At 56.1% G+C, this 57,671-nt stretch carries 45 protein-coding genes (1 of these 45 cut by a window edge); 11 read left to right on the top strand and 34 right to left on the bottom strand.

Annotation, left to right across the window (positions count from 1 at the left end):
* Positions 1-59: 59 nt before the first annotated feature.
* The 3 genes from KI367_RS10625 to KI367_RS10615 form a co-directional block, all read right to left on the bottom strand.
* Positions 60-284 (bottom strand): hypothetical protein, encoded by a 225-nt coding sequence (locus KI367_RS10625; RefSeq protein WP_036709509.1) that lies wholly within the window; start codon positions 282-284, stop codon positions 60-62.
* 188 nt (positions 285-472) lie between these two features.
* Positions 473-1,321 (bottom strand): glycosyltransferase family 2 protein, encoded by an 849-nt coding sequence (locus KI367_RS10620; RefSeq protein WP_036709508.1) that lies wholly within the window; start codon positions 1,319-1,321, stop codon positions 473-475.
* A gap of 36 nt (positions 1,322-1,357) precedes the next feature.
* A complete protein-coding gene (locus KI367_RS10615; protein ID WP_036709638.1) occupies positions 1,358-2,056 on the bottom strand; it encodes a class I SAM-dependent methyltransferase in 699 nt (232 codons plus the stop codon).
* A gap of 283 nt (positions 2,057-2,339) precedes the next feature.
* Between KI367_RS10615 and KI367_RS10610 the strand changes: the two genes are divergently transcribed.
* On the top strand, positions 2,340-3,449 hold the full coding sequence (locus KI367_RS10610; protein WP_212949512.1) for a tetratricopeptide repeat-containing glycosyltransferase family 2 protein: 1,110 nt from the start codon (positions 2,340-2,342) through the stop codon (positions 3,447-3,449).
* Between the two features lie 173 nt (positions 3,450-3,622).
* Here KI367_RS10610 and KI367_RS10605 read toward each other — a convergent pair whose 3' ends face one another.
* Positions 3,623-5,077 carry a catalase gene (locus tag KI367_RS10605; protein ID WP_212949510.1) on the bottom strand — a complete coding sequence of 485 codons (1,455 nt, stop codon included), beginning with the start codon at positions 5,075-5,077 and terminating at the stop codon, positions 3,623-3,625.
* 285 nt (positions 5,078-5,362) lie between these two features.
* Between KI367_RS10605 and KI367_RS10600 the strand changes: the two genes are divergently transcribed.
* From KI367_RS10600 to KI367_RS10585, 4 genes are all read left to right on the top strand, one after another.
* Positions 5,363-6,061 (top strand): response regulator transcription factor, encoded by a 699-nt coding sequence (locus KI367_RS10600; protein ID WP_212949508.1) that lies wholly within the window; start codon positions 5,363-5,365, stop codon positions 6,059-6,061.
* The gene (locus KI367_RS10595; protein ID WP_036709505.1) at positions 6,062-7,033 is read left to right on the top strand and encodes a sensor histidine kinase; all 972 of its coding nucleotides are present in this window, start codon (positions 6,062-6,064) and stop codon (positions 7,031-7,033) included. It begins immediately after the preceding gene.
* 178 nt (positions 7,034-7,211) lie between these two features.
* The gene (locus tag KI367_RS10590) at positions 7,212-7,982 is read left to right on the top strand and encodes an ABC transporter ATP-binding protein (protein WP_036709500.1); all 771 of its coding nucleotides are present in this window, start codon (positions 7,212-7,214) and stop codon (positions 7,980-7,982) included.
* Positions 7,957-9,891: an FtsX-like permease family protein gene (locus KI367_RS10585; RefSeq protein WP_212949506.1), complete on the top strand. Its 1,935-nt coding sequence runs from the start codon at positions 7,957-7,959 to the stop codon at positions 9,889-9,891. The genes KI367_RS10590 and KI367_RS10585 overlap by 26 nt, the downstream gene beginning before the upstream one ends.
* A gap of 87 nt (positions 9,892-9,978) precedes the next feature.
* Here KI367_RS10585 and KI367_RS10580 read toward each other — a convergent pair whose 3' ends face one another.
* A complete protein-coding gene (locus KI367_RS10580) occupies positions 9,979-11,037 on the bottom strand; it encodes a CotH kinase family protein (protein ID WP_212949504.1) in 1,059 nt (352 codons plus the stop codon).
* 298 nt (positions 11,038-11,335) lie between these two features.
* Here KI367_RS10580 and KI367_RS10575 point away from each other — a divergent pair, with 298 nt between their 5' ends.
* Positions 11,336-12,043 carry a YwrJ family protein gene (locus KI367_RS10575; protein ID WP_212949502.1) on the top strand — a complete coding sequence of 236 codons (708 nt, stop codon included), beginning with the start codon at positions 11,336-11,338 and terminating at the stop codon, positions 12,041-12,043.
* Positions 12,044-12,317: 274 nt separating this feature from the next.
* Positions 12,318-12,980, top strand: a complete 663-nt coding sequence (locus tag KI367_RS10570) for a YwrJ family protein (protein WP_212949501.1) — start codon at positions 12,318-12,320, stop codon at positions 12,978-12,980.
* Positions 12,981-13,037: 57 nt separating this feature from the next.
* Here the strand turns inward: KI367_RS10570 and KI367_RS10565 are convergent, their stop codons facing one another.
* On the bottom strand, positions 13,038-14,321 hold the full coding sequence (locus KI367_RS10565) for a sensor histidine kinase (RefSeq protein ID WP_306433230.1): 1,284 nt from the start codon (positions 14,319-14,321) through the stop codon (positions 13,038-13,040).
* Positions 14,318-14,992, bottom strand: a complete 675-nt coding sequence (locus tag KI367_RS10560; protein WP_212949499.1) for a response regulator transcription factor — start codon at positions 14,990-14,992, stop codon at positions 14,318-14,320. Before KI367_RS10560 ends, KI367_RS10565 begins: the two co-directional genes overlap by 4 nt.
* Before the next feature lie 428 nt (positions 14,993-15,420).
* Here KI367_RS10560 and KI367_RS10555 point away from each other — a divergent pair, with 428 nt between their 5' ends.
* Complete coding sequence (locus KI367_RS10555; protein WP_212949497.1) at positions 15,421-17,163, top strand: ABC transporter ATP-binding protein; 1,743 nt, start codon at positions 15,421-15,423, stop codon at positions 17,161-17,163.
* On the top strand, positions 17,160-18,950 hold the full coding sequence (locus tag KI367_RS10550) for an ABC transporter ATP-binding protein (RefSeq protein ID WP_212949496.1): 1,791 nt from the start codon (positions 17,160-17,162) through the stop codon (positions 18,948-18,950). The genes KI367_RS10555 and KI367_RS10550 overlap by 4 nt, the downstream gene beginning before the upstream one ends.
* Before the next feature lie 100 nt (positions 18,951-19,050).
* Here KI367_RS10550 and KI367_RS10545 read toward each other — a convergent pair whose 3' ends face one another.
* The 8 genes from KI367_RS10545 to KI367_RS10510 form a co-directional block, all read right to left on the bottom strand.
* Positions 19,051-19,971 carry a hypothetical protein gene (locus KI367_RS10545; protein ID WP_212949494.1) on the bottom strand — a complete coding sequence of 307 codons (921 nt, stop codon included), beginning with the start codon at positions 19,969-19,971 and terminating at the stop codon, positions 19,051-19,053.
* Between the two features lie 314 nt (positions 19,972-20,285).
* Positions 20,286-21,317, bottom strand: coding sequence for an extracellular solute-binding protein (locus KI367_RS10540; RefSeq protein ID WP_052146953.1), 1,032 nt, complete (start codon positions 21,315-21,317; stop codon positions 20,286-20,288).
* Between the two features lie 127 nt (positions 21,318-21,444).
* Complete coding sequence (locus KI367_RS10535; protein WP_212949492.1) at positions 21,445-22,530, bottom strand: ABC transporter ATP-binding protein; 1,086 nt, start codon at positions 22,528-22,530, stop codon at positions 21,445-21,447.
* Positions 22,531-22,578: 48 nt separating this feature from the next.
* Positions 22,579-24,234 carry an ABC transporter permease gene (locus KI367_RS10530; RefSeq protein ID WP_036709476.1) on the bottom strand — a complete coding sequence of 552 codons (1,656 nt, stop codon included), beginning with the start codon at positions 24,232-24,234 and terminating at the stop codon, positions 22,579-22,581.
* Positions 24,235-24,324: 90 nt separating this feature from the next.
* On the bottom strand, positions 24,325-25,362 hold the full coding sequence (locus tag KI367_RS10525) for an ABC transporter substrate-binding protein (protein ID WP_052146951.1): 1,038 nt from the start codon (positions 25,360-25,362) through the stop codon (positions 24,325-24,327).
* A gap of 20 nt (positions 25,363-25,382) precedes the next feature.
* Complete coding sequence (locus KI367_RS10520) at positions 25,383-26,174, bottom strand: DUF3919 family protein (RefSeq protein WP_212949489.1); 792 nt, start codon at positions 26,172-26,174, stop codon at positions 25,383-25,385.
* Between the two features lie 43 nt (positions 26,175-26,217).
* Entirely contained in the window at positions 26,218-27,651 is a 1,434-nt protein-coding gene (locus tag KI367_RS10515; protein ID WP_212949488.1) for a HAMP domain-containing sensor histidine kinase, read from the bottom strand.
* Positions 27,652-27,653: 2 nt separating this feature from the next.
* Positions 27,654-28,322 carry a response regulator transcription factor gene (locus KI367_RS10510; RefSeq protein ID WP_036709467.1) on the bottom strand — a complete coding sequence of 223 codons (669 nt, stop codon included), beginning with the start codon at positions 28,320-28,322 and terminating at the stop codon, positions 27,654-27,656.
* A gap of 324 nt (positions 28,323-28,646) precedes the next feature.
* Between KI367_RS10510 and KI367_RS10505 the strand changes: the two genes are divergently transcribed.
* Entirely contained in the window at positions 28,647-29,600 is a 954-nt protein-coding gene (locus KI367_RS10505) for a phospho-N-acetylmuramoyl-pentapeptide-transferase (protein WP_036709464.1), read from the top strand.
* A gap of 106 nt (positions 29,601-29,706) precedes the next feature.
* Here the strand turns inward: KI367_RS10505 and KI367_RS10500 are convergent, their stop codons facing one another.
* From KI367_RS10500 to KI367_RS10415, 18 genes are all read right to left on the bottom strand, one after another.
* A complete protein-coding gene (locus tag KI367_RS10500) occupies positions 29,707-30,936 on the bottom strand; it encodes a family 8 glycosyl hydrolase (RefSeq protein ID WP_212949486.1) in 1,230 nt (409 codons plus the stop codon).
* A 366-nt stretch (positions 30,937-31,302) separates the two neighbouring features.
* Positions 31,303-32,100 carry an inositol monophosphatase family protein gene (locus KI367_RS10495; protein ID WP_212949484.1) on the bottom strand — a complete coding sequence of 266 codons (798 nt, stop codon included), beginning with the start codon at positions 32,098-32,100 and terminating at the stop codon, positions 31,303-31,305.
* Between the two features lie 78 nt (positions 32,101-32,178).
* Positions 32,179-32,961, bottom strand: coding sequence for a TrmB family transcriptional regulator (locus KI367_RS10490; RefSeq protein WP_036709460.1), 783 nt, complete (start codon positions 32,959-32,961; stop codon positions 32,179-32,181).
* Positions 32,962-33,081: 120 nt separating this feature from the next.
* On the bottom strand, positions 33,082-34,944 hold the full coding sequence (locus tag KI367_RS10485) for an alpha-L-fucosidase (protein ID WP_052146949.1): 1,863 nt from the start codon (positions 34,942-34,944) through the stop codon (positions 33,082-33,084).
* Positions 34,945-35,008: 64 nt separating this feature from the next.
* Positions 35,009-36,187, bottom strand: a complete 1,179-nt coding sequence (locus tag KI367_RS10480) for a glycoside hydrolase family 88 protein (protein ID WP_212949482.1) — start codon at positions 36,185-36,187, stop codon at positions 35,009-35,011.
* Positions 36,180-38,399, bottom strand: a complete 2,220-nt coding sequence (locus KI367_RS10475) for a glycoside hydrolase family 31 protein (RefSeq protein WP_212949480.1) — start codon at positions 38,397-38,399, stop codon at positions 36,180-36,182. Before KI367_RS10475 ends, KI367_RS10480 begins: the two co-directional genes overlap by 8 nt.
* 11 nt (positions 38,400-38,410) lie before the next feature.
* Entirely contained in the window at positions 38,411-39,454 is a 1,044-nt protein-coding gene (locus tag KI367_RS10470) for a glycoside hydrolase family protein (RefSeq protein ID WP_246536830.1), read from the bottom strand.
* A 2-nt stretch (positions 39,455-39,456) separates the two neighbouring features.
* Complete coding sequence (locus tag KI367_RS10465) at positions 39,457-40,647, bottom strand: glucuronate isomerase (protein WP_212949478.1); 1,191 nt, start codon at positions 40,645-40,647, stop codon at positions 39,457-39,459.
* Positions 40,648-40,794: 147 nt separating this feature from the next.
* A complete protein-coding gene (locus KI367_RS10460; protein ID WP_212949476.1) occupies positions 40,795-43,230 on the bottom strand; it encodes a glycosyl hydrolase family 95 catalytic domain-containing protein in 2,436 nt (811 codons plus the stop codon).
* Between the two features lie 33 nt (positions 43,231-43,263).
* Positions 43,264-44,826 (bottom strand): extracellular solute-binding protein, encoded by a 1,563-nt coding sequence (locus tag KI367_RS10455; RefSeq protein WP_212949474.1) that lies wholly within the window; start codon positions 44,824-44,826, stop codon positions 43,264-43,266.
* 205 nt (positions 44,827-45,031) lie between these two features.
* On the bottom strand, positions 45,032-46,918 hold the full coding sequence (locus KI367_RS10450) for a cache domain-containing sensor histidine kinase (protein ID WP_036715496.1): 1,887 nt from the start codon (positions 46,916-46,918) through the stop codon (positions 45,032-45,034).
* Positions 46,919-46,923: 5 nt separating this feature from the next.
* Positions 46,924-47,946, bottom strand: a complete 1,023-nt coding sequence (locus KI367_RS10445; protein WP_212949471.1) for a response regulator transcription factor — start codon at positions 47,944-47,946, stop codon at positions 46,924-46,926.
* A 73-nt stretch (positions 47,947-48,019) separates the two neighbouring features.
* Complete coding sequence (locus tag KI367_RS10440; protein ID WP_212949469.1) at positions 48,020-49,600, bottom strand: extracellular solute-binding protein; 1,581 nt, start codon at positions 49,598-49,600, stop codon at positions 48,020-48,022.
* Between the two features lie 136 nt (positions 49,601-49,736).
* Positions 49,737-50,600, bottom strand: coding sequence for a carbohydrate ABC transporter permease (locus tag KI367_RS10435; protein ID WP_212949467.1), 864 nt, complete (start codon positions 50,598-50,600; stop codon positions 49,737-49,739).
* Positions 50,601-50,618: 18 nt separating this feature from the next.
* Positions 50,619-51,512 carry an ABC transporter permease gene (locus tag KI367_RS10430; protein WP_052147446.1) on the bottom strand — a complete coding sequence of 298 codons (894 nt, stop codon included), beginning with the start codon at positions 51,510-51,512 and terminating at the stop codon, positions 50,619-50,621.
* A gap of 344 nt (positions 51,513-51,856) precedes the next feature.
* The gene (locus KI367_RS10425) at positions 51,857-54,376 is read right to left on the bottom strand and encodes a glycoside hydrolase family 95 protein (RefSeq protein WP_246536828.1); all 2,520 of its coding nucleotides are present in this window, start codon (positions 54,374-54,376) and stop codon (positions 51,857-51,859) included.
* Positions 54,377-54,424: 48 nt separating this feature from the next.
* Positions 54,425-55,717: a cupin domain-containing protein gene (locus KI367_RS10420; protein ID WP_212949465.1), complete on the bottom strand. Its 1,293-nt coding sequence runs from the start codon at positions 55,715-55,717 to the stop codon at positions 54,425-54,427.
* A 191-nt stretch (positions 55,718-55,908) separates the two neighbouring features.
* Positions 55,909-56,235 carry a hypothetical protein gene (locus KI367_RS10415; RefSeq protein ID WP_036715485.1) on the bottom strand — a complete coding sequence of 109 codons (327 nt, stop codon included), beginning with the start codon at positions 56,233-56,235 and terminating at the stop codon, positions 55,909-55,911.
* 133 nt (positions 56,236-56,368) lie between these two features.
* On the opposite strand from KI367_RS10415, the gene KI367_RS10410 reads away from it, so the two are divergent.
* Complete coding sequence (locus KI367_RS10410) at positions 56,369-57,469, top strand: amidase domain-containing protein (RefSeq protein ID WP_212949464.1); 1,101 nt, start codon at positions 56,369-56,371, stop codon at positions 57,467-57,469.
* Positions 57,470-57,606: 137 nt separating this feature from the next.
* Here the strand turns inward: KI367_RS10410 and KI367_RS10405 are convergent, their stop codons facing one another.
* A protein-coding gene (locus KI367_RS10405; protein WP_212949463.1) for an alpha-glucosidase/alpha-galactosidase crosses the window boundary here: on the bottom strand, positions 57,607-57,671 show its end. The gene runs 1,234 nt beyond the window's last position; only the last 65 of its 1,299 coding nucleotides appear in the window; its start codon lies off the right edge, out of view; it ends in the stop codon at positions 57,607-57,609.

The following is a 57,671-nucleotide window of genomic DNA, read 5'->3' as shown; positions in this document are numbered from 1 at the left end:
TTTCCAAAGCCGAAACGCAGCAGAAAAAAGCCCTGCCGGCCAGGCAGAGCTTGTTGTTTTCAGGATTTGTTTTTATGCAGCTTGACCAGCTCGTTAAAGGCCAGATAAATCGACCAAATTACCAGGATGAGTCCGACAAATTGCAGCAGGTAAATGAGATAGGGCTCGATTTTGGTAACGGACCCGAAAAAGGTTTTGAAAAGGGACAAAGGCTCCTCCGATGAGAGCTGCATGAGCATAAATCCGATAATAAAGCTGATCAGAACCGTGACTTTTTTCTCCAAAGAACAAGGCCTCCCGTCATGCGCACCACATAATATATATTCCAATATAACCCATATGGTATATATTGTCTATTGCATCACGAACATGAAGTTTACGCCAAAATCCGGGAAAACCGGTCTATACACGCAAAAAACCGGAACCCTCCCCCTCGCGGGAATGGCTCCGGTCTTTCGACAGGCACGGGCCCCTATTTATTCCTTGAAGCGGTATTGTCCCCAAGCGGGACGAAATGCTTTTCCGGGATGAAAAAAGGCTCGCGCGCCACGATGTCGGACGGATTATAACCCAAGCAATCCATCTCGGGCGCCGATAATCCGGTGCTCCACTTGGCCCTGAATTTTTCGGCATTCGCCAGCGACGAGCGTTTGTAGTCGAGCCGGTTCGATGCGAACGTCCCCTGCCCTTCATGGTGGATAAAAACATCCTGCGCGACCCACAGCCGTTTGCCGCCGATGCGGGCCCGGATGGAAAAGTCGTCGTCCTCGTAGTTGCCCGGAAAAAAACGCTCGTCAAAGCCGCCGATCCTCTCCAGCAAACGACGGTGGAACAGCATGCAGAAGCCGACCAGCTTATGCGCGTAAAAGCCGGAGCCTGCCTGCTCTTGCTGCCGTCTGGCTGCATAAGCGTCCAGTTGTTCAAGCGTCGGCCACTCAGCGTGGGGAACTCTCTGGATCGGAGCCACATGATTGGAAACCGGCCCGACGATGCCGATGTCAGGGTCCCGGAAAAGCGCGGCATACAAACCGGAGAGCCAACGCGGCGTTACGACGGTGTCATTGTTGAGCAGCAGGATAAAATCCCCGGAAGCCTCAAGCATGCCCTGGTTGTTGCCTGCGGCGAACCCCCGGTTTTCCGCGTTGGCGATCAGCTTGACGTCCTCCATCGAATTCCAGAATTCCAGCGTTCCATCCGTGGAGCCGTTATCCACGGCAATCCATTCAAGCGGCTCTTCCGTATGGCGCATTACGCTTTCAACGCATCTTCGCGTCAAGTCCAGGCCGTTGCGGGTGAGCATGACGATCGAGGTAAGCGGCATCGATAACGCCCCCTTTTTTAATGATAAACGGATGGCCTACAATCCCGATGTGTTTAAAATAAACGGAATCATCCGCCCGTACGGCGTATCGCCGGGCAGGATGATCCCCAGGCCGTTGTTCGAACGCAAAGCATGCCAAGACAGGTCAAACGTCGTTTCCTTCAAAAAATCCTCGACGGCCGTCAACACGCCATTGCGTTCCCCATGTTCGACTAGGGCGTTGTGGACCATATGGTTGAAGCCTCCGCCGGGTACGAGCAGCGGATTGCCGGGTTCCACCCCTTGCATGGCGCTGGGTTTGCGGTATTCCTCCGGAATGCTCTCGGGAAAATAGTACATATCCCGCCGTCCGTACGGCCAATCGATGTCATGCAGCATGACGACGGGGAAGGCTCCGGCCGAAAGGGCCATCCGCTCCACCTGCTTTAACTCATGGTATACGGTATACCAGTTATGGTCGCCGTCGATCAGGATCATGTCGTAGGGCTCTACCCCCGGGAGCGCCTGCAAACTGAAATCCTTGACCATTCGGAACGATTCCCCATAATAATCCGACAACAAATCCGCATCGAATTGCGGAGCAGGATCGATGACCGTGCATTTGCTGCCGGTATGATGGCAATAATCCAGTATCTTGAACGTGTTCAGCCCAGTCAGCGATCCGATTTCAACGATATGCGCCGGCTGCGCGGCGATCATCACCGGTTTGATGACCTTTTCCCAGAAACGGTGCATAGCCACTCTCCTGACCTGAAGATTGTCGAAAACCCCATCCCAATATATGAGCTTTTCAGCGGTTTCATGCTTGGCGTCCAAGGTAAAAAGAGCCTGCGGCGGTCTGCTTTCCGAATTTTCGTCATACATATGACTGAAGTCGCTTGATGCCTTTTCCCGCAGCCCATCAGCAGATGCATATTCGCAGCCTTTGTACCATCGGCTAAAATCTCGCCGCCCGGTTTTCGTTCCGGGATGGGAAATTCGGGTGCTTGAATCGTCCTGCATGCAAAGGAGTGAGAAGATGATTACCATCAGCTTGTGCATGATCGTCAAAAACGAGGAGAAGTCGCTGGAGCGCTGCCTTTCTTCCGTTCAAAAAGCGGTGGATCAAATGATCATTGTCGATACCGGCTCCACGGACAACACCAAGCAAATTGCACGCAAATTTACCCGATACGTTTACGACTTCGAATGGATCGACGATTTTGCCGCAGCGCGCAACTTTGCGTTCAGCCATGCGGAAATGGATTATATTTTATGGTTGGACGCGGATGATATTTTAAAGGAGGAAGATCTCGAAAAGCTGCTCGAACTGAAACAAAACCTGGACCCCGGCGTCGATTCCGTCACGATGAAATATCATCTGGCGTTCGACGAGCACGGCAACGTCATATCCAGCCTGCGGCGCAACCGTCTCGTCAAACGAAGCAACGATTTCCGCTGGATTGGGGCGGTCCATGAATATCTCGAAGTCGCCGGGCGGATTATCGACAGCGACATTGCCGTGACGCACTGCGGCGATGAGCGGGACAGCGACCGGAACCTGAACATTTATATGAAACGGCTGGCCAAGGGAGAGGTCTTCACGCCGAGGGATACTTATTATTTCGCCAATGAGCTCAAGGATCATCGCTTCTTCGAACTGGCCGCCGTCTATTACCGGAAGTTTCTGGATGAAGGAAAGGGGTGGGTCGAAGACAATATCGCGGCCTGCGGCAAGCTGGCGGATTGTTATCTCGAGCTGGGCGACAACGCCAATGCGCTGGCCTTTACGCTGAAATCGTTCGAATACGGCGCGCCCCGGCCGGAATTTTGCTGCCGCATGGGATATCATTTTCTGCAAGCCGGGGACTATGCGGCAGCCGTTTATTGGTATAGGCAAGCGCTGGAAAATCCGGCTCCGGCCAACACCTGGGGCATGCAAAATTTAAGCTGTTCCACCTGGCTCCCCCACCTCCAGCTCTGCGTCTGTTACGATCGGCTCGGCATGCACCAGATCGCCTATCATCATAATGAAGCCGCAAGGCAATATCAGCCCGATCATCCCTCCGTGCTTCAAAACAAAGCTTACTTGGAACAAAAGCTGGGCATCATCCCCGTCGAAAATTCAGAAGAAACGGCCGACTCATAACGCAACGGCGTTAACGGTCGGGCGAATGCGGACGAACCGCCTTTCCGGAGCATGGCCTCAGCCGGAGGGCGGTTTCTTTTGTTTGCGTTTGCCTCGAAAGTACATTTTACGGATCAAAAAAAGGGCTGCCCCGAAGCCCTGCGGCTTCTGGGGACAACCCTTGTTGTTGCTGCTTACGACATGCGGGATAGAAACGGCGTCAAATCGACGTTCAGCGCCGCCGCCAGACGTTTGCCCAGCTCGGCGTCCGCACGGTAGAAATTGCAGATCGCGAGCAGTTTCGTCTGTTCCGCTACAGGCTCCAGGTCAGCGGCCAAATTGCCGATCAGCTGCTCCTGGACCTCGGGGGAATATTTCCGGAACACTTGGCCGGCCTGGCCGAAATCGTTCGGCTTGTCGATTTTTTCGCGGGAAACGGTCCCCCGCACCGGCTGCGGCACGTCCTTGTAGGCCGGGTCTTCCTTCGGCGTATGCTGGTAGCGGTTCGGCTCGTAGTTGATCCGGTCGGACGGCTGTTTGAACGCCATCGCCCCGTCGCGCATATTGTTGCTTACCTTCGCGAACGGGCAGTTGATCGGAAGCTGCAAATAGTTCGGCCCGATGCGGTAGCGCTGGGTATCGGAATAGGAGAACAGCCGTCCCTGCAGCAGCTTATCCTCCGAAGGTTCGATGCCCGGCACAAGCACGCCCGGATTAAAGCCCACCTGTTCCGTTTCGGCAAATACGTTTTCCGGGTTCCGGTTGAGCGTCATCGTTCCTACCAGCTGATAAGGAATGTCCTCCTCGAACCAGTCTTTCGTGGCGTCCAAAGGATTGAAATCGAAGCTGTCCAGATCCGCCGGATCAAGCACCTGCACGTACAAATCCCATTCCGGGTAATCGCCGCGCTCGATCGCTTCATACAAATCGCGGCTGGCATGGTTGAAGTCCTTGCCCTGGATTTGCGCCGCTTCCTCCCGGCTCAAGTTTTTGATGCCCTGCTTCGGAACCCAGCGCAGCTTCACGTACACCGTGTTGCCGTATTCGTTGATCCACTTGAAGGCGTGGACGCTGGAGCCTCGCATTTGGCGGTAATTGGCCGGAATGCCCTCGTCCGTAAAGAGGTGGACCAGCATATTCGTCGATTCGGGCGACAGGGACATGAAGTCCCAATAACGGTCTTCCTCTTGAATATTCGTGCGGGGGTCTGGCTTCAGCGCGTGCACCATGTCCGGAAATTTCATCGCGTCCCGGATAAAGAAGATCGGCAGGTTGTTTCCGACGAAATCATAGTTGCCTTCCTCCGTGTAAAATTTGACCGCGAAACCGCGCGGGTCCCGGAGCGTTTCCGGGGAATGCTGACCGTGGATTACCGTGGAAAACCGGGCGAATACCGGCGTTTCCTGTCCTTCTTTTTGCAAAAATGCCGCTTTCGTGTACCGTTTCATGCTGTTGATGACCTTAAAAACGCCATGGGCTCCCGCTCCCCGGGCATGCACCACGCGTTCCGGAATGCGTTCCCGGTCGAAATGCGCCAGCTTCTCCAGCAGCTGATAATCCTCCAGCAGTGTAGGTCCGTTCTGCCCCGCCGTTCTGGAATTTTGATTATCGCCGATGGGCGCGCCTTGATTCGTCGTAAGTTTGGCCATAAGGATCGTGCCTCCTTGATTTATTTTTAAATTAGAATAATTCTAAACAAGCAACTCGACGTCATTTATTGTACCCTCATTGAAAATGAAAATCAATACTAAATTATAATTATTCTAAATTAATCGTATGCGCTCTTTTGCCGATATATGCCGGGTACGGGCAACCCAATGGATAAAAGCAACCTTCCTGCGCTTCCCCATGATCGTGAAACGGCGGACAACGTGTATAATATTCAAAAAAGCAACCTATCCATTGCGAGAGACGAATGAACGAAGGAGACCTTTATGTATAAAATGCTTATCGTCGAAGACGATCCGAAAATCGCCGACCTGCTGAAAGCCCATATTGAAAAGTACGGGGATACGGCCATTGTTATTCATGAATTCGACCGGGTTCTGGAACAATTTAAGCGGCATTCCCCCCACATCGTGCTGCTGGACATCAATCTCCCGAGCTTTGACGGATATTACTGGTGCCGCCAGATCCGGCAGGTGTCGACCTGCCCGATCATTTTCATCTCGGCCCGCGACGGCAAAATGGATCAGGTGATGGCGCTCGAAAACGGCGCGGACGACTTTATTACGAAACCCTTTTACTACGAAATCGTCATGGCCAAGATCCGCAGCCAGCTTCGCCGGGCGTACGGCGACTATGCCGTGAAAAACGACGAGCGCACGGTCGAATTGGGCGGCCTGATTTTGTACCCGGAACGCATGGAGCTTCATTTCGGCAAACGGAGCGTGCCGCTCAGCAAAAAGGAAACGATATTAATGGAAACGCTGATGGAGTACAGCCCGCGGGTCGCAAGCCGCGAGGTCATTTTGGAAAAGCTGTGGGACGACGCTTTCGTGGACGACAACACGCTCAGCGTCAACATCACGCGCGTGCGGAAACGCCTAGCCGAGCTTGGCATGGAGGAAACGCTCGAGACCGTGCGGGGGCTCGGCTACAGACTGAACTTGAACGCGGAGGAGCCGAAGTAAATGAAACTGTTCATTCGGGAGCACCTCCCCTTGATGATATTTACGTTGGCGCAGCTGCTCGCCGTCATGGCGGTGTTTTGGTTTGACGGATACGATCATCCGCTGACCGCCATGTACGCCTTGTTTTTGGGGCTGTTTATTTTCGCGGGATACCTCGGTCTGCGTTATGCCACGCATCGCGGGTTTTACGCCCGCCTGTCCCGCCCCGTCGCTTCCCTCGCCGAATCCGTGCACAAGCATGAGCCGGCGCCGCTTCCCGCTGCCCTGAGCGAGCTTTTGGAAAACCAATACAGGCAGTACCAAAACATGCTTCAGCATTGGGAACGAAAAAACGAGCAGTACATGACCTTTTTAAACCAATGGATCCACCAGATGAAAACCCCTTTGTCCGTGATCGAAATGATCACGCAGGATGGCGGGGACGAGCGGATGGGCAGCATTTCGGAGGAAACGGACCGCCTGCGGAGAGGGCTGGACATGGCGCTGTACACGGCCCGGCTGGGCACCTTCGAGCAGGATTTCAGCGTGGATGCCGTCGATCTGAGACAGCTGGCGAACGAAGCGGTCCATGAATACAAACGGTATTTCATCCGGAGCCGCGTTTATCCGGAAGTCTCGATCGAAGAAGGAATTTCGGTACGGACCGATGCCAAGTGGATGCAGTTCATCCTGGGCCAGCTGCTGAACAACGCCATTAAATATTCGGCAGGCAGCGGAAAAAAAGTGACCCTGTCGGCCGTCAAGGAAGGCCGGGACGTCGTCTTGAACATACAAGACCGCGGCGTCGGCATTCCCAAAGCGGATCTCCCCCGCGTGTTCCGTCCCTTCTACACCGGGGAAAACGGCAGGCGTTTCAAGGAATCCACGGGCATGGGGCTGTACATCGTCAAGGAAGTGATCGACAAACTGAACCACCGCATCGAGCTGGAATCGGTTGAGGGCGAAGGCACGCTTGTCCGCATCCGTTTTTGATTGATCCGGGAATCGATTCACGGGATTGTTGTAAACGGCATTTCTTACAGCGTTGTAAGATGCGTGAAAGCTGCGTCGATAGGAGGAACCCCTGTCCGGGGCGTATACTGGGGATACGAAGAGAACGAAGGGTTTTGAGGATAAAAGCCCGGAAAACGAAAGGGGAAGTCACCAAGCCATGGAAATGTTATCCGTCCGCAACCTCGGCAAAATATATAAGGGCATGGTTTCGTACGAAGCGCTCTCCAACATCGACCTGTCCATCCAGCGGGGAGAATTCGTAGGGATCATGGGCCCGTCCGGGAGCGGCAAAACGACCCTGCTCAACATGATCTCCACGATCGACAAGCCGACCACGGGCGAAATCCGCATCGACGGCAAAGACCCTTACGCGCTGTCGCAGGATCAGCTGGCCCTGTTTCGAAGACGCGAGCTCGGGTTTGTGTTCCAGTCATTTAATCTGCTCAATACGCTCACCGTCAAGGAAAACATCGTGCTGCCGCTGACGCTGGACGGAGCCGGCCTTGCGGACATGAACGAAAAGGTGGCGGTCCTGTCGGAGAAGCTCGGCATCGCCCCGATCCTGGACAAGCGGACGTATGAAATCTCCGGAGGACAGGCGCAGCGAACGGCGATCGCCCGGGCGCTGATCCATGAGCCCAAGCTGCTGCTGGCGGATGAGCCGACGGGCAACCTGGATTCCAAATCGGCGCGCGAAGTCATGGAAATTTTAGAACAGCGAAACCGCGAGGATCAGGTGACGATGCTGCTGGTCACGCATGACGCCGTGGCGGCAAGCTACTGCAGCCGCGTCATTTTTATCAAAGACGGACAGCTGTACAACGAAATCTACTGCGGCGAAAACCGGACCGCATTCTATCAAAAGATCATCAACGTCTTGTCGCTGCTGGGAGGAAACGGGCATGAATTTCCGCCAGTTCGCGTTTAACAACGTCCTCCGGAACAAACGGACCTATGTCGCCCATTTCCTGAGCAGCGCGTTTTCGGTCATGATCTTTTTTACGTACGCCATGCTGGCGTTCCATCCCGACCTCAAGGGGCAAATCATGGCCGACAGCATCACGCTCAGCATCCTCGCAACGATGGGAATGCATATTTCGCAAGTCGTCATCTTCGTGTTTTCATTCCTGTTCCTGCTTTATTCCGTCGGTTCCTTCATTAAGGTCCGCAAAAGGGAGTTCGGCATTCTGCTTTTGCTGGGCATGTCCCGCAAACAGCTTAACCGCATGCTTTTTATCGAAAACGTCTTGATCGGCGTCGCGGCGATCGTTACAGGCATTCTCGTCGGCATCGTTTTCTCCAAGCTGATCCTGCTCATCTGCGCATCCATGCTGGTGATCGAACGCGGGCTTCCGTTTTATTTGCCGGCCAAAGCGATTGGGCTGACCGCGGGCGGTTATCTGGTTCTGTTCATGGCCGTTGCGGCCTTCACGTCGCTTATGACCAAAAAAGGCACGCTGGCGGACCTCATCAAATCCGAGGATAAACCGAAACCGGAACCCAAGGCATCCGTCCCGCTTTCCATCCTGGCGGTGCTGCTGATCGGGCTGGGTTATGCCTGCGTCTTCCTGTTCGTGCTGCGCCGCATCTATTCGTTCGGCCTGCTGTTTGGCGGCGTGGTGCTGGTCATTATCGGAACCTATTTTCTTTTCACCCAGCTCAGCGTGTACGTCATCCGCGCCTTGAAAAACAGGCCCCGCTTCGTGTTCAAACGGACCAATCTGCTGACGGTATCGGAGCTCGTCTACCGGATGAAGGATAACGCGGTCATGTTTTTTATGGTCGCAGTCATTTCGGCGATCGCTTTTACCGGCATCGGAACAGCCCTTGCCATCGGCGATCCGGGACTTGCGGCGATGAAAAACCCGTACGCTTTTACGCACGTCTCCTTTCCGGAACCTGGTGATGACGTTTCATTTGAGCAGAAGCATATCCGTTTGATCGAGCAAACGCTGAAAAAAGGAGGTTTTGCCTACCGCAAGGCTTCGTTCGTTCCGGCTTACTCCGATGACGGGAAAACCTTGATCCGGCTGAGCGACTATAACGGGCTGGCCGCTGTCCTCGGTTATCCCCAGGAAACGCTGCGCAGCGGGGAAACCATGGCCTCTCCGTCGTCGGTGACGCAAAATGACAAGTTCAGGCTCGAAGGCCTTCAAACGGATGAGCTTACGATCACGAAAGACGAACATACCATGACACTGCCCATCGTCAAGGCGCTGCCCCATATCGTCATTCCGGATTACGGCAATGTTTGGATTATTACGGATTCGGATTACGAGCGGCTGGCGAAGGGCGATGAATATAAGACCCGGGTTGTCGTGTTCGTCGTCCCGGAGTGGCATCATACGCGTACGGTTGCCGAAGAAATAAGGAAAGCCCTGGATGCGGATTCAGCAAACGAGCAGCAATACGCCTATAACTTCTCTGCGCTTGTACTGGATTGGATGCATTCGAAGCAGTTAAACGGCTTGCTGCTCATCGTCAGCGGGCTGGTCGGAATCGTCTTTTTCACGTTTGCCGCCAGCTTCATCTATTTCAGGCTTTATGCCGATTTATCGAGAGACGAGGAGCAGTACCGGATGATTTCAAAAGTGGGGCTGAGCCGCAAGGAACTTGCCAAAACCGTCACCCGCCAGCTTGTCCTCATGTTTTTCCTGCCGCTTCTCGTGGCGATCGTGCACAGCAGCGTGGCGTTTACCGCGCTCCAGGGCCTGGTCGACTTTTCCGTCGTCTCCCATACGCTGGCCGTATTCGCAACGTTTCTCGGCATTCAGGTCGTCTATTTCCTGGTGACCCGCTGGCGTTATTTAAGCCATTTATACCAAAAAATCTTGTAACGCATCGATGCTCATTATATTAAACAAAAGACATCTGCCCGTTCGTTTGGCGAACGGCTCCAGATGTCTTTTTTCGGATTCCCGCCTTCACAGCGTCTGCAGTTCGCGCCGGATGTCCCGGCGGCGGTTTTCGATGTATGCGTAAATGACGTTGTGTTCGTTCAAAAACATGCCGAGAGGCCACTTGTATTTCGGATCCCGGTATACGTCGTCTTCGATTTGGCGCAGCATGTTCCGGACCACCGGCATCAATTGATGCGCGGTAAAGGAGGAGGCGAGAATTTCCTCGAGAATCTCCTTGTATCGCTGCCGATTGGCGCTGTAGGCCAGCACCTTTCCCGTCAGCTTGTTATGCCCTTTAATGCTGACCAGATTCGAAGCGACCTCCTTGCCGTAGCAGTTCCGTCCCCAGGTTCCCTCATAATCCCATGGCAGAAAACCGTATGCCTTCCGCTTCCTGTATTCGAAAATCGTATAGTTATGCCGAAATCCGTCGTAGTTGCCTGTTAGCACCGCCCCGCTCAGCCATGTCAAAAAATTGTCCATGTACAGACGCTGGTTCAAATATTTTTCCAGCGTTTTCCCCCGTTTGGCGTGGATGTTCCGAATGAAGCGCATCAGCCTCAGACGGTCTTCCCCGCGGCCTTTGATCAGCCTGTATCCGGAAAACAGCGAGGTTTTCGGGGTATTCGTGCTGACGTTGTTCAAATCGAAGGTGGCATTGTCGTTGACGGCATAAATGATGCTTCGGGCGGGAAGCTTGCGCACGCGGAAAAAGGTTTGATTCACCGCCTCGATCCGCAAATACACGCCTTGGTTCACGCCGTTTAATTGCAGGACGCAGTGCTGCGTCGAGGGACTTGGAACGCCGATCATATTAAAGAAATGAAATGAAAGCGCATTGCGGATCAAGGAAGGATCGTCATACTCGGCATTAAAGTGATACGTTGCGCGTGATGTGCGGATTTCATAGGATTTTTTCGGATATTCGCGCGTATGGCCGCCCCGGTACCGAATCCGGATGGCTTGAGGCGACCCGTTCCCGTTCGACAACGTCGCCGGAAAAAAACGGTCAGACCAAATGTGGTTCTCCATCTGTTTCAAATCCTTATCCTTGATTGCGATCCGGTATACGGGCAGACCCATGCAGCAACCGCCTTTCCAACACGAAGAATAGCCTATGATGCGGGCTTTTCACCATATTATGCCGAAGGGGCGGATGCCGTCAGGGCGGATGCCTTGGTGTTCCGGGAAAATGCCTAAACTTGTCTTGGCAACATTCTAGCAACCGGGCAGAGGGATATTCACTCAATTTTGATAATCTAGTATATTCGGCTAGTCCCTTCTAACACGAGGACACATATAAATATTGCATAGATAGACTTGAAGGACGAATCGACGCCTCTCTCGTCTACCTAATCACTCCAAGGAAGGGGAATGTGAAATGTCTTTAGCCGGTTATGATTTAATGAACCTGGTCGGCCAAAGCGTGAAGATCAACCGTGGCGGGCATGATTCGGTTGAAGGTGTTCTGCAAAGCGTACAGAACAACTACATGGCTGTTTGGACAAATGACAGCAATGTCGTGTACGTGAACACCCAACACATCAAAAGCATCTCTTCGACGGGCCAATCGGGAGATCAATCCATGACGGGAACGACCATGACGAGTCCGATTCGGGCTTACAGCTTCGGCTCGCTTCTGCAGGCGCTCCGTTACCGCTATGTGCAGGTGAACCGCGGAGGCCCTGAAAAGCTCGAGGGGATCGTCGCCGACGCCAACCAAAACTACCTCATGCTCGCCGTAAAAGGAGAGGAAGTCGTCCGCATCCCGATCTACCATATCAAATCGGTCGCGGTCGTAAGCAGCAATTCGAACAACAAAAATAACAATAACAATAATAACAACAGCAATAACAACAACCAAAATAGCAACAACAAATCCGGAGGCAGCCAATCGGGCGGTAATCGCAGCAGCGGTAACCGCAGCGGCGGCAATCGCAGCGGCGGTAGCCGTAGCGGCGGCAGTCGCAGCTACGGAGGCAGCCGGAGCGGTGGAAGCCGGAGTTACGGCAGCCGCAGCTATGGCGGACGCAGCTCCAGCAGACGCAGCCGCGGACGCAGCGGTGGACGCAGCGGCGGACGCAAATAACCGCAGCCGGTTCGCCTTGGAACCTTCTATCCTAATCTAGTCATCGGGCCGTAAAAATATAGACGCTCCCTGCGGAGTCTCATGAATCTACATTCCTCGCGCCGCAGATTCACAACTCCGCAGGAGCTGTCCTTATTTACACGGCTTACCGTTTAGCAGACCGTTAAAAGGAGTATATGCAAGCCGTATCGTTCATGATCTTCGAATCCGCTTCGACACGGCTTGTCCATAGGATGCAGCTTCCCCCTGATCGTAATGTGAAAGGAGGTAGATTATGGAGTCGATCCGTTCTCTCCTCGGCAAAAAAATCGAACTCAAACTATCCGGCTGCAAAATCCCCATCACCGGAGAGCTCATCGATCTTGGCAGCGACATTGTCGTCGTGTTCTCCGACTCCCGGTATGTGTACGCGCCGGTGCACCATTTGCAGCATTTGAAACTTGCCGATGACGGCGAGGATTTCTCGCCGGCCGACCGGGAACCGCTCGTGGACCATGTGCACATTTCCTATCGGAAAATGCTGATGAATTCCAGGGGCATTTTTACGGAAATCGGCCTGGGAGGCCCTCATCCCGTTTACGGTTATGTGACAAGCATCATGAACGATTACTTTATTTTTTATTCGCCGCTGTACCACTCGATTTATGTTTCGCTCCATCACGTCAAATATATCTGCCCGCTTCCGCCCAACATGACGCCATTCTATCTCAGCCAGCATCCTTTCCATCTGCAGCAGCCGGCCGTCCCCCTCTCCCGTACATTAGAGCAGCAATTGGAGAAATTTCAAAACGAGCTCGTCATCTTTGATTTGGGAGAATCCCCCTTAAAGGCAGGACTGCTGAAAAAGGTGGATAACCGGATCATCGAACTGATCGAGACCGGAGGAAAAACCGTTTTCCTTCACTGCGACCATATCAAATCGATTCATCTGCCATAACCGCCAACGACACGGCTGTTGTAGAATCATCTACACCGGCCGTTTTTTTAAGAATCCCTACGAAAAAGCACCCCGATCGGGGACATCCTGTGCAGGCGCTTGCTTTTGACCGGCACGGGCCGCGGCCACCGGAAGCCTCACGGTCATGCGCGTGCCTTCGCCAAGCGTACTGGCCACCGAAACGCTTCCGCCATGCATCTGCACGATTTTCTGGATAATGGACAGGCCCAGCCCGCTGCCTCCGCTGGAGCGGGTTCTTGATTTGTCCGCTTTGAAAAACCTTTCAAAAATATGCGCCTGGTCCTCGGCCGAAATGCCGATCCCCGTATCCTCGACGGATACGACGGCCTCGCGCCCGTCCGTTTCCAGCGTGACATGGATCGAACCTCCCTCGGGCGTGAATTTGATGGCGTTATGCAGCAAATTCACCCACACCTGGCTCAGCAGATCATCGTCGGCTTCGATGTTCACGGGTTTCAGATCGACCGACATCTCCAGGTTTTTGCCCTGCCACTGGGGTTCGCAGGCGAGAATGAGCGTCTGGAGCTGTTTGTCCAGCCTTAAGGGAGCCGCATGGAACGGGTGTTTCTCCGAATCGAGCGACGCAAGCTTAAGCATGTTTTCGGACAAACGCGACAATCTTACGCTTTCCTGTTCGATGATGTTCAAATAATGGTTCCGCTGATCCGGGGTTAATTGCTCTTCCCGAAGAACCCGCGCAAAGCCGGTGATCGAAGTGAGCGGGGACTGGATTTCATGGGACACGTTCGAAATGAATTCCTGGCGCATATGCTCCATTTTGTTCAGATCGGAGGCCATGTTGTTAATGCTCTGGACGACTTCCCTCCAAGGGTCGTCATCCCTGCCGTGCACAGGCAGGCTGACTTTAAAATCCCCTTTCGATATCCGCTTCAGCGCATCGATGATCATCTGCCAATACTCCCTCTGCCTCCCCTTCCCGAACCTGGAAACAAACGAAATGATTACGCCGAAAATAACAAATCCGAGCACCGAGTTCACGAGCTGCCCGACGAGCGGCCGCATGTTCCATCTTAAGGAATGGGTAATATAGTATGCTCCAATCCAGCATATGGCAAGCGAGCACAAAACGAGCAGCATAAACAATACGATTCTGACGCGCAGCCAAAAGCTGAACGCAGGGTCGTCCTTTTTACCGTCCATCCGCCACCACCGCTCCTGACGCGCTTTCCGTTTCTTTTCCGTTTTTTCGAGCCGTGCCGCCGCGATTTCCTGCCGCTTCATCCGCCGCCAAGCCTTGTTCTGCTCGCGGTCCCGCTCCAGAAGCTCGCGCCGCCGCTGCCTGCCCTCCCGGTTGCTCATGAGAGCACCTCCAGCCGATATCCGAGCCCGCGAATCGTGCGGATGCAAAATTGGTCCTGCTGATCCGCGAACCGTTCCCGCAGACGTTTGATATGCACGTCGACGGTTCGTTCGTCGCCTTCATAGTCGTATCCCCAAATCTGTTCGATGATCTGGTCGCGGGAAAACGTTTTGCCCGGATAGCTGCCCAGCAGGAACAACAGCTCGAATTCCTTCAGCGGCAGAGTCAGCGGATCGGCCCCGACATAACATTCGTACGTTTTGCGGTTCAGGCGCAAATCGCCGAACTGGATTTCCTGGGATGCCGATATCCGGTACCGCTTCAGCAGGGCTTTGACCCGGACGATGAGCTCCAGCGGATCAAACGGTTTGACCAGATAATCGTCGGTCCCAAGCTCAAATCCTTTCACTTTTTGCGATGTTTCCCCTTTGGCCGTAAGCATGAGCAGCGGAATGTCGTAATCCCTGCTCAGCTCCCGGCACAGCTCCCAGCCGTCCATGCCCGGCATCATGATGTCGAGAATGACGAGATCGGCCTTGGCCGATTCCATCGTGCTGAGCGCCTCCAGACCGTTGGAGGCCTCCGTTACCGTAAACCCTTCATTTTTCAGCAGATGACTGACCAGCTCCCGGATATGGGGGTCGTCATCGACAACTAGGATATGGGCCATTGCAGCCTCCGCTCCTTTCTACTTGAAACATGAACGTCCAAAATTTATGCGTTCACACCCATGTCTAAGTGCATTTTACCGATTTCGCTCCGATCTCGTAAACATCGGCGTTCCCGACGATCGTAACATCACGTCGTTTCCCTCTGCGCTTTCGGCATGATCATTTTGCCTGCCTTGCGAACGGTATTCAGTATAACCCCGTTTCATGAACTCAATATGAACTGGGCAAGAACCGTACATAAACCGGATGTCTCGTTTTTTCTTGGAGGGGGTGTGCCGGGAAAGATTTTATTTTAGTCAAACTTTATCTTGAATCGTTTCCAAATTATTGTATGATGGGTATTATTTGCGTCTGGGCCGTAACGTTCCAGGCGACCATCACATGCAGTGCATAACGGTTTTGTTTGGGGAATTGGGGGTTTTTAAACATGCAACCTAAACGGCAATCCATGACATGGCTGCTCCGGTACCTTCGCCCGGTTGCGGGGCGCCTTGCGATCCTGCTGCTGCTTCTGCTGGCTTCGACCGGCGTGCAGCTCGTCAATCCGCAGATCGTGCAGCGTTTTATCGATACGGCCGCCGACAACGGCATCGTGTCGAGCCTGCTTACGCTGGCCGGCATTTATCTCGTGCTCGCCGCCTTGAACCAGGTGCTGACAGTGGCCGTCAGCTACCTGGGCAACGACGTCTCCTGGCGCTCCACCAACCTGCTGCGCGGCGATTTGCTGAAGCATTGCCTCCGGCTCGATATGCGGTTTCACAATTTGAAAACGCCCGGGGAAATGATCGAGCGCATCGACGGGGACGTCACCCATATGTCGAACTTTTTTTCCATGTTTATTATCAAGGTCATCGGCAGCTTCGTGCTGCTCGCCGGCATTCTTGGCTTTATGTTTACGATCAATTGGCCGATTGCGGCGGTTATGACCCTCTTCACGCTCGCCTCCATCGGGGCCATGGTATTCGTCCGCGACATGGGCGTCAAATCGTCCAAGGACGAACGCGGGGCAAGCGCGGCGCTGTTCGGCTTTATCGAGGAGCGGATCGCGGGGATCGAAGACGTGCAGGCCAACGGGAACGTGCCGTACGTCATGAACCGGTTTTACCGCGCGATGCGCAATGTTTTTCTGAAGGGCCGCAAAGCGTGGATGCTGCGCGTCGTTCCCTGGAACACGACGGTGGTGCTGTTTGCCCTCGCCGTGACGGTGGTCCTGCTGCTGGGCGTGCATTATTATTTGATCGGAAACATCTCCCTCGGCACGCTGTTCCTGATTTACCAATACACGCAAATGCTGAACGATCCGATCGAGCAGCTCGGCGATCAGGTGCAGGAGTTCCAGAAGGCCAAGTCGGGCATGATGCGCTCTCAGGAGCTGCTGGAAAGCCGCAGCGAAATCGTAGAGGGCGGCAAGACCGCGCTGCCGGAAGGCGCGCTCGGCCTCGAATTCGAGCATGTCCATTTCAGCTACAGCCCGGATAAGCCGGTGCTGCATGACATTACGTTTGCGGTGCGCCCCGGCGAACGCTTAGGGATCATCGGCCGCACCGGCAGCGGCAAGTCCAGCCTGAGCCGCGTCCTGCTTCGACTGTACAACATCGGCAGCGGCACGATCCGGGTCGGAGGCGTAGACATCCGGGACTTGAGCCTCTCGGCGCTGTACCGCCGCGTCGGGATGGTGACGCAGGACGTCCAGCTCTTCGACGGCACGCTGCGCGACAACCTGACGCTGTTTGACGGCAGCATCTCCGACGGCTACATCCTCGAAACGACGGAACGCCTCGGGCTTAAGCAGTGGATCGATTCGCAGCCGGAAGGCCTCGACACGCATCTGAAGGCGGGAGGTTCATCCCTGTCGGCCGGAGAAGCGCAGCTGTTCGCGCTGACGCGGGTATTCCTGACCCAGCCGAGCCTCGTCATTCTGGATGAACCGTCCTCGCGCCTCGACGCGGCAACCGAAGCGATGCTGCAAACCGCGGTGGACCAGCTCATGAAGAACTGCACGGGCATCGTGATCGCGCATCGGCTCTCCACGCTGGAGCAGGTGGATCACATTATGGTGCTGGGGGATGGGCGCATCCTTGAATTCGGCGAGAGGGAAACACTCGCCAAGGATCCCGCTTCGCATTACGCCCAGCTCCTGATTACGGGCCGGGAGGAGGATTTGGCATGACCGTAACCCGTTTTATCCAACGTTTGTTTACCTATAATATTTCGCTTTTTATCGTCAACGGGCTGCTTTGGGGGCTGTTTCACTCCATCCCGTTGTTGATCGGCCTCGGCATGCAGTGGTTTTTCGACCGGGCGACCAGCCAGTCCCACAACTATCTGTGGCTTGCCGTCCCGCTCATTTTCATCGCGCTCGTGCGAGTCTCGCGGGTAGGCGTCTTTTTCTGGGCGTTCTGGAAATGGGTGACTTACATTTACGACGTCCAGGCGATTTTGCGCACCAATATGCTGAAAGGCATTATGCGCTGGCCCGGGCGCAACCTCCCGGCATCTCCGGGAGAAGCGGTCAGCCGGTTCCGGGAGGACGTCGACGAAGTGGTCGAATACGTCGAATCCTGGGTCGATTTTTGGGGCAGGCTGGCTTTTGCGGTCATCTCCCTGGTCATCATGGCCCGGATCAACTGGCAGATTACGCTCGTTGCCCTCCTCCCCCTGCTTGCGGTGACGCTGCTGAACAACCTGTCGGGCAACCGGGCGAGACGTTACGGCCAAATGAACCGGGAAGCCACCGGGCGCATTACCAGTTTTATTGCGGAATCCTTCGGGGCGGTGCAGGCGCTGAAGCTGGGGCAGGCGGAAGAACACGTTCACCGTCGCTTCGTCCAGCTGAACGAATCCCGCCGGCAGGCGGCGCTGAAGGATAATTTGTTCAAGGAATGGATGCGCTCGCTGAACCAGCACGTGCTCAGCATTTGCACCGGCATCATTCTGCTGATGTGCGCATCGGCGATGAAGGCCGGACGGTTTACCGTCGGCGACTTTGCCCTTTTTACCTCCTATTTGACGAATATTGCATTCAGCATCTCGCTGTTCGGGTTCATGGTATTCCAGCATAAACGGTTAAAAGTGTCGCTCGATCGGATGAGCGTGTTGTTCCGTCCGGGCGAACAGGAGCGGCTCATGGAATTCAGCGAAACCTATCTTTACGAGGAACCGCCCGAGCTGCCGGCGATACGCAAAGATCCGCAAGAACGGCTGCAAACGCTGGAAGTCAAAGGGCTATCCTACACGTACCCGGGTTCGGAAAACGGCATCCGCGACATCAGCTTCTCGCTGGAACGCGGAAAATTCGTGGTCGTTACCGGCCGCATCGGTTCGGGCAAATCCACGCTCGTGCGCGCGTTGCTCGGCCTGCTGCCCGCATCGGAAGGCTCCGTGCTTTGGAACGGCAAGACGATCGACCCGGCGAAGTTCCTCATCCCGCCGAGGGCGGCTTATACGCCTCAGGTGCCGCGGCTGTTCAGCGACACGCTTCGCGAGAACATCATCCAGGGCAGCCCGGGCGGCGAGGATCGCCTCGCGCGGGCGGTACGGCTGGCGGTGATGGAAAAGGATATCGGCGACCTGGAAAAAGGGCTCGATACGTTCGTCGGTCCGCGCGGCGTTATGCTCTCCGGCGGCCAGATCCAACGGGCTGCCACCGCGCGGATGATGATGACGGACTCCGACCTGCTCATCTTCGACGACCTGTCGAGCGCGCTGGACGTCGAAACCGAAAAACAACTGTGGGGGCGGCTCTTCGAGGAACAAGACGCGACTTGCATCGCCGTCTCCCACCGCAAAGCGGCGCTGGCCGAAGCCGATCACATCATCGTCATGAAGGACGGACGCATCGAAGCGGAAGGCACCTTGACCGAGCTTCTTGCGACCTGTTCCGAGATGCAGCTGCTGTGGCAGGGCGAGGCCCCGGAAACCGAGGAAGCCGACGAAAGCCTCGTAAAGGCGAAATAAAACATAAAAGGCCGGGAAAGTCCTGCAGACCTTCCCGGCACCCAGAGACTCCGACCGGAGTCTTTTTATTTTGTTGCGGTTCGTTTTTGGTTATATCGCCTTAAATGACCGAGCTCAGCTTGGCATAGGACAACGTCTTTTTGATGTAACTCGAATCGCTGTAATATTTGGCTCCCGACTCGAAGTTGATGTACAGATTGCCCTTGATGATCGCCAGATCCTCGGACATGTTCGGGATTTTCATCGTTTTCTTCAGCTTGGGGGAAGCCGCCTTCGTGTAAATGCGAAGGTATCCCGGATTGTTCCGGCCGTACGAGGTCGAAAAAATCAAATGGCTGCCGGTAACGGCAACGCCCTGCACCTTGGCCGGCGTTTTATAGGTCGCGATCGGACTCGACGACGGATTCTCCGAACCGTTCAGGTTGTACCGGTACAGGGAGGAGCTGTTTTTCTCGTCGAATTTGCCGACGTACAGGTCTCCGTCCGCAACGGTCGCGTAGGAGGATGCCTTGAGCTTAAAGCCTTTGTTCAGTTTCAGATGGCTGTTGTTTTTGGCAGCGGCGAGATCGCTCAGCTTGTAGCGGAGCATGTTGTATTTCGTATCCGAAGACTTCGCGGAGGAAGCGATCCACAGATACGTTTTGGATACGCCCATGCCTCCGACGTGGCCGCTGTGGTAAATGCCTCCCGACTTTTTCTCGTCGGCGAGATACACGTTTTTGACGAATTTTCCGGTTTTGGCGTCCACGACGGCGATCAGGCTGTCTTTTACGGCACTGCTGTTTTTCTTATGGTAATAATACGAGATCAGGATCCAGTTTTTGGACGGATAATAGGTCAACCCTTGCGGCACGTAATTCGTATCGAGATTCGGGATCTTCGGTCCCTTCTTGAACACCTTGTGATACGCCGGGAACGGGTCCGAAGCGGCGGATGCCTGGCCGGGATTTGCGCCAAACAGCGACGCGCCGGCAATCAACACGGCGCACACGATCGTCGTAAGCTTGCGAAGCAGCGACATAAGCTGCACCTCCTGCATTTCATAATGGCTAAAACGATATTTATTCCATCCGCGGGAGAATGATGCTTCCGCGAAAGGCGGGGCGGAAATCCCCCTTTTATCATAAGCCGCGATGCCCGATTGCAGAAGGGAACCCGTCCCTATTTTCGGCGAGCCATAGTCCCATTTCGTAGCGGCGGATTTTATAGGCAAAGGGTCGTATCTTTTCCGTGTACCAGCCGGAATGCCCGAGACTTTAGCCCGGGTCGCGGCGCGGCTTACGAAACGTCAGGGGCACCGCGCCCATGACCTTCAAAACCTCCCCAGACTCCAAGCTACCGGCTCCCTTGCCCTGCTTCCTTCCACCGCGCCAGCAGCTCGGACCGGGCCGTTGCCGCCACGTCGAACCGGTAACTGGTGAGCAGCTCCTCGGATTTGACGCCGGCCAGCAGCGGATTGGGCTGGATGCCGGGGATGACCGGCAGGGAGTACGCCGCGTTCATGTATGCCGTTTGCGCGCTTTTGGAAAGCACGAAATCGGCAAGCTTTTTCGCCGCGGCTTTGTTGTCCCCGTTTTTCAGGATCGATACCGCCCCGACCTCCCATCCCGCCTGGGGCGGAATGGCTGTACGGATCGCGTAACCGGAGCTGACGAAGCGCAGCTGGTCACCCAAAAAGCTGACGCCGGCCGCAACGTCCCCGACCGCCAAACGCTGCGCCGAAGAGATGCCCGAAAAGGTTGTCGTGGAGCTTTGCGATTTTAGCGCATGCATCAGCTTCAGCGCCTCGTCCGTCCCCAGCTGCTGCGCCAGCGAAGCGAGAAGCGTATAGCCGGTGCCGGACGTCTCCGGATCGGGGATTTCGATTTTTCCCTTCAATTCCGGGCGGAGCAAATCCTCATAACGCTCGGGGTAAGGAAGCCGCGCAAGCTTCGGATCCGCCTTCCACGCCTGCTCATTGACGCCGATGGCCAGCGCCCCCATGTACATGCCGGTCCAATATCCCTCCTTGTCTTTGTAGGCGGCCGGAATTTTGTCGCTCATCCGGGGCGAATACCGCAGCAGTTTGCCGCTGCTTTTCAACTGCTCATGCAAATCCGCCGGTCCCCCAAGCACCACGTCGATCCCGGTTTTGTTCATCGTCAGCAGATGATAGCTGGCTTCCCCGCTGGACATCCGGATCACCTCGTAAGCCTGGCCGGTTTCTTTTTTGAATTTTTCGAGCAGCATACGGCCTTCGTCCTCCTGAAAAATGACGTACACCTTCAGGGGCGGCTTCGCGGTTTTCCCCGGGTAGCCCTTATACATCCATCCCGCTGCCAAAACAAGAATGGCGGCCAGAACCAAAAACATACTCCCTTTTTTCATCCCTACAACTCCCCCTCATGCCCTTAGCTCCTGAAACAACTGGAAACGCCAAAAAGGAAAACAACATTGTTTTCCTTTTTTATCCATAACAAACTCGAAATGAATCGAACTCTACATGGAGTTCAAGCTAAGCTTGATCCCCATCGTCAGGAATGATATGAATTTTGTCGGCCGCCGCCCCGAACGCCACTTCGCCGTCGTAAGTCGTTTGCCCGACGTCGTAGGCATCGACGATCCACTCTTTTCCTTCGTCATCCAAAATGAAATACCGCTCCTTTTCGCCGAGGAACATGGACGATTTCACCTTGCCCTTCATGCGGAACGCATACTCTTCCGGCGGGTTCAGCCGCAAAGATTCCGGCCGGATGCTCAGGATCACGCGTTGATTCGCGGCCCACGATTCGTCCGTTTTCAAGACTGCCCGGCGCCCTTGGCCGTAAGCCACGGCAGCTTGATCCCCTTCCTGGCGTTCGACGGCCGCCTCGATGAAGTTGGTCGTACCGATAAAATCCGCGACGTACCGGGTGCGCGGCTTGTAATAGATTTCATGCGGCGTGCCGTATTGATCGATTTTCCCCTTGTTGAACACGACGATATAATCGGACATCGACAACGCCTCCAGCTGGTCATGCGTCACGTAAATGACGGTCAGGCCTAGCTCCTGCTGGATGTTGCGCAGTTCCACGCGAACCTCCTCGCGCAGCTTGGCATCGAGATTGCTCAGCGGCTCGTCGAGCAGGATGATCGGCGAATTCATGACCAGCGCCCGCGCCATCGCCACGCGCTGCTGCTGGCCGCCCGACATTTCATGCGGATAACGGTGCTCCAGACCCGTCAGCTTCACCTGGGCCAAAGCCGCCTGCACCCGCTGCTGCACCTCCGCCTCCGGGCGTTTCTGCATGTCCAGCCCATACGCCACGTTGTCGAAAACCGTCATATGCGGGAACAAGGCGTATTCCTGGAACACCATCGGCGTTCCCCTTTTGTATGGCGGCAGGTCGTTCACCATTTTGCCGTCGATCCATATTTCTCCCTGATCGACGGTGTAAAACCCGGCGATCGAACGCAGCAGCGTCGTTTTGCCGCAGCCGCTCGGGCCGAGAAAGGTAATGAATTTGCCGCGTTCGATTTGCAGATTGATATGTTTAAGGACGTGATTTTGCCCGAATACCTTGTTGACGTCTTTCAAATCCAGCAGTACCTGTGATTCCACTTTTGTCCACTCCCTGTTTTTCCAGTTTTGCCGCGGGGCTCATGCAGCTTAGAAATCGAATATTTTCACCTTCGAGCGGAAAATGAGCTTGATGATGCCCAGCGTGCCGAGCGTGGCGCCCATGAGGCCGACGGCAACGGCTGCCGCCCAATAGTAGGTTCCCGTCTCCGCGTAATTGAAGATCGACACGGCCGCAACCACCCATTTGGGGGTAATCAGGAAAATGATCGTGCTGAGCGTGTTCATGTTTTTCATGAAGGCGTACACGAAATTGGCGACGATCGTTTTTTGCAGCATCGGGAACACGATCGTGGTCAGCGTCTTGCGGCTGTTCGCCCCGAGGTTGGTTGCCGCCTCCTCGATCGATTTGTCCACCTGCTTGAAGGAAGCGGTCAACCCGCGGTAGCCGACGGGCATTTGCTTCAGCAGCATCGCCATGACGATCAGCACGGCAGAGCCCTGCAGCACGACCGGGCCTTTGCTGAAGGTCACGATGAGGGCCAGGCCGACAAACGTGCCCGGCAGCGCAATCGGCAGCACCGCGCTGAAATCGAGCAGCTTTTTGCCGGGAAACGGCTTGCGGACGACGATATACGCCAGGACCAGCGCAAACGCCACCGCCAAGATCGCGCTCACCAGCGATAACACCAAGCTGTTCATGACCGCCGGGCTGGAGGAACTGAACACGACCTTCATCAAATGATCCAGCGTAAACGTGTTGTCGCGCCCGAAGTTTTTCGTGAAGGCAAACAACACCGTAATGGCGAACATCGAAATGATGAAAACCGAAATCAAAGCGTTAAAAATAAACAGCAGCACGTCGGTGCTCCGGGAGGTCGTGATCCGCTTCAGCCCGGAAACCGGCTTGCCCGTCACCGTCGAATAGGAACCCTTGGACAGCACTTTGTTTTGCAGCCAAAACACGAGCAGCGCCGGAATGACGAGAATGATCCCCATCACCGAAGCCAGGCCCGGCTCATTGTTGATGATTTCCCCGTAAATCTCGACCGCAAGCAGCGAATAGTTGCCGCCGATCAGCTTCGGATTCCCGAAGTCGGCAAAACAGTTGATCGCCACCAGCAAAAATGCGTTGATGACGCCCGGCAGCGCCAGCTTGAACGTAATCGTCCGGAACAGCCGGAACCCTCTGGCGCCCAGGTTTTGGGCGGCGATTTCGAGATTCGGCGAGATGGAGCGCAGCACGCCCGTGATCGTCATGTAAGCCAGCGGGAAGTAGGAGATCGTCTGCACGATCCACAGCCCCGGCAGGCCGTACAAATCAAGCTCGATATGAAATACCGAATTCATCCACTGCGATATCATGCCGCCGCGGCCGAACAGCAGCAGAAACGCCAGGCCGCTCATGACCGACGGGGCCAGCAGCGGGATAAACGCGATGATGCGGAAAAACTTTTTGCCCGCGATGTTGCTGTAATGGATCGCATAAGCGTACACGAAACCGATGACCGTCGCGGTCACCGCGGACAACGAGGAGCTGACGACGGTATTGAGCAGCGCCCGGCCGTAGCGGGGTTTACTGAAAAACGTGCCCCAATTGTCAAAACCCGAGGTGAACACGACGACGATCAGCGGATAAATGACGAACAGAATCAACACGATAAAGCTGGTCAACACCAAAACCAGGGAGGACGGATCTTTCAGAAGCCGGCTCAGCGACTCCCGGGTGCCTTTTTTCTCTTTCATGGGGTAGGGCTCCCACCTTTCTTCTGTCTATCCATGAAGGGGCAGCGCATCACCCGTGATGGGTGCCGCATGCCCCCGGCGGCTGTCCGATTATCTCAAGCTTTTTAAGGCACTCTGCAGATCTTTGCGCTGCTCGGCCGCTTTCCAAAGATCGTATGCCGTATTGTACTTGGTCGTTTTGATGTCGATGCCGCCCTGCGGAATAGGCACGGAAGGTTTCACGGATACGGCGTAGGCCGACTTGGTGTACAGCTCGCCCGGCTCGTTCGTGAGCATGAAGTCCATCAGCTTTTTCGCGGCTTTCGTATTCGGTCCGCCCTTCACGATCGACAGGCCGCCTACCTCGTATCCGGCTGCTTCCGGCACGATGCTGTGGATCGGATTGCCCTGGTTTTTGATTTTCAGCTGGTCGCCAAGGAAGGTGATGCCGATGGTGTACTCTCCTTTGGCGGCTTTTTGGATCGGCTCGATCCCGGATTTGGGTCTTTCCTTCAGGTTCGGCAGAAGCTCCTTCATGTAGTTCAGCATTTCGTCTTCTCCCCATACCTGGGCCAGCGATGCGACCGCCGTGTACGCTGTGCCGGAAGTGGCAGGGTCGGACATGCCGATTTCGCCTTTGAATTTCGGATCAAGCAAATCTTTGAACGTTTCCGGATACGGATCGCTGCCGTATTTCTCTTTCCAGCGTTCCTCGTTGATGCCGATCGCGACGGGATTCAGGTAAAATCCGGTCCAGTAGCCGTCTTTGTCCTTCATGTTGTCCGGCACGTCGGAAGCGTTCGGCGAAACGTAAGCCTCCAGCGCTCCGGCTTTTCTCAGCACCTCATGCGAATCGGCAGGTCCGCCCATCAGGAAGTCCGCCTGCGGATTCAGCATTTCGTTCTGCACGCGGGAGACGGCCTCTCCGCTTGGCAGGCGCAAAATGTCGTAATCGATGCCCGTTTCTTCCTTGAACTTATCCAGAATCTTTCGCGCTTCTTCCTCCTGGAAGATGGAGTATACGGTAATTTTCTCTTTGCTTTTGCCGCCGAACACCCCTGCTTTGTATAAGAAAAATCCCCCGACCAAAACGACGATCGCCAACATCACGATAATAAGCGAGCTGTTGCTTTTCCTTCTGGAAGCCATGCTTCAAACCATCCCTTCACTTATGTTCCTGAGGCAACGTTTAGTTTGAAATAGGCTCTTTGGTTCGTCTCGTCCAGCAAATCGTATACCACCATGTAAGCGCCGTTAAACCGGTCGATGTGCAGCCAATGCTTTTTCCCCTGTTCGGAAGCCTGCAGCGAGATAACAAAATGCCGGTCCGGCTGCCTCGACAGCTCCTCGAAACGGCTGAAGTCGATCACCCGGGCCGCAGTGCGGATTTGCACCGTTAGCGCCGAGCGCTCCGCCTTGGACAGCGGCGTCATGACGCCGCTTTTCAGCGCGTACACTTCGTTTCCGGAATTTTCGACCGCCGCGCCGATCAATGACGACGTAAACACCTTGTCGATCAGCGTGCTTTGCAGCTTGCGGATGTTTGCGCTTACATTTAACGAATTGACGGAAACGTCCCCGAATCGGAACGCGCTCGTCTGCACCTGAAACGGGACATCCTCCTGATCCAAATACGCGATGCTGCCGCTGAGCAGCAGGCGCGCATTTTTGACGGAGCGTTCCTCGCGGCCGGCCGTCAGCAAAGCCGAAAACGCCGACTTCAGGGCAAGCAGCTCCTTCGGATCGTCCAGAACGACTTGGCCGAGACCCGGATAATTCAGGTCGATCCGCATCGGGATGCCTGCAAACCGGTCCGACTGGTCCTGCTGGGGCGGAATCGTCCGGACTACATCGAGCGGAATCCGGAAGGTATAGGAGCAAATGCCGATCAGAACGCAGCCGATAACGGCCTGGACGAGAATGAGGCGAAACCATGAAAGCCCTTTCTTTCCCTCTGGCATTCACTTTAACCTCCTTTTTTCTTAAAAAAATTGAAACTTTGTATCAGTTTTGTAACAACCCGATGCCGGGCATCTCTTTGCTGAAACCAAGCTGTACTTCCGTTCCCTTGCCTGGGCGGCTTTTCAGCGTCAATTCCCCGCCCTGGAGCTCCATCAGCTGTTTGCACAGCGGCAAACCGAGGCCGTGCGAATCCCTGGAAATGACGCGGCCAGGTTTTTCCTGCGGCGGAAGGAACAAGGCGGCTTGGTCCTGCTCGGATATCCCTTTGCCGTTATCGATGATGCTGACGTACCCGCGGCCTCCCTGCTCTTTCAGCTCGATGTGCAGATGTTTGCATTCGCTGTGCCGGATGGCGTTGTCGATCAGGTTGAAAAGCACCTGCTGCGTCCGTTTCGGGTCCAGGAACACCTCGAAATGCGAACCCTTCACCGTCGTCGAAATCATCGATTTTTCCAGCGTCGGCTTCAATATGCGGAGACTGTCCGCGATCAAGGCACCGAGGTCCGCTTTCTCCGGCCGGATGCGCCAAGCCTCGTCGCCCTTCAGCGACGTTTGCAGGAGCTCCTCCACCATGTTCAGCAGCTTCGTGCTTTCTTTGCGGATGTACTGGTTGCATTCCTGAATATCCTCCATCCGCTGCATTTTGGAGATCAGCTCGGAGAACCCGATCACCGAAGTCAGCGGCGTTTTGAATTCATGCGTAATGTTGTCGTAAAAAGCCTTCTGCTTCCCCTGCTCGTAATGCAGCAGCTCGATGTGATGCTGAAGCGCATGCGACATCTCATTAAAGCTGTTAGCCAAATCGCCGACCTCGTCGCGGGTTTTCGCTTCGATTTTGCTGCTGAAATCTCCGACCGAAACACGCCTTAGCGCCCGCTGCAGCGCATACAGAGGTTTCATCAAAAACGAAGCGAAGGAATAGCTTGCAAGCAAAGACAGCGCCAGGCATCCGGCGGCCGCGCCGATAAACCAGATGCGCATCTGCCGGAGCGTCTCCGCGTTCGGGCTTAAATCGAGCAAATAACGAAAACCGCCCACGATTTTTCCCTCATACCAAAACGGAGCGGAATAAATGAGCGTCCGCATGCCTTCCTTTTCCGTGATGACCGTCGCGTTTTGCCCCTGAAGCGCCGCCGCGATGTCGCCCCGTTTAAGCAGGTTGTCCTTGTCGCTGCTGCTCCCGACGATCGTTTCGTCCGGCGCAAACAGCTGCACCTGAAAATTGCTGTTGGCGGCCAGGTGGGAAGCGATAAACGGCGCGTAGGTGTCGGAAAACAGCTGGTCCATCCTTATTTTTTTGTCGCTGACGATTTTAAGCGCCTCGATGCGGTGCAGGGCAAAATACTGGCTCAAGGTTTGCGTATCGCGTTCGATCATGCTTTTGTTCAGCGTGTAATTGACGACGAAATACATCGCCGCCAGCAGCATTACGATCGTGACGGCGTGTTGCAGAAACATTTTGTTGCGCAGCCCCATCCCTATACCTCCAGCTTGTAGCCTGTACCGTGGACGGTTGCCACCAGGTGGTCATGCGGCTTCATTTTTTCCCTGAGGCGGTTCACCATCATGTCGACGGAACGGGTATGGCCGTAATATTCGTAACCCCAAACCTGGTCAAGCAATTCCTCCCGCGTAAAAACCTTTTTCGGATTCGTGCACAACAGCCACAGGAAGTCGAACTCCTTGCTCGTCGTTTTCAGCGGCTTGCCCGCGATCCGGCAGGACCGCTCCCTCCGGTCGATTTCGATGCAGCCGATCGCGACCGTCTCGGACGGGGGCTGCGAGGCCCGCATCCGGCGCATGACGGCTTTGATCCGCTCCACCAGCTCCCGGGTTTCGAACGGTTTCGTCAAATAATCGTCGGCCCCGAGCTGGAACCCGAGAATTTTATCGTTCATTTCGTTTTTGGCCGTCAGCACGATGACGGGAATGTTCCGGTATTGACGCTGCAGCTGCTGGAGCAATTCAAAACCCGAACGGTCCGGCAGCATCAAATCGAGCAAAACAAGATCCGTTTGTCCTTCCGCAAGAATGTCCAAGCCTTCGGCGACGCTGCCGGCAACGGACGGCCGGTACCCCTCCACCTCCAGGCTGAGCTTCAGCAGCATCTGGATGCTGGCATCGTCTTCGATAATCAAAATATTCACCTTTGTGCACCTCCCCCATCCATATGGGAACTTCGCGTATCGCGTATTTCGACATCAGATGACTTATTTACGTTCAACTTAGCTTAAATCGGGCAAGATGTAAATCGGGGTTTTTTGGACTAAAAACAAACCTGGCTTAGGAATACACTTTCCACCCGGCACCGCAATGCAGGGATTATCCGTCCGCAGGCGAATATCCCGTCGCGGAACACGGAACATGACCTGAAAACGGATCAGCGCCTCGATAAAAGGAATGTTTGTCTGCTTGCCCGAATTATTTATATGATAGGGATACCATATTTTTCAAATAAGGGAGTTTATCTTATGTACGGAATTATGGCTGTTTCCGGCCTGTCCTTCCTGCTGGTGGCGGCGCTGACGCCTCTGCTGATCTGGACGCTGCGCAGACTGCGGCTGACGCAGCCGATTCGCGCCGAGCTTCCGGCGGATCATCAGGCCAAACGGGGCACGCCGCTGATGGCGGGGCTCATCCTGCTCATCGGGGTAGCGACTTCGCTGCAGTTCCACCCCGTGCCGCTGATGCTGCTGCTGTGCGCGACGTTTTTGCTGTTCAGCTCGGTCGGATTCCTGGACGATTTCAAAAAAGCCTTCTGGCAGGACCCTTCCGGCATCTCCGGCCGCACGAAGCTGGTGCTTCAATTTCTTTTTACCGGGGCGATCCTGTACCTGCTTCTCCGCTTCTTCGGCCTCACGAGCGACATCGCGTTATTTCAAGGGTACGAGCTGCACCTGCCGGTATTCGTGTATGTGGCGGTCCTCCTGCTGTTTGTGGTCGGCTCCGCGAATGCCATCAATTTTACGGACGGGCTGGACGGCCTGCTCATCAACGTGTCCGTTCCGACGTATTTTTTCTTTTTCATGATTTCGGACAAACCTGAAGTGCAGACCTTTTCGCTCGTCATGATCGGCTGCCTGCTCGGACTTTTCCTTTACAACATTTATCCGGCAAGGGCGTTCATGGGCGACACGGGGTCGATGGCGATCGGCGGTTCCCTTTCCGTGCTGGCCGTGATCGAAAAGGTCGAGATTTTGATCCCGATGTTGTTTATCATCTATTTGGCGGAGCAGCTGTCGGTCATTTTGCAGGTGTGGTACTATAAACGCACGAAGCTGCGGCTGTTCCGGATGACCCCGATCCACTTCCATTTCAGGCTAAAATACGGATGGAGCGAAAACAAAATCGTGATGATTTTTGGTTTCGTTTCGTGGATGTCGGTGTTGATCTGCTGGTTGATCTGGAAATACCTCATGCATTAAACCGGCTTATTTTCGGATTCAAGACATGACAAAGACCCGATCCGCTGTGAAATACAAGCGAATCGGGCCTTTTTATGCAGACTGCCGGCTTCAACCGGTCTTTCCCTTAATACGTCCACCAGTTGCCGGACATCACGATCATCGAAAACAGCTTGATGCTGTCTTCATAGTAGCCTTCGTTCGAGCTGCCGGCCGTTTTGGACCATATGGAGTTCAGCCAGCTTTGGTTGGCCGAGGACGTCATGGCGCTGACGCCGAACGGAGCGTAAAACGCGCCGCTGTTGTAGGAGCCGACGACGCTGCCGCTGAGCTTGTAGCCGTCTTTGATGCTGCCGGGGTTGCCGTTTACTTTGCTTTTGATCCAGGCGTTCATTTGGTTCAGCTGATTGAGCGCGCGGTTATCCCCGGAGATCAGGTAGTCGGTCGTAATCCGCCATGGCGTGCGGCAGGAATTGTATTCGTAGTTCCCGTCATTGGCGCCTTCCAGGAAATCGGCCGGAGCAGGCTTGTACGCCCCGCCCGACAACACCACGAAATCCGGGAGCAGGCCCGTCGACGAGCTGTAGTTGTTGTAAATCGAGTTGATGATCGTGTAGGTTTTGTCGATGACGTTGTTCCATCTCGAATCCCCGGTTGCGGCCTGGAAAGCCTTCATATGGTTCAGCATGAAATCCGAAGGGCGCGTCGCGTCTTTATATTTGCTGTCCGTCGCCCAATCGCCGAGACGCAACGTCCATTGCGTCTGGTTCACGTCGCTTTCCATGATGGCGTTGATGATGTTTTTGGCCGCCTGGAGATAGTTGATGCTGCCGCTGCTTCCCCACTGCTTGTCCGCGAGCAGCAGCGAATACGCAATATCCATGTCGCCGTCGGTGGCCGAATCGGCGCCTTCGATGTTTTGGAAGCTGCTGTTTTGTTTCCACGCCATCAGGTACGGATTGTTGTCGCTTGGATGTTCCTTGTAATATTTATAAAGCCCGTCAAAATAGGTCTGCGCGTTGCTGTCGTACCCGGCCATCAGAACGGTTGCCAGCATGCCGTAGCCATGGGCTTCGGACACCGTATCGCCGTTGGAATCGTATTTCACGTAATATTTTCCGGTGCCGGCCGGCTTCAAATAAGCCGCCTTCCAGCTGTTCCATTTCGACTGGACCGCGCTGTCCATCGCGCTTTGCGAGACGTTGTTCGGTTTGATCGTGCCGGATGTATATGTCGTATGCTGCGGAAACGGCTTGTTAGGAGATGCGAAAGCGAAACTTGCGGGAATCAAGAGAAAAGCGAGACAACTGATCATAACAGCTTTGCCGCGAAGCGAAAACCTTCCGTTTTTTCTCATTTTCCTTACTCTCCTTTAAAGTCGAATTTAGGTCCGTGCCTTTGCCTGTTTAAGCCGGGTGACGTCATGCAGCATCTGGTTGGAAAAGTAATAACGGTTAAACAAAACAGCCTCGTCCGAACACCTCCTTTAAATTAAAGCGCTTTAATTTAAACGCCTATATCCATTTTAGATGCCATGCTAATATTTGTAAATAGTTCCAGAAAAGATTGCATCGAAAGTCCTGAATCGACATGTTTTTCCATGTCCCTTATGTGCCTCTTTGGCAGCCGTAAATGCCAATTCACCCCCTGATTATGCCGGACTCCGGACGCAAAAAAACCGGGGCATGCTGCCCCGGACATTCCTCCCGCCATCACCGCTTGCTTACTCCGCCAACACCTTTTGAATGCTGAACCGCAAAGGTTCATATCCGGCGATGACGCCTGAAGTTCCCCAGGCAAACGGCTTGCCGTCCACGTCCGACACGCTTCCCCCCGCTTCTTCGATCAGCAGGGCACCGGCCATCCAGTCGTAGATTTCCCGCCCGTATTCCCAGTAAGCATCCATCCGGCCGCAGGCGACGTACGCCATTTGGAGCGCGACGGAACCCAGCATGCGCACGGCCGTCGATTCGGGGAGCAGCTTGCCGAAGCTCCAGGAGGTGTAGCGGACGTTTTCCGGTTCGACGTCGACTTTGTTCGGCGGTGCCGTCAGCAGCAGTGCATCCTTCAGTTTCGTTTTCCGCGCCACCCCGATCCGTTTTCCGTTCAGAAACGCCCCCTGACCCCGAAGAGCATAAAAAAACTCACCCTGGTTCGCATCATATACCGCGGCAAAGACGGGAACGCCGTCTTCGATCAGGCACAAAGAGGTCGACCAGAACGCAAACCCTTGGTGCAGATGCACCGCGCCGTCGATCGGATCGAGCACCCAATAGGCCCCGCCGAATTCGGGATCGGCCTGTTTGCCGGCATCCAGCTCGGCTTCCGACCAGCACACGCCGGGATAACGGGGCTCCAAAGCCTTTCGAATCTCCCGTTCGGCCCAGCCGTTGGCATCGTTGAAACGTTCGATCAGAAGCTCCCGGGTTTGCGGCGGCTGCTCGCGGTTATATTTTTGCAAAAGCAGCTGCCCGGTGCGGGTTAAAACGTCCCGAATTTCATCGACATTCGCTTGGATCATACAAAATACAACTCCTTCGACATTTTAATGGTATTCATAAATACTACTACAAAATCCGCAAAAGAGGCGGAGCCGGCCCTAGGCGAGCAGCTCCCGGTAAGAGGCAATGATCTTTTCGTAATCCTTGCCGTAGTTCTCCGCCAATGCATCGCCAAAATCCCGTTCGATCCGCTCGCCGACCAGATCATGGTAAAATCCGTTTTTCAAAAGCTCGATGATCGACGGATGGTCCGTCTCCAGCGCGGACAATTTGACGGTTTTGCCAAAGCTTCCGATCAATGCGGCCTTGCCGTCGGCTAAAACGGAAAATTTCCTCGATATATGCCCTTCCCAGTCCGCACTCCTCAGGTGGGTGATGACTTCCTTCAGCGGCGTATGAACCTTGCCGATCGTCATGACGATGACGCGAACGCCCCGCCCTTCGGCATCCAGCAGCGCTTCTTCCATCGCTTGAAAATCTTCGGACCATACATCGACGATAATGCTGCGCTCGCTGTTGGCGATCACCCGATCCATCGCCTGCCGCAGCGCTTGCTCTCCTTTCCAGGAATAAAAGGACGCCGCCTTTTTCGGAGGCGCATCCAGCTCCTGCAGCAGCAGCCTGGAGGTTTGGTCGAAACGCGTTTTCATCGTGCGGATCAGCTCCGCGATCGGAACGGCATCGTACAAAACGGGTTCGGCCTCAATCGTGCGGCACACCCCTTTGTCCGTAAGCGCGCGCAAGGCGGCATAAACGTTGGTTCGGGATACGGATACCCTTTTCGCCACTTCATATCCCGAAATCTCCGGCTCTTCCAGCAGGGCAAGGTAAATTCTCGCCTCCAAATCGGACAAGCCGATGCTTCGCAATTCCTCGATCATGGACTCACCCCTTTTTCGGATTTTATAGTATTATTTATAAATACTACTCATAGAGCCATCACATGTCAACCCGAAAAAAAGAAACAACCCGGACCGGAAAACCGGCAGCGGGCTGTTCTTTTATATAAAAGATTTGGCCGCCGGCGTTAACCTCAGTTGCCGCGGCTGCATCAAATACGCGCCTTCGATCCGTTCGGCATGCAGCTCGATCCGGTATTCGCCCGCATCCGGAAAATGAAGGATGCCGGCTTCGAATTCGCGGAATTCGTATGGACCTCCGGTCGGCTCGACCTTTTGACGGAGCGTTTGACCGGGAGCGGAAGCCTCCAAGCGGTAGGAACCTCCCCCGTCCGCGCCGCATCCGTAAACCAGGCTTGCCGTAAATGTGCAGGGGCCTGAAGTGCGTATGTTCCAGAACGCAAAATCCGCAGGGTCGGACCAATCGAGCAGGTTGTCGCGGTTTTTTTTGCCCGTGTCGTAGCGGAGCGCGGAGCCGGAAATTTCGCTTTCAAAAACCCCCAGCTCGTACATCGGCGGCGAACCCGGGCCGTCCATCAGCAACCGGACGGGATTTCCTTGGACCGCTTCGGCGCATAGGACCGCCAGGACGACCGGTTTTCCGTCCGGAATCTGCAGCCCATCGTCCAGGAATACGACAATATCCTGTGCGCCCTGCCGCCGGAACGCCAAATCCTCCCCTCCTGCCAGGGGGTAGATCCGCTCGACCCGACTTAGCAGCCCCGGCACCACCAGCTGTCCATCCGCAGGCCGGTCGTATATGTGCAGGTACAGCGTACGGCCTTTCAGCGTGCATCTTCCCCAAGACGGCTTGGCGGTCGGCGACGCTCCCGCGCCGTAAATGCTTTCCCCGTTCGCCTGCAGCCACTCGCCCACCTCCAGCAGGATCGATTCGGAGACGGGATCCCATTCGCCCGTGGCCGTCGGTCCGACGTTGATGACGAGATTGCCGTTTTTGCTGACCACGTCGATGATTTGGCGAATGATGGCATCCGGCCGCTTCCAGTTGGCATCCGATTTTTTATAGCCCCAGGAGTCGTTCAGCGTGATGATATTTTCCCAGTCCCTGCGGACGGCCCGGGTTTCAAGCTGATTGTCGGAGGTGTTGGCGTAATCCCCGAGCGGGCTTTTCCAGACGCGGCTGTTCACCAGGCAGTCCTGCTGCAGGGCGTGAACGGTGGTCAGAAACGCTTCCCCCTGCTCCCGGGTCAGCTTGCCCCCGCAGTCGAACCACATCAGCCCCACCTTGCCGTATTCGGTCAGCAGCTCGCGCACCTGCGGCAGCGATTTGCGGTGAAGATATTGGTCGAACCGGGAACGTTTGTCTTCATCGTGAATCCAGCTCTCCACCTCGTCGTAGGCGCCGATGTTGCCGGGATAATCCCAGGTGTTGCCCTGCGAGTCCGGGTCATGCCAATCCATGGCGTGCGAATAATAAATGCCGAATACCAGTCCTTCCTCGCGGCACGCTTCGGCCAATTCCTTCAACGGGTCCCGCCCGAACGGCGTATGCCGCACGATGGAGTAGTCGGATATTCTCGAGTCGTACATCGCAAATCCGTCATGATGTTTGGCGGTAAAAATAATATATTTCAACCCGGCCCGCTTGGCGGTCCGCACCCATCTGCCGGCATCGAAGGCGGTAGGGTTGAAACGCTCGGCCATTTCCTCGTAAGCCTGCACCGGGATGCGGGCGCGCAGCATAATATGCTCGCTGTAGGAAGCTTTGACCTCTTCCCCGTTCCACTCGCCGGCCGGAAGCGCGTAAGGCCCCCAATGAATGAACAGGCCGAGCCTCGCTTCGCGCCACCAGGCGATCCTTCGCTCATGGGCTTCGTCCCCGGCCTCCGGGCCATCGTTTACGGCCTGCAGAGGATCATCCAGCAGATTTTCCTCGCGGACGGCCGATGGATACTCGCGTCCCGGTAGGTTGATGTCCGTCTGATGCCCCTTCCGATTCCCCATGCTTCTCCCGATCCCCTTTCCTTGTCCCGTGTCCTGTTCAATAGCCTCCTATTTCGTACATCCGTTACCAAAAACCGAGCTTGGAACCGCGCAGCCTCGAGACGGCCTCCACGAAGAAGTAGTCTCCGTAAATAAGCGGCGTATCGATGTGCACCCCGCCCGGCAGATTGGAGGTACCCGACAAAATCAACCCTTCCTCGTCCTCCCGGTCCCAAGCGCCGTATTGCTCATCCAGGGCGCGGACAAGCCGTCCGGCGGCGTCCAAATACGTTTGGCCTTCTCCTGCGGGAACATGGGCCGCAAGCTCGATCAGCCCGCAGGCGGCGCAGGCGCCGGCCGAGGTGTCGCGCGGCGTGTCGTCGTTCCGGGGCGCCCGGAAGTCCCAATGAGGCACGTAATCCTCCGGCAGATGGGCCAAAAAGAAATGCGCGGCCCGCTTGGCTGCGGTCAAAAACGCTTCGTTTCCGGTATATTTATAGGAAAGCGCCATCCCGTACAACGTCCAGGCGCTGCCCCTCGCCCAGGCCGAATCCTCCGCATAACCCTGCCCGGCATCCGCGCCGAGCAGTTCCCCGGTTTCGGCGTCAAAGCGCAAAATGTGATAGCTCGATCCGTCCGGGCGCATGAAATGCTCAAGGACCGTTTCCGCATGCGCGGCGGCGATATGCCGGAAGCGCGGGTCGTTCGTCGTTTCCGAAGCCCAATACAGCAGCGGCAGGTTCATCATCGTATCGATGATCGACCAGCCGGCACGGTTGATGTTCTCCGCATCATGCCAAGCCCGGATATACCGTCCCTTCAGGTTAAAACGGCTCGCCAGCTGCGATGCCGCCATCAGCCCCCGCTGCCGGGAGCGTTCATTGCCCGTGATACGGTAGTTGGCCACGGCGGAAAGCAGCCAGATAAACCCCGAATCATGGTGCACCGCCAGCGCATGCAGCGGTTCATCGAGCCGTTCTTCGCACCGTTCCGCGATGTCCCTGAATTCGGGTTGTCCGCCGTCCGCGGACAGCTGCCATAAAATGCCCGGCCAGAAGCCGGCCGTCCACCAGGACACGCGCATATCGTCGTATACGCCGTTCACGGAGGCATGCGGGCAGCTGACGCCGATGCGGCGGCTGGTCCGTCCGATTTTGTGGCGAATCCGGTCCCACGCGCCGTCCGCCCAAACTTGGACGGAAGCAGGGATCTCTGCCGGTTGCAGCGGTTTGGCTTCGGCTTGTTGTAAAGTCTGTTCACTCATTGCATATTCCTCCTCTATTCGCAGGTTCAGATGCTTCCGGCGGCAAGCTGGTCTGCCCGAAACGCCAGCCCGCGATGCGGTATCGGCTTCCCGCTCCTCCCGGCTCCACGGTGCCGGAAAAGCTCCCGTCCGCGGTTTTGGCCACCGTCACTTTACGCCAGCATCCGCCGGTCTGTTCGTAATCAAAGGTCTCTCCGTCATCGTCGTACAGCAGGCTTTCGCCCGGTGCGGATCCAAAATGGACCAGCTCGATCGGAATGTCTCCTTCGGGCACATGGCTTAAGGCAGGCATCATCGGAATGACGGCACCCTCGCGAACGAAAAGCGGGAGGCGTTCCAGCGGGCACTCCACGCGGATGACGCGCCCCCCCTCGCGGCGCACGCCGGTTTCGGCTTCATACCAGACGCCCTCCGGCAGCAGCACATCCCTTCCGGTTTCGCCCGCAAACATCGGCGCGACAAGCAGATCGCGCCCGATGCAAAACTGGTCATCCCATTCGCGCCCAAGCCGGGTTCCGTAGGCTCCCTCCGAAGTATCAAGCACATCGAAGGCTTGGATCGGTCCTTTGGGAGAGGCACCGTTTAAGGCTGCAGCGTCCGGATGATTTTCTCCGGCGGCGGATGCGGCGCGCTGCTTCGTGCGCTTTGCTTCGTCCAGCACGAGCGGCATGGCCGGAAACGGAGGCGTCCCGTTCGCCTCATATTCGGCGAATACGGTATACAAATAAGGCAGCAGGCGCATCCGCAAACGGATATAATGGCGGATCTCCGCCTCCGCTGCGGGATCGCTCCACGGCTTCACGCCGTCCCCCCAGGCGTTCAGCATTGCCAGCGGCGAGAAGCAAACCGTCTGCATCCGCCGCACCCAGTCTTCGGTGCTTTCGGTCCGGCGCACCTCCGGGCTCCAAAGCAGCCCGCAAAACGATGCGTTGCACAGCGCCCTTACAAATTGCCTGTGGTCGTACAAATCCGAGTACAGCACGTACGGAAGCGACGACGCGCCCGCGTTGGAGGCCCGGACAAGCCCGTAAGTCCGCAGGTTTTTCCGGCGATAGAGGCCGCTTGTGATGTCCTGCAGCAGCAACCCGTACAGCTGCCGCATTTGCTCCCCGTCATGTCCGGACGGAAAGGCCGCATGCGCCGGGAACATCCATGAATTGCGCGTCAGCTCGCTGCCGTCGCACTCGTCCAGCTTGTAGCCGGCTATGCCGAGGCTGACATGCTCCCGTTCATGCTGGGCGGCGTACAGCTCCCTCGCCTTCTCCAGCGCAAAGTCGGGGGCAAGGCCGCCCCATACGGCGTAATCGCCGGACAGCGCCTGCATCTCGCCGTACAATTCCGACCGCGGCGATATGTAGGGATGCTCCCACAGATTGAGCCGGAACCCGGCCTGCCGCATGCGGGAAACGAATCCGGCCGGATCGGGGAAACGGTCCGCACCCCATTCATAAGTGCAAGGGTAACTCGCCGAATGCCAGCCCGGCTCCAGCCCGATGACGTCGCAAGGAATGTCCCTTGCGCGGAACTCCATCGCCTCCCGCTCGACCTCTTCATCCCGGTACAGCGTCGGGACGCGGTGCCAGAAGCCCAGCCCCCAGCGCGGGGGCAAAACGCCCCCGCCGCAGAACAGGTTGTAGCGGCGCACCGCATCCATCATGCCGGGACCGGCAAACAGGTATACCGCCGCGCCTTCCGGCGGGAGCCGGATTTCCAGCCGGTCCGACGCCGGCGTCGCTTTCCAGCCGCGATCCGTATTGCGGTCGCGTGCCTCTGCCGCGGCGCCTTCATGCTGCCGCAGCGTCGACCCGCAGTACATCGTGACGGCCCGCGCGGTATCCACCAGCACGCCGTACCCGCGCCCGCTCACCAGAAAAGGGACGGGCGCATGCGTCTCCCCCGTATCCTGCCGGGGATCGCTGTTTACCCGCAGGTATCGGGTTCGGCCGCGCTGATTCATCCGCATGAACTGCAGGCCGGCGCCGTACAGCTCCTCGCTTTGGCCGAGCGGAAACGACAGCAGGCTCCCGCCTGCTTTGAGCTCGGTGAATGCGATTTCCTCCCATTCTATCGGAAGCGGAACATCCGGCATCCCGGCCATCGCTTCCGTTTTCGGCTTCCGTTTCATGCAGGTGAGCGGCGTCAGCCCCTCCGGGCTGCCGAGGGTCGTCTTCCATACGCCCGGCGCCGCTTGGATCCAATCCGTATGCCGCATAGCTCTCCCTCCTACAGGCCGCCCGGCGGGTCTGCCGAGAGCGGTATCACCATATTCCATGTCTGCCGCGCATGACGGAAACCTCCCGGACCGTCGGCGGTCGCCGCAAACAGATGCGTCGGCCGGCCGTCCTGGAACAAAAGGAAAGGCCGCTCGAAGCTGCCCATCACCCGCTTCCGTCCGTCATCCCATAAAATTTCCCGCGAATAAGCTTTAGGGGCATCGGCTAACCGCCAATCCGTCCCGTTGTCCGATAAAGCCAAAATGCCGCCGTGCTTCTCGCCGCAAAGATGGCCTTCCATATCTTTGGCGATCATGGCGTATCCGTTATCGGTCCGCCAAATGAACGGGTCCTCCACATGCACGTCGGGCGGAAACAACGGCTCCTCGCGGATGACGCGGTAAGGTCCCTCCGGCCCATCCGCCATCGCCGCGCCAAGCGTCATGTTGCCGTACGCGTGTCCTTCATATTTCCGCGCCTTATAAATCAGGAGCACCGATCCGTCCTCCCTGACGCAAGGCGCCGGGTTGGAAGTCAGGTAGCTGTCGAACTTGCCGGGGCGCACAGGCAAAATCGGGGAATCCATCCGCTCCCATGGTCCGAACACGCTGTCCGATACGGCCAAGCCTACCCGTTTGTTCGCCCTCGCCGTGATCGCACGGCAGTCATCCAGCCCAATCTCCTCCCCGGGTTTCGCCTCCGCAAACGGATGCGTGGAGCCCATATAGTAGAGGAAATACTTGCCGCCATGCCGGATAATATGAGGATTATGCGTGCTGCGCCCGTCCCAATACTCCGCCCCCCTGGCGGGAAGCACCGTTTCGGCGTAAAGATAAGGTCCCTCCGGCGTATCCGATACGGCTCTGACGATCTCCGAGCGGAGAAGCCAGCCCGGATGCATCGGCAGCCAGTCGGGCCATCGGGAAGCAAACATATGATAGCGCCCGTCCTCGCCGCGTATGACCGAACCGCACCATACCCACCAGCCGTCCATCCGAAAGCCGCCGTTGACCGGCGCGGGCAGCATCCGATCCATCAGCGAAACATCCATCATGCTCACTCCCGCCCCTTCAGTCCGTACCGCCCGGCCGCACTCCCATACAGCCATTCCGCCCCGCAGTAAAGCGCAAATTCGCGGTCCATCCATCCCTTGGCGACCTGCTCATCCAAAAATCCCGCCAGCAGCCGCTTCACGACATGAATCTTGCCGTACGTCCATTCGATGCAGCGGGCATCCGATACGATCAGCGAGCTTTTGGCGGGAGCCAGCGCTTCGAGCCGGTACTGCATGCTTTGCGTATACGTGCTTGCCCGGAAGTTGTACCACCACATCCCGCCGACATGGACATTCGGGAAGTTCCATGCCGCCTGCACGACGTCCAGGTTGCTCAGCTCCGCGGCGGTGACCAGCTCAAACGGGATGGAGTATTTTTCGAAAAATCCGTACAGCCGGACGACCCGGAGCGGGTCATTGACCGGCGCCGCGGAAGCGCTGCCCCATCTGCGCTCCACGCCGAGAAACAACTGAAGAAACATGCCGCGGCGCTCCAGCTCCGCGCACGCTTCGTGCAAAAGCATGAACAGCACCTCGTCGGACCGGCTGTCCCTGCCGATCCGGTACGTTTCATGCGCCGACGCCTCAAACTCCGGGAGCGTGGTCATGATGCCGGGGCAGCCCATTTCCTGATATTCGCCCAACTGTTTGCGAACCTGTTCCTTGGCCTGCTCAAGCGCTTCCTCCCGCCGATCCGACTGCAATATTTGTCCGACCAGCTTGGGCAGCCAGCCGTCGATCCGCGGAAACAGCAGCGCATCGTGCCCCATGCCTTCGAATGAGGCATGCTGCGGATGATTGACGGTAAAACGGCGCACATGCAGCCGGTCCGCCACGTTTTGCGCCCAGCCGGGATCTTTACGATGTGCCTTGATCCGCTCATCCGCTTCCCGGACCGATGCCGCGTCCGTCAGCTTCACCCCGTACAAGTCCTTCAAGATCGTGGTGAACGCGATGTTCATCAGCGTGTTGCGCGAAACATGGTAAGCGTTCAGGAAAGCTTCGATCCGCTTTTCCTCCGGCAATGATCCTGCCCCGGGCGGATAACCTGCGCTCTGAAGCTCCCGGTTCAGCCAGAAATAGTCGGCGATTTCCCAAAAGTCTTCCGCGCACAGATGGTCGCCCGCCAGATGGGTATGCGTATCGATGACGTCCGTCGCCATGATGTCGTCCAGCAAAGAAGCCTCTTTCATCCGGAACCCTCCTTCGGTTGCCAGCTTGCGTTTGTATTGTTTTCATTTCGGTTCATCCTTCGCCCATCGCCGGGCCGCGCCCGAAGCACATAACTTTTGCCGGCCCGGAACCCGATGTTACGGCCTGAAAATAGGCGGATAACCGGCTCAACCCCGATTCGCCGACGGCCTGAATGCCGCTGTCAGAACCGTCGCCTCGCCGGCATGAAGCCGCAACGGAATCTCCAGCCCCTGCTTGGCAGCCAAAGGAGCCCTCTGTCCGGCAGTACTCCGGAGCGTACAATGCCCCTCAACCATTTCGGCCCCCTCAGGCAGCTTCACCAAGACGCGCTGATCGGCCGTTGACGATGCCAGCTTTACCTCCAGCCGCCCTTGTTCCCCATCCCAACCGATGTCCACTTCGATGCCGCCGCAGGCCGACAGTCCCTGCACGCGCCCCCTTCGCCACTTCGAAGGCAGCGCCGGAAGAATCTTCAGCAGCCCCGGCTCGGAATAGAGCAGCATTTCCTGCACCGCCGCCGTCCAGCCCATGTTCGCATCCAGCTGCACCGGTGCCCAATCCATGGCGAGTCCGATCCCCATCTGCCGCCAGTCGTTATGGAGCGTATAAAAGTTGTTGATCACCGACGAGCGGCTTAGCAAATCCAGGCATTCGAGCGCCAAATCCCCCTCGCCCAAACGGGCGTACAAATTCGCCATATGGGCAAGCGACCAGCCGGTCTGCTCTTTGATCCCGACGACCAGCCTTTTCCGGACCGCCGTCCAAAACGCCTCGAACAAAACAGGATCCTTCTCCTTCGTCATCTCCTTGCCCGGAAACACCGGATAAAGATGCGACTGATGGCGGTGGTGGTATTCGTCGTCGTATGAAGGATGCATCCATTCCCGGACCGCGCCGTCTTCATTCACCTGGTAATCCGGGATGCGCCGCAACAGCTCCTTCCAGACGGGAATTTCGCCCGGGTACATGCCTTCCTCCTCGGCCCCCGCCACCAGGCGGCTCAGCACCTCCTTCGCGATGGCAAAATCCATCGTCGCGTTAATCGTCGTCCCTTTCGGTCCGCCCGCCCCGTTGCCGGGCCTGTTCTCCGGCGAATTGGACGGGCAGCTGAGCAGCCTGCCGTCTTCCCCAACGACAAAAAAATCTTCATAAAACAAAGCAACCTCCCTTAAAAACGGGAGCGCCCGGTTTCTAAGAAACTCCCGGTCGCCGGTATAAAGGTAATAATCGTAATAATGTTGGGCGACCCAGCCCGCCGCTCCCGTCCAGTGAACGATATGCGGCGCGAGCGTCTTGACGAGCCCCGAATCCGGAGCCGTCGGCGCCGGGATAAAAATTCCCCTGCAGCCAAAAAGATGCCGGGCATTCGAACGGAAATCGTCCAGCAGCCGCTCCATATAATCGAACACCGTCAGGAGCAGCTCCGGCATCCGGCCGCTCAGCGCCTGCCAATACATCATCTGCAGGTTTTCATTGGCCATGTTGAACGCCCAAAAGCCCCGGTACTCGCCGCACCATAATCCGTATAGATGACAGGGGTTGCCCCCTTCGCGGGAGCTTGAAATGAGCAGGTACCTGCCGTACGCCCACATTTTCTCCACCAGGGCCAGCGGCGCTTCGCCTTGATAGGCTTCGAGCAGCAGCTCCTCATTGGAACGCTCCCTCCCGCCCGCGGAGAGATCCAGCGATACCCGGTCAAACAGCCCGCGATGCTCGCGGACATGCGCGGCCAGCAGTTCGCGGTAGCCTCTTTGCTCCGCCGCCAGTTCAGCTTTCAGTCTCGCCCATTCCGCTTCCCTGCTGCCGGAAACGAACATGCGGAGCAAAACGAGCACCTTCCCGGCGCCTTCGACCACCGTTTCCGCCCCGTCGGCGGCCAAGCTGCCGTCCGCCGGAACGATCCGGGCTACCGCTCCGAATTCGCTGCCGTCGTCGCTACGGGCCGCGTACCATACATAAGCGCCGTCCGCCCCCGACTCCGCGTCCGTCGGCAGCGGCGCTTCAGGCCGGCCCGGCGGCCGTTTAACATCCGCCGGATCATGGAGCCCCAGCGATAAACCGGCCCTTACGGCCGAAGGCTCTTCCGCCCGCAGCTCCATCACGACCATGTCATCGGGGCGGGATACGAACAGGGCCCGCTCGAAAGCGGCCCCCCTGTCCTGCCAGCGAACGATGATTTCGCCGGTCTGCATATCCAGCTCGCGGGAATAGTGTTTGAATCCTTCGCCTACTTCGCAACGGATCGTCAGATCGCCCAGCGGAAGCGGAACGGCCATCACCGGATCGTATCCAAGGTTTTGAAGCTCCCGAATCAGCATCGGCTCGGCCTCTGCCTCCCGGCCCGCCAGCATCAGCCGGCGCATGTCCGCAAGCCGTTCGCTGACGTCGGGCAGCTCGGGCGTGCGGCTCTGCCACCATAAATCGCCGTGCGTCAGCATGATGGTCTCGTGATGAACGCCTCCGTACACCGCCGCTCCGAGACGGCCGTTTCCGGCCGGAAGCGCTTCGCGCCACCTAGCGCCCCACCAGGAAGACGGGGTAAGGAGCTTCAGCCTCCATGCTTCCGCGGAACCCGTATCCATGCTGTACACCTCTTTCCCCGCTAGCCGCGGATGTTATTGGTTGCGGCTCGATTGATTCAGAATGCCGTCGTTGTTTTTGAAGCGTTCGGTCGCCTCTTTGACAATTTCATTGCCGCCTTTTTGCTTATACTCCTCGATGACCTTCGGCCAATCCGAAATCGGCTCTTTGCCGTAAATCATTTTCACCATGTGGTCGATGATCAGCTTCGGCGCCTGGTCGGGACGTTTGGACGCCAAATCCGGGAATTGGCTGAAGGTTTCCAGGTCCGGCACGAAACCGATGCCGCCGATGCCTTCGTGGGCCAGCGTTTCGTCCAGCGCCTTCAGCACGTCCGTACCGCCCGGAAGCAGCTCGGTGCGCTCGCGGTTGATCGTTGCGTCGCCCACCCATCTGAGCAGGGAACGGAAGCCTTGTTCGTCATTGCCTTGTTTGTCGGTCGGGAACTTATAATCGATCTTGCCGTCTTTTTCGGTGTAGTTTTCCCCCTCGATGCCGAAGCTGAAGAACTTCACGGCCTCCGGCGTCTGCATCCAGTCGAACAGCTTGATGATGCGGATCGCTTTTTCCTTGCTGACCTTGCTGTTGATATACAGGGAGGTGTTGACCGAGCTGTACAGGCCGTAGCCTTTCAAGCCGTTGTCTCCTTCGGGAGACGGGATGATATCGACCTTCGCATCCGGCACGGCCTCCTGGATTTTGGTGCGGAAATCGAGCAAGCCGGCTGCGTTCGCCGTCCAGATGCCCGCGTTCCCCGCCTGGATGTTCTCGGTGTACTGCGGCGCCTGGATGGTGGCAAAGTCCTTCTGGATCAGGCCCTCTTCATACATCGTTTTATAGAAGTTGAGCGCTTTTTCCATGTTCTCGGCATTGAAGAATTTCGGAACGACTTCGCCGTCCTTCTCCATGAACTGGTATCCGAGCGCGTCGTAGGCCCCGAAGCCGATGTCCGCATATTTAAAGTTCTCGCGGGCTTGGTACGGCGCAGGCACGCCCAGTTTTTTGAATGCGCGCAGCACGTTCAGAAGATCGTCCATCGTTTTCGGCACCGGAAGCCCCGTTTTTTCGAGCAGGTCGGTCCGGATAAACGTCGCGCGGCGGGAAGGGTTGCTCAGCCATGTCGGCACGCCGTAGATTTTTCCTTTATAGCTCACTTCGGCCCAGGCTTCCTTCGGAACCGCTTTCATAATATTCGGCGCATACTCCTTGAGCAGGTCGTCGAGCGGCATAAACACGCCGGCTTCAATGGATCCCGACATCGATTTGTCCGTCGCGCCGCCGACGTTTTGCACCACGTCAGGAATCTCCCCGCCCGCAAACATGATCGACATCTTGGAGTCGAAATCCTTGAGCGGAATCATCTGGATGTCTACGTCGATGTTCGCCCTCTTTTCAAATTCTTTGACCCACTTGTCGTTGTTGATATCCTTTGCGCTTTCTGCGTAACTGTTTCCGCTTGTTGTCAGGGAGATCGAAAATTTGAGCGGCTTGGACTCGTCGGAAGCGTCTGACGCTTCGGAGCCGCTGCCTTTGCCGCATCCTGCGACGCCAACCGTCAGAAGCGCCGATGCCAAAACCAGGCTAATCCATTTCTTCATTGGCTTTTCCCCTTTCCGTTACTGTAGAGACAGGCATTCTTTCCTTGCTGATCTCATGATAAAACGAAAGCCCGGGGCGCACCCATGGGGCGGATTATGCTGGTGGTGTGTTTTTTTAGGGTGTGACGGCCGGGGCTGAAGGCAATGGACGGCAAACAAAAAAACAACCGGTCTCCCGGCTGTTCCATTTTTATCGTTCACAAGGTCACCCCGCCCGCCACGCGTCTCCATCGGACCGGCCGGGAGGCAGCCATGTTCCGGCTCCGTCAGCCGTCTCCTTTTCGTGAGCCGCCGCCGTGCGCGGCATGCGCATGATCATTTTCGTGCCGCGTCCGGGGCTGCTTTCCACGCTCAGCCCATAATCCTCCCCGAACACGAGCTGAATGCGCCGGTGCACGTTGGCGACGCCGATGCCGCCGTGAATTTGCCCTTCCCCGCCGCCGTCGGCCAGCCGATTTTCGCGCAGCTTGGCTCGCAGCTCCTCGAGACGTTCCGGCGCCATGCCGCAGCCGTTGTCCTCGACGCTGACCCAGAAGCAGTCCTCCTCTTCGCCCGCATCGATCGCAATCGCATGATGATCCTCGATCCCGCCGCGGAACGCATGCTGAAACACGTTTTCCACGAGCGGCTGCAGCGTCAAGCGGACCATTTTCCGCAGCAAAAGCTCGGGCGCGACCCGCATATCGATCTCGAACGTCCGTCCGATGCGGTGGTTGATGATCACCATAAAATACATAACGTGCTTCAGCTCGTTGGCGACCGTAATTTCCTCCAAATGGGTCCGCACCGAATAATGCAGCATATAGGAAAGCGCCCCGACGATTTCGGAAATTTCCTCCGAGTCCTGGATGACGGCATAACAGACGACCGTTTCCAGCGTGTTGTACAAAAAATGCGGATTGATCTGCAGCTGCAGCGACTGGAATTCCGCCTTCTGCCGCTCGGCCTGCATCTCCTTGTTTTTCAGCTCGGACTGGTAGACGATGTCCACCAGCTCCGACAGCCGGTTGACCATCAAATTGTAGCGGATGATCAGCTCCGTAATTTCGTCGTGCCGTTTCGGGAGGGGAATGAATTCCCAGTTCCCTTTTTCGGTCTGGCTCATCCCTTTCATCAGCCTGCGGATCGGATTCGTGATCGCCCCGCCGAAGCGGTTCGCCAGGAACAGCGCGCAAAGGAACGTGATTCCCGCTACGATGAACATCAGCGTCCGCGTCGTTTCGAGCGGCTTCGTAAGCTGGCTGTCGGGGATGGACACGACCAGGTTCCAGTCCGAGTAGTCGGCCTTGCGGCTGATGTACGCCCGTTTCTCGCCTTCCGCCGCGCTGTGGAACATCGAAGCTCCCGCCCCGGAAATCTGGTTGGCCAAACTGGCGGGAAGCGCCTTTCCGGTCATCCCGGGATCGGCATGGTATTGAATCCGTCCCTGGTTATCGACGATGAAAAAATAGCTGTCCTTCCCGAGATCGATTCCTTTCCACAGCGTCGACAGCTCCTCGGACTTGACCTCGATGCCGACAAAACCTTTCATCTCCGGGGAACGCAGCCCGCGGATGCGGCGGATCAAGGTCAGCATCGGCGCCCCCTCCCCCTGGATGCTGTGATTGACGATGGTCAGGCGCCCGGACGGGTCCGTATGCTTCTTGAAGTAATCGATTTGTTTGGCCGTATCTTCCGGGCCGAGGAACGGTTCGGTGCCCCCGTTGAAATAATACAGCGCATTGCCGTTGTAGCCGAGGATGTACAGCGCGCTGATCTCCGGATTGCGGATCCAGACCGGCTCCACGATCGAATCGCGGATGTCGGTCAGGTAGCGGTAGTTTTCGTATTCCTCGCGGTCGGACGGCAGATCGATGTACTTTTTGACGTTCAGGTTGGAAAGCAGGGCCACCATCGAGCGCTGGTAGGAAGATAAATACAGGTTGGTATGATGGACGGCGTTGTTGACGATCTGCGTCATCTGATTTTCCGCGCTTTGGGACAGCTGCCTCGCCGATATCGTATAAAAGGCGATCCCGACGGTCGAAAGCGACAGCAAAATGACGACCAAAAATCCGATCAGCAGCTTGACGCGCAGCCGAAGCTTCATCATGCGCATCACTCGATGCCAAAAGACGACCGGTATTCCGAAGGCGACATGCCGACGAAATTTTTGAACGTCTTCGTAAAATGGGGATAATCCTCGTAACCGACCTGAACCGCGATGTCCGTGATGGTCAGCGTCGGGACGGCAAGCAGCTTGCGCGCTTCCTCGATCCGTTTTTTGATGCGGTAATGCACGAAGGTTTCGCCGGTCATCTTTTTGAACAATGCGCTGAAATAGGTCCGCGTCAGGCCCACCCGCTTGGCGACCTCCTCCAGCGTCACCTCTTCCGAAAGATGCAGGTCGATGAACGCCTTTGCTTCCTCGATCGGATCCTTGAATTTGCCTTTGCGCGTCAGCTGCAGCTGGGCATACATTTGCTCAAGCACCGCCCCGAATGCTGCGAGCGTTTCCTTTTTGCTGATGTCCGTGCCGCGGATGTCCAGGCAGATTTGCGGCTTCCATCCCCGCTGGGAGAGCTTTCCCGCGATCATGCGCAGGCAGTCCTCCAGCACGGATTTCATGCCGGGCACATGCAGCCCCGCAAACAATCCCTCCCGCTCCCCTTCTTCGAGCAGCCGGTCCATGTCGCTTTTTTGCAGCATCCAGATGCTTTGCTCCAGCTTTTCCGACCATTCCACGTATTTTTGCAAGGGAACGATGCTTTCGTTCATGCCGGCGATGATTTCGCGGAGCGCGTTATGCACGTCCTGCTGGGTCACCGGCTTGAGCAGGTACCGTTTGACGCCGTATTCGATCGCCCGCTGGGCGTACCCGAAATCGTTGTAGCCGGAAATGACCGCGACCTGCACATGCGCGAATTCCCGGTGGATCCGCTCGCACAGCTCCAGGCCGTCCATCCGCTTCATCCTGAGATCGGTCAACACCAGATGCGGCTCCACGCTTTGGATCATTTCCAGGGCGGACTCCCCGTCGTCTGCCGTATATATGGCCGAAAACGACGCGGGATACCGCTGCACCATTTTGACAAGCCCTTTTTGAATGACAGGTTCATCTTCCACAATCAGCACACGCATGGATCCATAACCCCTTTTCTCGCCGGATTTGAAAAGAAAGCTGCGGCGCTATGCGCCTGTCTGTTTCACGACTTTAGCGGCTAGGCAAAACCAGAACGCCCTCCCGCGCACGATAGCGCTGCGTCGCCTCGCGGATAATGGCATCCCCGCCGCGGTCCCTGTATTCCCGAATCACCTTGGGCCAGTCCGATATTGGCTCTTTGCCGTAAATCATCCGGACCATATGGTCGACGATCAGCGGCGGCGGCTGGTTCGGATTGTTCGGCGCAAGCTCGGGATAAATGCCGAACGATTCCAGCTCGGGAACGAAAACGATATTGCCGAGCCCCTCTTTCGCAAGCGTCGAATCGATCGCATGAATCACGTCGCCGCCGCCGGGAAGCAGCTTCATCCGCTGGCGGTTGATCGTCAAATCATGGGTCAGCCACAGCAGCTCGCGGAAGCCTTGTTCATCCTGCTGCTCCCGGTTTTGCGGGAACCGGTATTTGATGTTTCCGTTTTCGATGGTGTAGGTGTCGCCCGGGATGCCAAAGGAAAAATAACGTTCGGCCTCGTCGGTCAACATCCAGTCGAAAAACCGCACGATGCCGACGGCCTTTTCTTTCGAAACATGCTTATTGATGAAATAGGAGTTGATCACCGAGCTGTAAAGCCCGTACCCTTTCGAACCTTCGGGCCCCATGGGAGACGGGATGACGTCCACCTCGGCCCCGGGAACGGATTCCCGGACTTTGGTGCGGAACTCAAGCAGCCCTGCCGCATTCGCCGTCCATATGCCGGACTTGCCGCTATTGATGTTGCGGCTGTATTCGCTGATGCTGACCGTGGCGAAATTTTTCGCGATCAGGCCTTCGTCAAGCATCGTCTTATAGACGGAGAGCGCCTGCGTCATGCGTTTTTCGTCGAAAAACTTCGGAACGACCTCGCCGTTTTGAAGCTCGAACTGGTATCCCAGCACGTCATACGCGCCAAAAACGATATCCGCGTATTTGAAATTTTCGCGCATCTGGTATGGATTTTCCACGCCCAGCTTCTTGAAGGCGCGCAGCACGTTCAGAAAATCGTCCACCGTTTTCGGCGCCGGAAGCCCCGTTTTTTTCAGCAGATCGGTACGGATGTACGTGCCCCGCCGCGACGGATTATCCAGCCAGGCCGGGATGCCGTAAATTTTTCCATGGTAGCTCGTTTCCTGCCACGCTTCCCGCGGAATCCGCGCAAGCAGGCGGGGCGCGTACTCCCGGAGCAAATCATCCAGGGGCATAAACAATCCGGCCTCCACGGTTCCGGCCATGGCGGCGGAGCTCGCCCCGCCGACGGTCTGGATGACGTCCGGAAAATCGTCCCCGGTCAGCAGCACCGGCAGGCGTTTGTCGATATCCTTCAGCGGAAGCATCGTAATTTGCAGATCGGTGTTTGTCAGCGCTTCCAATTGTTTGACCCATTTATCCTGCTGAATGTCGGGCGACTTGGCCGCATAAGGATTGGACCCGGTGGAAAGAACGATGGAAAACGATAAAGCCCCCGAAGACGCGCCGCTGCCGGCCGCCTGCCCAGGGGAGGATTCGGAGGTGCCCGGCGAATGGGTCATTCCCGGCAAAGAACAGCCTGCAAGCGTCACAATCATCGTCAGGATCGCATACCACCATTTTTTCATGGCCTCCCCCACTTTCTTCATCCGGAGTATCGCTGCAGGACGTGACGGGCGCTTTTTCGCGTTGGTGCGGAACACCTCTATATTATCATAATTTCGCAACTATGAAACCGCATTCAATGGCAGGACGTGCCGCGTTCTAGGTTTTGATCGACCCGATCAGCATCCCTTTAATGAAATACTTTTGCAGGAACGGATAGACGATGACGATCGGCAGCACCGAAACGATGATCACCGCCATCTGCACGCCCGCCGGAGACACTTCGTTGAAGCCTTCCAGCAGGCTGCCGGCCTGGCCAAGATCGTTGCTCAGCACGATTTCGCGCAGCCGCATTTGCAGCGGGTACAGGGCGCGGTTATTGATGTAATACAGGGCCGTGGAATACGAGTTCCAGTGCGATACGGCGTAAAACAATCCCATCGTCGCCATCACCGGCTTGGACAGGGGCAAAATGACGCTCCACATCGTCCGCAGCTCGCCGGCCCCGTCGATTCTGGCGCTGTCGATCAGCTCGGACGGAAGCCCGACGAAAAAGGACCTCATGATAAACAGGTTATACGCGCTGATCGCCGACGGGATAATGAGCGCCCATAACGTGTTCAGCAGATGCAAATTTTTGATGATGAGATAGTTCGGGATCAGCGGGGCCTGAAAAATCATCGTGACCAGGATGAAAATCAGCACCATTTTCCGCATCGTGTATTCCGGACGGGACAGCGGGTAGGCCAGCGATGCCGTGAGGATCAAGTTGATGGTCGTGCCGCCGACGGTGATGATGACGCTGACCAGAAACGCCCTCCAGATCGAGCTGTCCGACAAAATGACCTGGTAATTCACCAGGGTCCAATCCACCGGAAACAGCTTCACGAGACCGGCATTGATCGCTTTGCTGCTGCTGAACGACTTGGCAAGCACATGGAGCAGCGGAAAAACCATGAGGCAGCCGACGAGCGCCAAAAATATCGAGTTGAACCAGTCGAACCAGCGTCCTTTGATGTTCATTGTCGCATGCTCCTTTCCCTAATAAAGTCCTTCTCCGCTTGCCTTCTTGCTGAGGGCGTTGCCGATCATGATCAGCATCAGGCCGACAAGCGACTTGAACAGGCCGATCGCCGTCGTATAGCTGTACTGCTGGTCGATCAGGCCGACCCGGTAAATGTACGTATCGAGAATGTCGCCCTTTTGCTCGTTCAGCGAATTGACGAAGACGAAAACCCGTTCGAAGCCGAAATCCAGGAAGTTGCCGATATGCAGCAGGAACATGATCGTCACCGTCGGCAAAATCGCCGGGATGGTGATGGATAACGTCTGCCTCCAGCGGTTCGCCCCGTCCATCCGCGCCGCCTCGTACAGCTCGGGGTTCACGCTGGCGAGCGCAGCCAGATACACGATCGTCCCCCAGCCGCTGTCCTTCCAAATCCCCGTGCCCACCAGAATGCTGCGGATGTAGGAATCCTCCCCGAGAAAATAAACCGACTGGAAGCCGAAAAAGTTCAGCACCTGATTTACGATCCCCGTCGTCGGCGACAAAATGCCGATCATGATCCCGCCGATGATGACCCAGGACAGGAAATGGGGCAAATAAACGACCGTCTGCAAAATGCGCTTGTACAGCACCTTTCGCAGCTCGTTGAGCAGCAGCGCGAGGATGATCGGCACCGGAAACGCAAACAGGATGTCGTACAAGCCGATCAGCACCGTATTTTCCAAAATGCGCAGAAATTCCGTGTAGGTGAACATCCGCTTGAACTGGTCCAGACCCACCCACGGGCTGCCGGTGAACCCTTTGAAAATGTTGTAATTTTGAAAAGCCATGACCGAGCCCATCAGCGGCAAATATTTAAACACGATAAAATACAGAATGCCCGGAATCGTTATCAAATAGAGCGCTTTGTATTTGCGGAAATTGCTCATTTGCCTGGCGAACCGGCTGGGTGTTTTGAGGCTTGCCCGGGGGGCCGTCGGCGCCTGTCCTGACATGTCCATCGCTCCTTTTTCGCTTTTGAACCGGTTCGGAAAGCCGGATGGCTCGCTTGGTAAGGCCGGTTCAGGAATGTATTCTGGAAAAGAAAGCGTTATCCAAACCGATCGGCCGAAACTTGCCTGTTCTCCCGTTCGATCGGTTCGGTCGGGCCGGCCCACGTTCGGAACGATCCCTTGCCTTCGTGATTATCTTAACGTTCGCGGTCCTTCCGCCGGAATGGAGATTTGTCGGCTGGCTTGTGTTTTATTATTTTCTTTCGGCCGAAGCATGAAGGTTATCGCCGGTCCTTTTTGGCTGCGAGCATAATGCTTTGCCCTTCGGCAGCCTCGATGAGATAGCGGTATCCCGGCGTTTCGGCGCCGCCGCTCTCCTCGTGCCATTGGTTGTGCGGATTCTGCGCAAGGAGCGGCACAGGGGACCATATTCGGCAGGTTCCGCTGCGCTCCGGATGGATGACGGCTTCCACGATCATGCCGTCCTTCCAGCTCAGATCGACGCCGTAGCCGCCTCTGGCACGCAGTCCGCGCACCTCGCCCGCGGGCCACTGCGGCGGCAGCGCCGGCAGCAGCCGCAGCTCCCCGGCATGGGATTGCAGCAGCATTTCCCCCACCCCGGCAGCCCCGCCGAAATTGCCGTCGATTTGGAACGGCGGATGGCAATCCAGCATATTCGGATACGTCGAATGCGACAGCAGCTTCTCCAAATGGCCGTGCGCTTCGCCGCCCATCATCAGCCGCGCATAAAAGTTGACGATCCAGGCGCGGCTCCAGCCCGTATGTCCGCCTCCGGACGCCAGCCTGCGGGCCAGCGTCGTCCGGGCCGCTTCCGCCAGCTCCGGGGTTTCAAGCGCGTCGATCAGCTCGCCCGGATGCAGCGCAAACAGCTGCGAGATATGGCGGTGCCCGGGATCGGCTTCTTCGCGGTCGATGCGCCACTCCATGATCTGCCCGTGACGCCCGGCCGACGGCTTCGGCATTCGCTTGATGGCCCGCTCCAGTTCCGCCACGAATTCAGCTTCCCCTTGCGGTATATAGCCGCCGCCAAACTCCGCACCGGAAGCCGTCCGTTCGGCCCGGCCGATCGTTTTCGCCGCCTTCAGGCAAGCTTCAAACAAGGTCAGCGCGATTTGCGAGTGCATAGACGGCCCCATGCACAGGCTGCCGCTTTGACCGTTCGGGAGCAAAAAGCGGTTCTCCGGCGATACCGACGGGCCGGTGACGAGCATGCCGTCCTCGTCCTCCGTCATGTAATCGAGCAAGAAAAGGGCCGCCTCCTTCATGATGGGAAAGGCGCGCTTTTTCAGGAACGATACGTCCATCCCGTAGCAGTAGTGCTCCCACAGATGGAGGCTGAGCCAAGCGGCGCCCATCGGCCAGACGGTGCAGGTCATCAGGATGCCCTCGGGCCGGGTTTCGCCCCAAAGATTGGTATTGTGATGGGCGACGAACCCGCGGCACCCGTACATATCGCGGGCCGTGGCTTTCCCGTTGGGCAGCATCCGCTCAATCAGGTCGAACAGCGGCTCATGGCATTCCTCAAGGTTTAAACTTTCTGCGGGCCAATAATTCATCTGCGTATTGATGTTGATCGTATATTTCGACTCCCAGGGCGGAGTAAAGCTGTCGTTCCAAATGCCCTGCAGGTTTGCGGCTAAAGAACCCGGGCGCGAACAGGATAACAGCAGGTAACGGCCGTACTGCACGTAGAGGGCCATGAGGCCGGGATCGGCGGATGCTTTCGCTTGTTCCGGCGGCTCGCTGCGCGGGGCCTTCCCCGCCTCTTTCAGCCGAAGCAGCCGCTGATCGGTTGGCAGGCATGCCAAGGGATCGCCGCCCGGCGTCAGCGACAGCTCGAACCGGTCGAACCTTTGCCGGTATTCCGTGACATGGCGCTGGAACAGCTCGTCGAAAGGCCGTTCCGACGCCCGCTGAAGCTGCTCAAGGCAGGCTGCCTCCGGATCGCCCGCGCGGAAGGACGTCTGCGCGGCCAGCAGCAGCGTCACCGAGGACGCGCCTTCCACGGATACAAAATCCCCGATGTTCCGTACCGTCCCCCCTTCATGGACGGCGCGGAACGCGGCGCTGAAACGAACGCCGTCCGCGCCGCATTCCCCGTTCATGACGACCGTGCCGTCTGCAAGGGCCCGGCAGCCGCCGTCGAAGGGGCGGCGCATCAAATTCACGGCAAAGGTCAACGCGCCGGGGCGGTCGGCCGTCAGACGGATGACCAGCACCCCGTCCGGTTCGCTGACGAAATACTGCCGGCGGCAATTGACGCCGTCCGCATGATAGGTTACGTTGACGACGGCACGCTCCAGATCCAGTTCCCGCTCATAGTCTTCAACCTGAGCGGCGCCGTTCAAAGGCTTCAGCATCAAATCGCCAAGCGGCTGATAAGGCTGCTCGTATTTGGGCGAAGCGGTCATCGCCATGCGGGCGAGATGCTCCGCCTCCGCCTGCCTGCCGTCACGCAGCAGTCCGCGGATTTCGTCCAGATACGGCCGGGCATCCGGATTGGCCGCCCGCCCGGGCCCGCCGTACCAAAGCGAATCTTCGTTCAAACGGATCGTTTCGAGCCCCGTCGAGCCGTATACCATCGCGCCAAGACGCCCGTTGCCGATCGGCAGCGCCTCTTCCCACTTGGCCGCCGGCGCGGCATACCACAGCCGCAGCGGGCGGCCGTGCCTGGCGGTATTGCTTTTGGCTCCAATTCCGTTTCCTCCGTCAAATTTTGCTTGAGCTCCCTCTTTTGCCTCCGGCCCATCCTTCCATTCCCGCTCGTTTGCCGCTCTCACTTTCCCGAAATCCTCCCTTCCAAAGCCAACGCCCTTTCGGCTCCCGCATCAACTGCCTTTGCCGACTTCGAACACGATTGCCCGGATCGGCTCGCTGCCGTCATTGAGCAGGCCGTGCTTCCACCAAGGCTTGTTGACGACGATATCCCCCGGGCCAACCCGGGTTTCGGTCCCGTTAATCGTCATCAGGCCGGTGCCTTCCAAGATGATATAAACCTCTTCATCCTCGCGATGTCCGTGGTACCCGATCGATGTGCCCGGAGGCAGCACCGAATAATATAAAAACTTAAGCGGCGTCTCGAAGTCCCCATGGCCGAACAGCCTTGCGCCTTCCACCATCCCGATGCCTCCATGGCTTTGGGACGGCTTCCGTTCGGCCCGCAAAAAATTGCGGATGTCTGCCGGGCCGTAACCCCAGCTTGCCGACGTATCCACTTGCTCCCCCTGCTGGAGTGACAAACGCGTATAATGGGCAAGCGCCTGGTTTTTTAAATATTCCTTTGCATCGGTTTCGCCGCGACGTTTTTCCGCCAACGCAGCCAGAAATTCCTGCAAGGCGGTCGGGGTTGAAACATCGCTGAAGTCGTCCCAGCGCTCCACGCCTTCCGGCGTCGTTAGCTCGATCTCCCCGTCCTTAAAGATCAGGCTGCCTTTTGTTCCTTCGATCCGCCAATTGCCCGGCCACTGGGTTTCACGCCCCACGCTGTGCAGCGAACAGCGAAAGGAGGCCTGGATGCCTTCCTGCAAATCCATCACGATATGGAACACGTGGCGTTTGACGGCATACAGCTTGCCGACCTCCCGCCCCGACAAATGGCGCAGCAGATCGAAATGATGGATGATCACTTCTTCCAGCTCGTCGTTCGGTTCTAGTGCCACCTTTTGGCGCTTCCGGAAAAACTCGCATTCCAGCGATTGCAGCTCCCCGACCGCGCCTGCCTCGATGAGCCGCTTCAGCTTGCGCAAGGGCGCGAAGGTGCGGTAATTTTCCGCGATCATGAACGGAATCCGCTCCTCCTCCGCTCTTTTTACGATTTCGAGGGCTTTCTCGTAGTTTTCGGCAATCGGCTTTTCGCACAACACAGGCAGCTTATAATCGAAAGCCAAATGGTTGATGGCCGTGTGCACATGGCGCGGCGTCACGTTGATGACGAAATCGGGTTTTTCCCGTTCGATCGCTTCCTTGGCATCCGTATAAAAAGGAACCCCGTCCACCTGCAGCTGCTCCCGCCTGCTTTCGTCCGGGTCCGAAACGGCCAGCTCCAGTTCCCCGTGCATGCTCCGCACTCTGCGGTACCAGCCGCTTCCGGCTTCGCCCATCCCTACTAAGAGCGCTTTCATAATACAATCTCCCCTTTCCCGCGACCCGTCTTTTCTCCATGCTACTACCGGCAGCAGCTCTCCTCCATGGCGAGGGTTGCGTACGGCTTGTGTTTTTTTATGAAACGCAAATTAGCCCGGCACCTTGCCGGGCTTTTCAAATGTGTATTCAAGCCAAGCGATATAAGCCTCCCGCTTAACCATGCATTATGTTATTCAAGCTTACCGTATTGAAACCTGTCATACCCAACCGCTTCTTTTTTGATCGGATCATACTTTACAAGCACAGGAAAAAAACGGGGCGAGACGATAAATGAATATTTTTCACCGAGCTTGTTCTCATAGGTAACAAAATAATCTCCGAATTGCGGTACATACTCTATTTTCTCAAAAAATAATTTGTCATGCCCATAGGTGAAATAAACATAAATTCGAGAAACGTTTGCAGCCGTAAAACGCTGCACGCCCGGAATCTGTTCCAACACCAACAAAACAATCAGGACAATACAAACTAAGCCAAAAATCCTCCGAATCCTCACCTTAACTCCTCCTTTGTATACAAAATATCATTCGGACCAACTTCCATATAAAGATACTATTGATAAATATTGGAAAATATAGTTTAATAGGTTTGTCCATAAAATACCATATTAAGGAGGCTATTTCAAAATCATGTTTAAGAAAAATTTTTTAACACTTGCTATGAGTTCATTTTTAGCATTGAGTATTATTAGTGCCCCTGCTTATGCAAGTGAAGCAAATCCACCTGTTAGTGAGGACTTAAACGACGTTACATCCATGGATAATTTGAAATTAATTAATCCATACATTGAACAATACCGCAATGAACAAAATGTGACTAATCTCTTGAATTCGAACAGAGATTACTTGGTAAATCCTGCTGAAGAAGGACATATAATTGAGGCGACGCTGGAAACATATTATAAAAAGGATCAACAAGTAGCCCAAATTCTTGAAACAATCTCTGGTGATCAAAGCATTCGTGAGAAAACGTTGTCGCTAGTAAAGGAAGACAAAATTGATATTATGCATGAAATCGAAAAGTATTACCAAAACCTGCCTACTTCGGATCAGGAAGTATTAGTAGGATATTTGGATCGATATGCCGTTTCTTCTGAGGATGGGCAGGCGCAGACTTTCTTGAAGCAAATTACTGAATCTAAGTCGGAAATTTCATTAGCTGCAGCCTACAATGGAACAGCTGCCGGAGATTGGGCATATAACAATTATAATAAGTATAATACAAACTTTCCTGCTTTTAATGCTGGGTGGGGGAGTGATTGTACAAATTTTGTTTCACAAGCCATGCACCTTGGCGGTGGAAAAGCAATGGAAGGAAAATGGTATGTTTATAAGAAAAATTCTACATACCTGTCTCCTAAAAGCGCATCCGAATTAAATTACAGTTGGACGCTTGCAGATCCTAGTCCATGGATTAGCGTACAAGAATTTAGAGACTATTGGAAACCAAAATCAACGGTTCACTCCTATTCGAGAAAAAATTATCAAGACAACCATAGCACGATCTACAACAGTACTATTTATAAGGGAGATGTTGTCGTTTTCCATAAAGGTGTGGCTGGTTGGATTACTACTCCTACACACCTTATGATTATTTCTGCTTATGATACTTCAAACAAAGATTTTAAACTTGCGGGCCATTCTAACGAGAGACAAGCCCTTCCATTGTTAGACGCAATTTCTCCCGCATACGGTGATTACGATTATTTTGAAATTCTCGAAATCCCTTAATTTAATAAGAATTTTTAAACTGCCGGCTTACAGCCGACAGTTTCTTTTTTTTCGCCAAATAAAAAAGCCCCTTGAAATCAAGGGGCAGTACATGCAGTCACTATGAACCAGCCTCGCAAATCCTGGTGAGCCGTTCCTTATTTAAACTCCGGCAGCCAGCTGCCGTGAGCTTCGATCAAATCGTCGCACAATGCCACGATAT

It is taken from the genome of Paenibacillus cookii (genome assembly GCF_018333375.1).
Lineage (GTDB): Bacteria > Bacillota > Bacilli > Paenibacillales > Paenibacillaceae > Paenibacillus_AQ > Paenibacillus_AQ cookii.
This window is presented reverse-complemented; position numbering and strand designations above follow the sequence as displayed.

Coding starts and splice junctions, on each gene's coding strand:
- KI367_RS10495 (WP_212949484.1), bottom strand. CDS start 32,100: ATGATCCAAGCGAATGTCGATGAAATTCGGGACGTTTTAACCCGCACC.
- KI367_RS10605 (WP_212949510.1), bottom strand. CDS start 5,077: ATGGCCAAACTTACGACGAATCAAGGCGCGCCCATCGGCGATAATCAA.
- KI367_RS10440 (WP_212949469.1), bottom strand. CDS start 49,600: ATGAAAAAATGGTGGTATGCGATCCTGACGATGATTGTGACGCTTGCA.
- KI367_RS10620 (WP_036709508.1), bottom strand. CDS start 1,321: ATGCCGCTTACCTCGATCGTCATGCTCACCCGCAACGGCCTGGACTTG.
- KI367_RS10555 (WP_212949497.1), top strand. CDS start 15,421: ATGCAACCTAAACGGCAATCCATGACATGGCTGCTCCGGTACCTTCGC.
- KI367_RS10450 (WP_036715496.1), bottom strand. CDS start 46,918: ATGATGAAGCTTCGGCTGCGCGTCAAGCTGCTGATCGGATTTTTGGTC.
- KI367_RS10455 (WP_212949474.1), bottom strand. CDS start 44,826: ATGAAGAAATGGATTAGCCTGGTTTTGGCATCGGCGCTTCTGACGGTT.
- KI367_RS10560 (WP_212949499.1), bottom strand. CDS start 14,992: ATGGCCCATATCCTAGTTGTCGATGACGACCCCCATATCCGGGAGCTG.
- KI367_RS10525 (WP_052146951.1), bottom strand. CDS start 25,362: ATGGCTTCCAGAAGGAAAAGCAACAGCTCGCTTATTATCGTGATGTTG.
- KI367_RS10470 (WP_246536830.1), bottom strand. CDS start 39,454: ATGATGGATGTTTCGCTGATGGATCGGATGCTGCCCGCGCCGGTCAAC.
- KI367_RS10500 (WP_212949486.1), bottom strand. CDS start 30,936: ATGAGAAAAAACGGAAGGTTTTCGCTTCGCGGCAAAGCTGTTATGATC.
- KI367_RS10585 (WP_212949506.1), top strand. CDS start 7,957: ATGAATTTCCGCCAGTTCGCGTTTAACAACGTCCTCCGGAACAAACGG.
- KI367_RS10590 (WP_036709500.1), top strand. CDS start 7,212: ATGGAAATGTTATCCGTCCGCAACCTCGGCAAAATATATAAGGGCATG.
- KI367_RS10550 (WP_212949496.1), top strand. CDS start 17,160: ATGACCGTAACCCGTTTTATCCAACGTTTGTTTACCTATAATATTTCG.
- KI367_RS10430 (WP_052147446.1), bottom strand. CDS start 51,512: ATGAGCAATTTCCGCAAATACAAAGCGCTCTATTTGATAACGATTCCG.
- KI367_RS10475 (WP_212949480.1), bottom strand. CDS start 38,399: ATGCGGCATACGGATTGGATCCAAGCGGCGCCGGGCGTATGGAAGACG.
- KI367_RS10460 (WP_212949476.1), bottom strand. CDS start 43,230: ATGGATACGGGTTCCGCGGAAGCATGGAGGCTGAAGCTCCTTACCCCG.
- KI367_RS10465 (WP_212949478.1), bottom strand. CDS start 40,647: ATGAAAGAGGCTTCTTTGCTGGACGACATCATGGCGACGGACGTCATC.
- KI367_RS10595 (WP_036709505.1), top strand. CDS start 6,062: ATGAAACTGTTCATTCGGGAGCACCTCCCCTTGATGATATTTACGTTG.
- KI367_RS10410 (WP_212949464.1), top strand. CDS start 56,369: ATGTTTAAGAAAAATTTTTTAACACTTGCTATGAGTTCATTTTTAGCA.
- KI367_RS10490 (WP_036709460.1), bottom strand. CDS start 32,961: ATGATCGAGGAATTGCGAAGCATCGGCTTGTCCGATTTGGAGGCGAGA.
- KI367_RS10580 (WP_212949504.1), bottom strand. CDS start 11,037: ATGGGTCTGCCCGTATACCGGATCGCAATCAAGGATAAGGATTTGAAA.
- KI367_RS10610 (WP_212949512.1), top strand. CDS start 2,340: ATGATTACCATCAGCTTGTGCATGATCGTCAAAAACGAGGAGAAGTCG.
- KI367_RS10575 (WP_212949502.1), top strand. CDS start 11,336: ATGTCTTTAGCCGGTTATGATTTAATGAACCTGGTCGGCCAAAGCGTG.
- KI367_RS10570 (WP_212949501.1), top strand. CDS start 12,318: ATGGAGTCGATCCGTTCTCTCCTCGGCAAAAAAATCGAACTCAAACTA.
- KI367_RS10545 (WP_212949494.1), bottom strand. CDS start 19,971: ATGTCGCTGCTTCGCAAGCTTACGACGATCGTGTGCGCCGTGTTGATT.
- KI367_RS10540 (WP_052146953.1), bottom strand. CDS start 21,317: ATGAAAAAAGGGAGTATGTTTTTGGTTCTGGCCGCCATTCTTGTTTTG.
- KI367_RS10520 (WP_212949489.1), bottom strand. CDS start 26,174: ATGCCAGAGGGAAAGAAAGGGCTTTCATGGTTTCGCCTCATTCTCGTC.
- KI367_RS10420 (WP_212949465.1), bottom strand. CDS start 55,717: ATGAAAGCGCTCTTAGTAGGGATGGGCGAAGCCGGAAGCGGCTGGTAC.
- KI367_RS10615 (WP_036709638.1), bottom strand. CDS start 2,056: ATGCACCGTTTCTGGGAAAAGGTCATCAAACCGGTGATGATCGCCGCG.
- KI367_RS10565 (WP_306433230.1), bottom strand. CDS start 14,321: ATGAGCAACCGGGAGGGCAGGCAGCGGCGGCGCGAGCTTCTGGAGCGG.
- KI367_RS10505 (WP_036709464.1), top strand. CDS start 28,647: ATGTACGGAATTATGGCTGTTTCCGGCCTGTCCTTCCTGCTGGTGGCG.
- KI367_RS10480 (WP_212949482.1), bottom strand. CDS start 36,187: ATGAGTGAACAGACTTTACAACAAGCCGAAGCCAAACCGCTGCAACCG.
- KI367_RS10445 (WP_212949471.1), bottom strand. CDS start 47,946: ATGCGTGTGCTGATTGTGGAAGATGAACCTGTCATTCAAAAAGGGCTT.
- KI367_RS10530 (WP_036709476.1), bottom strand. CDS start 24,234: ATGAAAGAGAAAAAAGGCACCCGGGAGTCGCTGAGCCGGCTTCTGAAA.
- KI367_RS10485 (WP_052146949.1), bottom strand. CDS start 34,944: ATGGGGAATCGGAAGGGGCATCAGACGGACATCAACCTACCGGGACGC.
- KI367_RS10600 (WP_212949508.1), top strand. CDS start 5,363: ATGTATAAAATGCTTATCGTCGAAGACGATCCGAAAATCGCCGACCTG.
- KI367_RS10515 (WP_212949488.1), bottom strand. CDS start 27,651: ATGGGGCTGCGCAACAAAATGTTTCTGCAACACGCCGTCACGATCGTA.
- KI367_RS10435 (WP_212949467.1), bottom strand. CDS start 50,600: ATGAACATCAAAGGACGCTGGTTCGACTGGTTCAACTCGATATTTTTG.